Source organism: Janthinobacterium sp. GW821-FHT03A03 (assembly GCF_059421435.1).
The window spans coordinates 167201-224063 of the sequence record NZ_JBWKUZ010000008.1; the positions used below are offsets into that span (position 1 = coordinate 167201).

51 protein-coding genes and 1 pseudogene (2 of these 52 cut by a window edge) are annotated in these 56863 nt (G+C 63.9%); 36 read left to right on the top strand and 16 right to left on the bottom strand.

Features of this window, described 5'->3' with window-relative positions; translation table 11 throughout:
- The 6 genes from AC07VI_RS17165 to AC07VI_RS17190 form a co-directional block, all read left to right on the top strand.
- Positions 1 to 467: the end of a glycosyltransferase family 4 protein gene (locus AC07VI_RS17165; RefSeq protein ID WP_099419975.1), read on the top strand. 811 nt of this gene lie to the left of the window's left edge; only the last 467 of its 1278 coding nucleotides appear in the window; its start codon lies beyond the left edge, outside the window; the stop codon is at positions 465 to 467.
- A 52-nt stretch (positions 468 to 519) separates the two neighbouring features.
- Positions 520 to 1674: a nucleotidyltransferase family protein gene (locus AC07VI_RS17170; protein ID WP_099419976.1), complete on the top strand. Its 1155-nt coding sequence runs from the start codon at positions 520 to 522 to the stop codon at positions 1672 to 1674.
- Positions 1675 to 1694: 20 nt separating this feature from the next.
- The gene (locus tag AC07VI_RS17175) at positions 1695 to 3149 is read left to right on the top strand and encodes a mannose-1-phosphate guanylyltransferase/mannose-6-phosphate isomerase (RefSeq protein WP_086146661.1); all 1455 of its coding nucleotides are present in this window, start codon (positions 1695 to 1697) and stop codon (positions 3147 to 3149) included.
- 183 nt (positions 3150 to 3332) lie between these two features.
- A complete protein-coding gene (locus AC07VI_RS17180; protein ID WP_086146660.1) occupies positions 3333 to 3890 on the top strand; it encodes an FxDxF family PEP-CTERM protein in 558 nt (185 codons plus the stop codon).
- Between the two features lie 86 nt (positions 3891 to 3976).
- A complete protein-coding gene (locus AC07VI_RS17185; protein WP_086146659.1) occupies positions 3977 to 4555 on the top strand; it encodes an FxDxF family PEP-CTERM protein in 579 nt (192 codons plus the stop codon).
- A gap of 139 nt (positions 4556 to 4694) precedes the next feature.
- The gene (locus AC07VI_RS17190) at positions 4695 to 5717 is read left to right on the top strand and encodes a TIGR03790 family protein (protein ID WP_226936450.1); all 1023 of its coding nucleotides are present in this window, start codon (positions 4695 to 4697) and stop codon (positions 5715 to 5717) included.
- A 63-nt stretch (positions 5718 to 5780) separates the two neighbouring features.
- On the opposite strand, the gene AC07VI_RS17195 is transcribed toward AC07VI_RS17190, so the two are convergent.
- A complete protein-coding gene (locus AC07VI_RS17195; RefSeq protein WP_086146658.1) occupies positions 5781 to 6503 on the bottom strand; it encodes a PEP-CTERM sorting domain-containing protein in 723 nt (240 codons plus the stop codon).
- 454 nt (positions 6504 to 6957) lie between these two features.
- Here AC07VI_RS17195 and AC07VI_RS17200 point away from each other — a divergent pair, with 454 nt between their 5' ends.
- The 4 genes from AC07VI_RS17200 to AC07VI_RS17215 all read left to right on the top strand — a co-directional run bounded on the left by AC07VI_RS17200 (position 6958) and on the right by AC07VI_RS17215 (position 12161).
- Positions 6958 to 9951 carry an ExeM/NucH family extracellular endonuclease gene (locus tag AC07VI_RS17200; protein WP_492992967.1) on the top strand — a complete coding sequence of 998 codons (2994 nt, stop codon included), beginning with the start codon at positions 6958 to 6960 and terminating at the stop codon, positions 9949 to 9951.
- 10 nt (positions 9952 to 9961) lie between these two features.
- Entirely contained in the window at positions 9962 to 10600 is a 639-nt protein-coding gene (locus AC07VI_RS17205; protein WP_086146656.1) for an NF038129 family PEP-CTERM protein, read from the top strand.
- A gap of 182 nt (positions 10601 to 10782) precedes the next feature.
- Positions 10783 to 11493: a winged helix-turn-helix domain-containing protein gene (locus AC07VI_RS17210; RefSeq protein ID WP_492992970.1), complete on the top strand. Its 711-nt coding sequence runs from the start codon at positions 10783 to 10785 to the stop codon at positions 11491 to 11493.
- Positions 11490 to 12161 (top strand): LuxR C-terminal-related transcriptional regulator, encoded by a 672-nt coding sequence (locus tag AC07VI_RS17215; protein ID WP_492992972.1) that lies wholly within the window; start codon positions 11490 to 11492, stop codon positions 12159 to 12161. Before AC07VI_RS17210 ends, AC07VI_RS17215 begins: the two co-directional genes overlap by 4 nt.
- On the opposite strand, the gene AC07VI_RS17220 is transcribed toward AC07VI_RS17215, so the two are convergent.
- From AC07VI_RS17220 to AC07VI_RS17230, 3 genes are all read right to left on the bottom strand, one after another.
- Positions 12158 to 12556, bottom strand: coding sequence for a protease inhibitor I9 family protein (locus AC07VI_RS17220; RefSeq protein WP_099419979.1), 399 nt, complete (start codon positions 12554 to 12556; stop codon positions 12158 to 12160). The two genes, AC07VI_RS17215 and AC07VI_RS17220, sit on opposite strands and share 4 nt — an antisense overlap.
- Positions 12557 to 12672: 116 nt before the next feature.
- Complete coding sequence (locus AC07VI_RS17225) at positions 12673 to 15825, bottom strand: S8 family peptidase (protein WP_086148409.1); 3153 nt, start codon at positions 15823 to 15825, stop codon at positions 12673 to 12675.
- A 43-nt stretch (positions 15826 to 15868) separates the two neighbouring features.
- Positions 15869 to 16627: an NF038120 family PEP-CTERM protein gene (locus AC07VI_RS17230; protein WP_086148410.1), complete on the bottom strand. Its 759-nt coding sequence runs from the start codon at positions 16625 to 16627 to the stop codon at positions 15869 to 15871.
- 475 nt (positions 16628 to 17102) lie between these two features.
- Between AC07VI_RS17230 and gspG the strand changes: the two genes are divergently transcribed.
- The 12 genes from gspG (at position 17103) to AC07VI_RS17290 (ending at position 27241) form a co-directional block, all read left to right on the top strand.
- Entirely contained in the window at positions 17103 to 17546 is a 444-nt protein-coding gene (gene gspG, locus AC07VI_RS17235; protein ID WP_086148411.1) for a type II secretion system major pseudopilin GspG, read from the top strand.
- Positions 17547 to 17582: 36 nt separating this feature from the next.
- Positions 17583 to 18788 (top strand): type II secretion system F family protein, encoded by a 1206-nt coding sequence (locus tag AC07VI_RS17240; protein ID WP_086148412.1) that lies wholly within the window; start codon positions 17583 to 17585, stop codon positions 18786 to 18788.
- Positions 18785 to 20482, top strand: coding sequence for a GspE/PulE family protein (locus AC07VI_RS17245; protein WP_226936447.1), 1698 nt, complete (start codon positions 18785 to 18787; stop codon positions 20480 to 20482). Before AC07VI_RS17240 ends, AC07VI_RS17245 begins: the two co-directional genes overlap by 4 nt.
- Entirely contained in the window at positions 20475 to 21305 is an 831-nt protein-coding gene (locus tag AC07VI_RS17250) for a hypothetical protein (RefSeq protein ID WP_139842670.1), read from the top strand. The genes AC07VI_RS17245 and AC07VI_RS17250 overlap by 8 nt, the downstream gene beginning before the upstream one ends.
- Positions 21302 to 21850, top strand: a complete 549-nt coding sequence (locus AC07VI_RS17255; RefSeq protein ID WP_099374607.1) for a hypothetical protein — start codon at positions 21302 to 21304, stop codon at positions 21848 to 21850. Before AC07VI_RS17250 ends, AC07VI_RS17255 begins: the two co-directional genes overlap by 4 nt.
- Entirely contained in the window at positions 21847 to 22419 is a 573-nt protein-coding gene (locus tag AC07VI_RS17260) for a hypothetical protein (protein ID WP_086147376.1), read from the top strand. Before AC07VI_RS17255 ends, AC07VI_RS17260 begins: the two co-directional genes overlap by 4 nt.
- On the top strand, positions 22416 to 22934 hold the full coding sequence (locus tag AC07VI_RS17265) for a hypothetical protein (RefSeq protein WP_099374605.1): 519 nt from the start codon (positions 22416 to 22418) through the stop codon (positions 22932 to 22934). The genes AC07VI_RS17260 and AC07VI_RS17265 overlap by 4 nt, the downstream gene beginning before the upstream one ends.
- Complete coding sequence (locus AC07VI_RS17270; RefSeq protein WP_086147374.1) at positions 22934 to 24964, top strand: secretin GspD/PilQ domain-containing protein; 2031 nt, start codon at positions 22934 to 22936, stop codon at positions 24962 to 24964. The genes AC07VI_RS17265 and AC07VI_RS17270 overlap by 1 nt, the downstream gene beginning before the upstream one ends.
- Positions 24961 to 25452, top strand: a complete 492-nt coding sequence (locus AC07VI_RS17275; RefSeq protein WP_086147373.1) for a type II secretion system protein — start codon at positions 24961 to 24963, stop codon at positions 25450 to 25452. Before AC07VI_RS17270 ends, AC07VI_RS17275 begins: the two co-directional genes overlap by 4 nt.
- A 3-nt stretch (positions 25453 to 25455) precedes the next feature.
- Positions 25456 to 25848 carry a type II secretion system protein gene (locus tag AC07VI_RS17280; RefSeq protein ID WP_086147372.1) on the top strand — a complete coding sequence of 131 codons (393 nt, stop codon included), beginning with the start codon at positions 25456 to 25458 and terminating at the stop codon, positions 25846 to 25848.
- 5 nt (positions 25849 to 25853) lie between these two features.
- On the top strand, positions 25854 to 26519 hold the full coding sequence (locus tag AC07VI_RS17285; RefSeq protein ID WP_492992978.1) for a type II secretion system protein: 666 nt from the start codon (positions 25854 to 25856) through the stop codon (positions 26517 to 26519).
- 224 nt (positions 26520 to 26743) lie between these two features.
- On the top strand, positions 26744 to 27241 hold the full coding sequence (locus tag AC07VI_RS17290; RefSeq protein WP_086147370.1) for an FxDxF family PEP-CTERM protein: 498 nt from the start codon (positions 26744 to 26746) through the stop codon (positions 27239 to 27241).
- 222 nt (positions 27242 to 27463) lie between these two features.
- Here the strand turns inward: AC07VI_RS17290 and murJ are convergent, their stop codons facing one another.
- A complete protein-coding gene (murJ, locus tag AC07VI_RS17295) occupies positions 27464 to 29011 on the bottom strand; it encodes a murein biosynthesis integral membrane protein MurJ (RefSeq protein WP_492992980.1) in 1548 nt (515 codons plus the stop codon).
- A gap of 297 nt (positions 29012 to 29308) precedes the next feature.
- Between murJ and rpsT the strand changes: the two genes are divergently transcribed.
- A complete protein-coding gene (gene rpsT / locus AC07VI_RS17300) occupies positions 29309 to 29575 on the top strand; it encodes a 30S ribosomal protein S20 (protein WP_010395935.1) in 267 nt (88 codons plus the stop codon).
- A gap of 146 nt (positions 29576 to 29721) precedes the next feature.
- On the opposite strand, the gene AC07VI_RS17305 is transcribed toward rpsT, so the two are convergent.
- The 3 genes from AC07VI_RS17305 to AC07VI_RS17315 all read right to left on the bottom strand — a co-directional run bounded on the left by AC07VI_RS17305 (position 29722) and on the right by AC07VI_RS17315 (position 31297).
- Entirely contained in the window at positions 29722 to 30174 is a 453-nt protein-coding gene (locus tag AC07VI_RS17305) for a DUF192 domain-containing protein (protein WP_492992982.1), read from the bottom strand.
- 131 nt (positions 30175 to 30305) lie between these two features.
- Positions 30306 to 30626: a hypothetical protein gene (locus tag AC07VI_RS17310; protein WP_492992984.1), complete on the bottom strand. Its 321-nt coding sequence runs from the start codon at positions 30624 to 30626 to the stop codon at positions 30306 to 30308.
- Positions 30627 to 30733: 107 nt separating this feature from the next.
- Positions 30734 to 31297, bottom strand: a complete 564-nt coding sequence (locus AC07VI_RS17315; RefSeq protein WP_086147367.1) for a pseudouridine synthase — start codon at positions 31295 to 31297, stop codon at positions 30734 to 30736.
- A 310-nt stretch (positions 31298 to 31607) separates the two neighbouring features.
- On the opposite strand from AC07VI_RS17315, the gene icd reads away from it, so the two are divergent.
- The gene (icd, locus tag AC07VI_RS17320) at positions 31608 to 32861 is read left to right on the top strand and encodes an NADP-dependent isocitrate dehydrogenase (protein ID WP_086147366.1); all 1254 of its coding nucleotides are present in this window, start codon (positions 31608 to 31610) and stop codon (positions 32859 to 32861) included.
- A gap of 94 nt (positions 32862 to 32955) precedes the next feature.
- Here icd and cspE read toward each other — a convergent pair whose 3' ends face one another.
- Positions 32956 to 33159: a transcription antiterminator/RNA stability regulator CspE gene (gene cspE / locus AC07VI_RS17325; protein ID WP_010395943.1), complete on the bottom strand. Its 204-nt coding sequence runs from the start codon at positions 33157 to 33159 to the stop codon at positions 32956 to 32958.
- 321 nt (positions 33160 to 33480) lie between these two features.
- Here cspE and clpS point away from each other — a divergent pair, with 321 nt between their 5' ends.
- The 3 genes from clpS to AC07VI_RS17340 all read left to right on the top strand — a co-directional run bounded on the left by clpS (position 33481) and on the right by AC07VI_RS17340 (position 39644).
- A complete protein-coding gene (gene clpS / locus AC07VI_RS17330) occupies positions 33481 to 33783 on the top strand; it encodes an ATP-dependent Clp protease adapter ClpS (protein WP_034751577.1) in 303 nt (100 codons plus the stop codon).
- A complete protein-coding gene (gene clpA, locus AC07VI_RS17335) occupies positions 33780 to 36080 on the top strand; it encodes an ATP-dependent Clp protease ATP-binding subunit ClpA (RefSeq protein ID WP_086147365.1) in 2301 nt (766 codons plus the stop codon). Before clpS ends, clpA begins: the two co-directional genes overlap by 4 nt.
- 207 nt (positions 36081 to 36287) lie before the next feature.
- Positions 36288 to 39644 carry a S41 family peptidase gene (locus AC07VI_RS17340; RefSeq protein ID WP_492992987.1) on the top strand — a complete coding sequence of 1119 codons (3357 nt, stop codon included), beginning with the start codon at positions 36288 to 36290 and terminating at the stop codon, positions 39642 to 39644.
- Positions 39645 to 39844: 200 nt separating this feature from the next.
- Here the strand turns inward: AC07VI_RS17340 and prpR are convergent, their stop codons facing one another.
- Positions 39845 to 41470 carry a propionate catabolism operon regulatory protein PrpR gene (gene prpR / locus AC07VI_RS17345; RefSeq protein WP_086147363.1) on the bottom strand — a complete coding sequence of 542 codons (1626 nt, stop codon included), beginning with the start codon at positions 41468 to 41470 and terminating at the stop codon, positions 39845 to 39847.
- A 210-nt stretch (positions 41471 to 41680) separates the two neighbouring features.
- Here prpR and AC07VI_RS17350 point away from each other — a divergent pair, with 210 nt between their 5' ends.
- Entirely contained in the window at positions 41681 to 45343 is a 3663-nt protein-coding gene (locus AC07VI_RS17350) for a sensor domain-containing protein (protein WP_086147362.1), read from the top strand.
- On the opposite strand, the gene xth is transcribed toward AC07VI_RS17350, so the two are convergent.
- On the bottom strand, positions 45340 to 46104 hold the full coding sequence (gene xth / locus AC07VI_RS17355; protein WP_086147361.1) for an exodeoxyribonuclease III: 765 nt from the start codon (positions 46102 to 46104) through the stop codon (positions 45340 to 45342). The two genes, AC07VI_RS17350 and xth, sit on opposite strands and share 4 nt — an antisense overlap.
- 581 nt (positions 46105 to 46685) lie before the next feature.
- Here xth and AC07VI_RS17360 point away from each other — a divergent pair.
- Genes AC07VI_RS17360 through AC07VI_RS17375 form a run of 4 tightly spaced genes read left to right on the top strand, consistent with a single transcriptional unit; the run spans position 46686 to position 48299 of the window.
- Positions 46686 to 47057 (top strand): phiTE_015 family protein, encoded by a 372-nt coding sequence (locus AC07VI_RS17360; protein WP_086147360.1) that lies wholly within the window; start codon positions 46686 to 46688, stop codon positions 47055 to 47057.
- Positions 47058 to 47067: 10 nt separating this feature from the next.
- Positions 47068 to 47256 (top strand): DUF1653 domain-containing protein, encoded by a 189-nt coding sequence (locus AC07VI_RS17365; protein WP_034782199.1) that lies wholly within the window; start codon positions 47068 to 47070, stop codon positions 47254 to 47256.
- A 33-nt stretch (positions 47257 to 47289) separates the two neighbouring features.
- A complete protein-coding gene (locus AC07VI_RS17370) occupies positions 47290 to 47760 on the top strand; it encodes a CreA family protein (RefSeq protein WP_086147359.1) in 471 nt (156 codons plus the stop codon).
- 11 nt (positions 47761 to 47771) lie between these two features.
- Positions 47772 to 48299, top strand: a complete 528-nt coding sequence (locus AC07VI_RS17375) for a hypothetical protein (RefSeq protein WP_193068936.1) — start codon at positions 47772 to 47774, stop codon at positions 48297 to 48299.
- 192 nt (positions 48300 to 48491) lie between these two features.
- On the opposite strand, the gene AC07VI_RS17380 is transcribed toward AC07VI_RS17375, so the two are convergent.
- A complete protein-coding gene (locus tag AC07VI_RS17380; RefSeq protein WP_492992990.1) occupies positions 48492 to 49985 on the bottom strand; it encodes a leucyl aminopeptidase in 1494 nt (497 codons plus the stop codon).
- A 67-nt stretch (positions 49986 to 50052) separates the two neighbouring features.
- Between AC07VI_RS17380 and lptF the strand changes: the two genes are divergently transcribed.
- Genes lptF through AC07VI_RS17400 form a run of 4 tightly spaced genes read left to right on the top strand, consistent with a single transcriptional unit; the run spans position 50053 to position 53748 of the window.
- Positions 50053 to 51198 carry an LPS export ABC transporter permease LptF gene (gene lptF / locus AC07VI_RS17385; RefSeq protein ID WP_086147357.1) on the top strand — a complete coding sequence of 382 codons (1146 nt, stop codon included), beginning with the start codon at positions 50053 to 50055 and terminating at the stop codon, positions 51196 to 51198.
- Positions 51195 to 52364 carry an LPS export ABC transporter permease LptG gene (lptG, locus tag AC07VI_RS17390; protein WP_086147356.1) on the top strand — a complete coding sequence of 390 codons (1170 nt, stop codon included), beginning with the start codon at positions 51195 to 51197 and terminating at the stop codon, positions 52362 to 52364. Before lptF ends, lptG begins: the two co-directional genes overlap by 4 nt.
- Entirely contained in the window at positions 52364 to 52771 is a 408-nt protein-coding gene (locus AC07VI_RS17395; RefSeq protein ID WP_086147355.1) for a sirohydrochlorin chelatase, read from the top strand. Before lptG ends, AC07VI_RS17395 begins: the two co-directional genes overlap by 1 nt.
- Positions 52768 to 53748 (top strand): stealth family protein, encoded by a 981-nt coding sequence (locus AC07VI_RS17400; protein WP_226936445.1) that lies wholly within the window; start codon positions 52768 to 52770, stop codon positions 53746 to 53748. Before AC07VI_RS17395 ends, AC07VI_RS17400 begins: the two co-directional genes overlap by 4 nt.
- Here AC07VI_RS17400 and AC07VI_RS17405 read toward each other — a convergent pair.
- From AC07VI_RS17405 to cysD, 4 genes and pseudogenes are all read right to left on the bottom strand, one after another.
- Complete coding sequence (locus AC07VI_RS17405) at positions 53745 to 54398, bottom strand: hypothetical protein (protein ID WP_492992993.1); 654 nt, start codon at positions 54396 to 54398, stop codon at positions 53745 to 53747. The genes AC07VI_RS17400 and AC07VI_RS17405 overlap by 4 nt on opposite strands.
- Before the next feature lie 251 nt (positions 54399 to 54649).
- Positions 54650 to 55414 carry a uroporphyrinogen-III C-methyltransferase gene (cobA, locus tag AC07VI_RS17410; RefSeq protein ID WP_086147352.1) on the bottom strand — a complete coding sequence of 255 codons (765 nt, stop codon included), beginning with the start codon at positions 55412 to 55414 and terminating at the stop codon, positions 54650 to 54652.
- A 29-nt stretch (positions 55415 to 55443) separates the two neighbouring features.
- Positions 55444 to 56760: a sulfate adenylyltransferase subunit 1 gene (locus AC07VI_RS17415; protein WP_086147351.1), complete on the bottom strand. Its 1317-nt coding sequence runs from the start codon at positions 56758 to 56760 to the stop codon at positions 55444 to 55446.
- Positions 56760 to 56863 (bottom strand): annotated as a pseudogene (gene cysD, locus AC07VI_RS17420) (sulfate adenylyltransferase subunit CysD); its annotated part runs 811 nt beyond the window's last position; the annotation flags it as partial. The pseudogene cysD and the gene AC07VI_RS17415, both read right to left, overlap by 1 nt.

The following is a 56863-nucleotide window of genomic DNA, read 5'->3' on the forward strand; positions in this document are numbered from 1 at the left end:
AGATGGCGCAGGACCTGGGCATCGCCGACTACGTGACGTTTACCGGACGCGTGCCGGACCAGCAATTGCTGGAAATGCTCAATACGGCCGATGTCTGCGTGAACCCGGACGTGGCCAACGACATGAACGACAAGTCGACCATGAACAAGATCATGGAATACATGGCTTTGGGCAAACCGATCGTGCAGTTTGATCTGGTCGAGGGCAAGGTTTCCGCACAGCAGGCATCCTTGTATGCATTGAAGAACGATCCTGTCGACATGGCCCGCAAGATCGTCGAGTTGCTGGACGATCCCGCCCGCCGCGAGCAGATGGGAGCCTTCGGCCGCCATCGCGTGGTCAACGAGCTGGAGTGGGAATATGAAGCGCCGAAGCTGCTGGCCGCGTACGCGCGCCTGTTTCCCGGCGCCGCGCCCGCCAGCGCCGCGCCGGTGGCGCCCGCGACGTTGCGCAAGGACGGCCAGTAGCGGCACGCAGCCGGCTTATCCATTCCCCCATCCTGACGGAGCTAGTGCGACGATGAAAGCAATGATTTTAGCTGCAGGCAAGGGTACGCGCGTGCAGCCACTGACCTATGATTTGCCCAAGCCGATGATCCCCATCCTGGGCAAGCCCGTGATGGCTTATCTGGTGGAACACCTGGCCCGTTATGGCGTGACTGAAATCATGGTCAACGTCAGTTATTTGCACGAAAAGATCGAGGAGTATTTCGGCGAAGGCCACCAGTTCGGCGTGCAGATCGGCTACTCGTTCGAAGGCTATACCAATGGCACGGGCGAGGTCGTACCGCAACCGCTGGGTTCAGCCGGCGGCATGAAGAAGATCCAGGAGTTTGGCGGTTTCTTTGACGAGACGACGATTGTCCTGTGCGGCGACGCCTTGATCGATCTCGACCTGGAATCGGCCCTGCTTGAGCACCGCCGCATGGGGGCGTTGGCCTCCGTCATCACCCTGGAAGTGCCGTGGGAGAAGGTGTCCAGCTACGGCGTGGTGGTCAGCGACGCCGACGGGCGCATCCGCGCCTTCCAGGAGAAGCCGGCCCAGGCCGATGCGCTGTCCAATTGCGTCAGCACCGGCATCTATATTTTCGAGCCGGAAGTGCTGGACCTGATTCCTGGCGACCGTCCGTTCGATATCGGTTCCGAGTTGTTTCCCTTGCTGGTGGAAAAGGGCTTGCCATTCTATGCGCAAAAGCGCCAATACAACTGGATCGACATCGGCAGCGTCAAGGATTACTGGGAAGTACTGCAAAGCGTGCTGATGGGAGAAGTTGCTCAATTGCACGTTCCAGGGCGGCAGATTGCCGATGGCGTATGGGTGGGCTTGAATACCAGTATCGACTGGAGCGGCGGCACGCGCATCGAAGGTCCCGTGTATATCGGCTCGGGCTGCCGCATCGATGCGGGCGCCGTCATCGTCGGGCCCACGTGGATCGGCCATGGCAGCCATGTGTGCGCCGGCGCCGAAGTGGTGCGCAGCGTGCTGTTCGAATACACGCGTGTGCTGGCCGATGTATTGCTCGACGAAATGATCGTTTTCAAGGAATTCAGTGTCGACCGGGCCGGCCAGATGCGCCACGCCTCCGAGTATGCAGTTGGCGCCTGGGGCAATGCGCGCGACCGGCGCAGCCTGCGCCGCGTGGAAACGCCACCGGCCCGGTATGCTACCCAATAAACTGTTTGTGAAGTGAAATCATGAAAATTTATCCAGTCATCCTGTCCGGCGGTTCGGGCACCCGTCTATGGCCACTGTCGCGTGCCGTACTGCCCAAGCAGCTGTTGCCGCTGGTGACAGATAAAACCATGTTGCAGGAGACGGCGCTGCGCGTGCACAGCCTGCCCAACCGCCGCGCGGGCGACAGTGGCCTGGCCGCGCTCGAAGTCATGCCGCCGCTGGTGGTGTGCGGCAATGATCACCGCTTCATGGTGGCGGAACAGCTGCGCGAGATCGGTCTGGCGCCGCTGGGCATCCTGCTTGAGCCGGTGGGCCGCAATACGGCGCCGGCCGTGGCGGTGGCGGCGCACTACCTGCTGGCCATCGATCCGCAGGCATTGATGCTGGTCTTGCCGGCCGATCACGTCATCAGCGACGTGGCCGCGTTTCACCAGGCCATCGCCGAGGCGGCCCTGCTGGCGGAGGACGGCGCGCTGGCTACTTTCGGCATCGTGCCGACGGCGCCGGAAACGGGCTACGGCTATATCCGCAGCGGCGCGCCGGTAGCCGCCGGCGCGCCAGGCTGCAAGGTCGAGCGTTTCGTGGAAAAGCCGGACCTGGCCACGGCGCAGTCCTTCCTTGCCAGCGGCAACTATTTCTGGAACAGCGGCATGTTCATGTTCCGCGCCGGGCGCTATCTGAGCGAACTGGCGGCATTCCAGCCGGCCATGCTGGCCGCCTGCGAGGCGGCCGTGCGCGACGGCTACCGCGACCTCGATTTCTGCCGCCTGGAAGAAAAAGCCTTTGCTGCCAGCCCATCCGATTCGATCGACTATGCCGTCATGGAGCATACGGCGCACGCCGTGGTATTGCCGGCTGCCATAGGCTGGAGCGACGTCGGTTCCTGGGCGGCGCTGTGGGAAGTACAGCCGGGCGACGCCAGCGGCAACGTGGTGCGCGGCGACGTGTATCTCGATGGCGTGAGCAATTGCCTGGTGCGCGCCGAGAGCCGCATCGTGGCCGTGCTGGGCGTGCAAGACCTGGTCGTGGTGGAAACCAACGATGCCGTGCTGGTGGCGCACAAGGACCAGGTGCAGCGCGTCAAGCAGGTGGTCGACCACCTGAAGCAGGCGGGGCGCAGCGAACACGTGCAGCACCGCAAGGTCTACCGCCCATGGGGCGCCTACGAAGGCATCGATGTCGGTGAACGCTTCCAGGTCAAGCGCATCACCGTCAATCCGGGCGGCAAGCTGTCGCTGCAGATGCACCATCACCGGGCCGAGCACTGGGTGGTCGTCAGCGGCACGGCGCAAGTCACGTGCGGCGACAAGGTGACCTTGTTGACGGAGAACGAATCGACCTACATTCCCATCGGCATGACGCACCGGCTGGAAAACCCGGGCAAGCTGCCCCTGCACCTGATCGAAGTGCAATCGGGCAGCTATCTGGGGGAGGACGACATCGTCCGGCTGGAGGATGTCTACCGGCGCGTCTGATGTGCCGAGCCTTGCGATCGCCGCATAGCGAAACTATTGGCTTAAAGAATGATGCTATAAAGTAACTTTCCATTAAACAATAGTTAACATAAAAAATTACTTTATGCTATGATTCTGCCTGGTTTGATCCGATAACTCATGTGGGCGCGCTGGCGTGTCCGCATTCACGTTCAGTGGAATCGCATGAAGAAAAATACGTATTCGGTGCTGGCTGCGCTGGCCTTTGCCGGTTCAGCTTTATTCGCGCAGGCAGCCTTTGCCGCGCCTGTCGACATCAGTTCCGTGCCTGGCGCCGTAAAATTGTCGGCCGGTGGTTCGCTGACTTTCGGCGACAAATTCAAGAATAATCAGAAAAGCAATTTTTTCAATGACGTCTTCAATTTCAGCGTGGCGCAAGCCAGCGATTTGAGCGTCGTGCTGACCTCGCGCAGCAGCAGCGCGACGAATGGCCTGAACCTGACGGGTTTTGGCTTGTACAGCAGTGTCGGCAATACCCTGTTGCTGGGCGGCGATCAATTGTTGAGCGGCATCGATGACAAATGGGCCTTGTCCTATGCCAATCTGGGCGCCGGTTCCTACTACCTGAAAGTCAGCGGCAATGTGGTGTCGAACACGGGTGCCGCCTTCGGCGCCAATGGCAGCCTGGTGTCGGCAGTGCCTGAGCCTGGCACCTATGCCATGCTACTCGCCGGCCTGGGGCTGCTGGGCTTCATGGCGCGCCGTCGCCAGAACGCCGGCTGAGCACGGCTAACGACGGTTGCTTGCCTTCCATTCGCATTTTATCCCGCGGCCAGCCTCAGCTGGCTGCAGCACTCTTGGTGAAAAGTATGAAAAAATTTCTTCAATCCCTGTTCGTGGCGGCCATGTTTGCCGGCAGCGGCGTGGCGGCCCATGCCGCCCCGGTCGATATCAGCCACGCGCCGCTAGATCTGACGCAGGACCTGCTCGACTATTCGAGCGCTGAACTGCTCGGTTCTTTTACACTGGCGGCAGGCCAGTTGGCTGGCGCGCAAAATAACTTTTTCAGCGACAAATTTACCTTCAGCGTGACGGGTTTCAATGACCTGAGCGCGCTGGCGACATCGCTCAAGCCCAGCGCCAATTCCGGCCTGACCTTGACCGGTTTCAGCCTGCGCAATGCGGGCGGCGTGCTGTTCCAGGGAACGCTCGACCTGATCAACTACACGGCGCAAGATCAGGCGTGGAGCCTGGCATCGGGCGGTACGCCGCTGGCGGCCGGTAATTATTTCCTGCAGATCGACGGCTACGTGGCTTCGTCCGCAGGCGGCAGCTACAGCGGCAACCTGGCGGTGACGCCGGTGCCGGAACCGGAAACCTATGGCATGCTGCTGGCCGGCCTGGGCGTGGCGGGTTTCGCGGCGCGGCGCCGCAAGCTGCAAGCCTGAACGCGTACTTTGCAAACATGAAATGGGGGCTGCGGCCTCCATTTTTTCGCCTGTCGGTTGCATGGCGCTATAATCATCCGCATAGCTGGCGGCCGCCACATGGCGGCTTCGATTCCACCTCACCGGGCGATATCCACCATTGCGTAACTTTCTCTGTTTGTCGCTGGCGCTGGCCGCTGGCATCGCGCATGCCGAGGCGCCGCCTGGCGCGCCAGGATTGCAGCCGTCGCAGCTGGCCATCGTCATCAACGATGCGGAGCCAAATAGTATCGAGGTGGGCGAATATTACCGCCAGGCCCATGCCATCCCTGCGGCGAACGTCGTGCACGTGCATATCCCGAACCGTCCGCGCAAGCTCAGCGCAGACCAGTTCGCGCAATTGAAGGAGCGCATCGACGCGCAATTGAAGCCCGCGATCCAGGCCGTGCTGATGGTGTGGAGTGCGCCCTACGCCGTCGAATGCAACTCGATCACCTCCGCTTACACGCTGGGCTATGATGGCGCGCAATGCGCGAAGACGTGTGATCCCGGCAAAGCCAGCCGCTATTTCAACAGCAATGTGGGACAGCCATACACGGACATGGGGATGCGCCTGTCGATGTTGTTGCCGATCGATTTTGTGGAAGAGGCCAAGGCCGTAGTCGACCGCGGGGCAGTCAGCGGTTTTGCCGTGCCAACGGCCAGCGCCTATTATCTGCGGACCAGTGAAGCGGCGCGCAATAGCCGCGCGCCGTTCTTCCCGCCTGCGGGGGAGGTGCGGCAGCGCAAACTGAGCATCAAGAACATGGCTGCGGACAGCCTGGAAGGCGCACGCGACATCATGGTGTACCAGACGGGCATGGCGAAGGTCCCCAAGCTCGCCACCTTGCATTTTCTGCCGGGCGCCCTGGCGGATCATCTGACGTCATTTGGCGGGGATTTGCAGGGAACAGCACAGATGAGCAGCCAGCGCTGGCTGGAGGCAGGGGCAACCGCCAGCTACGGCACCGTCAGCGAGCCTTGCAATTACTGGCAGAAGTTTCCCAATCCGACGGTCCTGTTGCGCCGCTACCTGGCCGGCGTGACGGCGGTGGAAGCCTACTGGGGCAGCGTTTCCTGGCCTGCCCAAGGCTTGTTCATCGGCGATCCGCTGGCCGCGCCGTACGCGGCATTCCGGCGCTAGCGGTAGCGGGCACCCCGCGCCGCCGGCGGACCCGATAAAAAAGGCTCTTGCGAGCCTTTTTTATTATGCCTTGGCAATCCGCTTTCGGCGTCCCGCAAAAGCGACCATGGCCAAGCCTGCCAGCAACATGGCATAGGTTTCCGGTTCGGGCACGGCCAGTACCGGCGGTAATATGGCCGTTGGAGCGATGCTGCGGCCTTCGATGCCGCCGCCAGCACCGCCGGAGCCGACGCCGCCGCCGCTGGCTGCCGCGGGTGGGGGCGTGTCGGAGGATGTCAGCAGTGGCGCATACTGCTCCGGCAGCGCCCGTCCCACGGCGCGATAGCCTTCGCCGCCGCTGAACGGTTCCAGCCTTTCTTGCGCAACAAAATCGCGCGTGCCCGCACTGTAGTCAAAGCCATCTTGCCTGGCGCCTCTTCCCAGGCCCTTGGCGCGGGTGCCGGCGTCCGTGCCGAACTGGCTCAGATCATGGCCGCGACTGTCGAACTGCGGCTTGCGCAATACTTGTGAGGATTCATCGTCGCTGAATTCGGGCAAGGCGCCTTTGCCGTCGTTGGTGCGCCAGCCCATGCCGACGGCACCATTTGCCAAACGACAAGCGCTATATGTGCTGTTCATGTCTGCCTCACTGGCATTGCCATTGGCGCCGGCATTGTTTGCTTCGCAGCGTTTATTGTCCGCAGCGGCGGGTGCCGCTGTTTGCGCTGCAGCAGAGCCTGCGCTCAATGCCAGGGTGGCGGCAATGGCCAGCAGGGATAAGTGGATGGCGGGGGGGAATTTTTTCATGGTTTGATCTCGCTAGGGTTTTCATGCCGACAGGGCGCTGTGCGCTCCATGATCTCGACGCAATAAAATTAGCAGTACATTCAAATAGTGCATCGAATAATGCGTGGCGCAGGGCGTGGACTGGGCCCATTGCGTATCTATTTACTGGCGTGTTGCTACTGACTGGGCAAGCTTTATAAACTTGCAAGGAATAAAACTTATTTAATAGAAATATATCATATCTTTGAGCAATTTGCTGTACTTGCTGAAGCCCGACGGCCAGATGTTGTTTACTTGCTACTTGCATGCTGGATGGGAAGATGGACCTTTACTCCGTTCGGCTTAATCAAATGTCATCAAGTCGTCATCCCCGGCCTTTAATATGCAAATAACAAGTCTGAAATACTTTTGTTAATTGTGGCGCGCCGGCCCATCATGCGGAACCGGCGCCAATTATTTACCGACCGGGATCCTCATGCACACCTCGTTCTCCCCCTTGCGCACGCCCCTGCGCCTGACCGTCATGGCCGCTTTGCTGGCCAGCCTGTCCGTGCCGGCGCTGGCCGCGTCCGATGTCGTCATCAGCCAGGTGTATGGCGGCGGCGGCAACACGGGTGCGCTGTACCGCAACGATTTCATCGAACTGTTCAACCGCGGCGCCAGTCCCGTGAGCCTGGCTAACTGGAGCGTGCAATACGCGTCCGCCGCCGGTTCGAACTGGGCCGTGACCGCCTTGCCCGCTATCGATTTGCAAGCTGGCCAGTATTTGCTGGTCCAGCAAGCCAAGGGCACGGGCGGCACGCAGGACTTGCCCACGCCGGACGCCACGGGCAGCCTGGCCATGTCGGGCACGGCGGGCAAGGTGCTGTTGAGCAACAGCAAGACGGCGCAGACGGGCACCAGCCCCACGGGCGCCGCCGTCGTCGACCTGGTGGGTTTCGGCACGGCCAACGGCTTTGAAGGCGCCGCGGCGCCCGCGCCATCGAATACCCTGTCGATCGCGCGCGCGAACGGCGGCTGCAGCGACACGGATGACAACAGCGTGGACTTCGCCGCCGGCAGCGTGACGCCGCGCAACACGGCGTCCGAACGCCACGTCTGCGGCGGCCCCGTCGTGCACCAGATCATCACCAGCTGCCCCGCCAGCCTGGCCCTGGCCCTGGGCAATGGCGGCAGCGCCGTGCTGCGCGCATCCGACATCGATGGCGTGGTAAATGCTGCTACCTTGAGCTCGCCGGCCGTGGCCGGCATCAGCCTGGCCAATTTCAGCGCGGCCGGCGTGGCAGGCGAGAGCGCCAGCGTGAGCCTGCTGGTGGCCGCTGGCGTGCCGGTGGGAAATTATCCTGTCATCGTCAATTTCAGCAACGACCAGCAGCAAAGCGCCAGCTGCAAGATCGACGTGGCCGTGCAGGGCTTGGCCGCCATCAGCCACACGATCCCGCAGATCCAGGGCAGCGGTGCAAGCAGCCCCTACGCCAATTCCGTGCAGACGACCGAGGGCGTCGTCACCCTGAAAGTGGGCACCGGCTTCTTCATGCAGGACGCGGCCGGCGACGGCGACCCGTCGACGTCGGACGGCATTTTTGTGTACACGGGCGCGGCCGTCACCACGGTGCAGCCGGGCGAACTGGTGCGCGTGACGGGCACGGTGTTCGAATACACGCCGTCGGGCGCGAAAAATTCCTACACGGAATTGAAGGACGTGACGGCCATCCTCACGCAAAGCGCCGGCCACGGCATCGTGCCGGCGAATGTGACCTTGCCGAACGACAAGCTGGCCGCCGTCGAAGGCATGCTGGTGCGCTTCACGCAACCGTTGACCGTGTCGCAAAACGCCTATCTGGGCGCGCGCGGCGAACTGACCCTGTCGGCGGGACGGCGCGAAGTGCCGACCAACCGCTATCCGGCGGGATCGAACGAAGCACAAAGTTTGATCGCGGCCAATGCGAACAATCTGATTGTGCTCGATGATGGCATTTTCGTCACGCCGCCGACGATACCCTACATCGGCCAGGACAACACCGTGCGCAGCGGCGACACGGTGTCCGACCTGACGGGCGTGGTGGATTTCGGCGCCATCGGCGGTGGCGGTGCCGCGTATAAGCTGCAGCCGACGCAAGCGCCGCAATTCTCGCGCGACAACCCACGCACGGGCAGCCCGGAACTGCCGTCCGGCAACGTCAAGGTGGCCAGCGCCAACGTGCTGAATTTCTTCACGACCTTTACCAATGGCAACAATGTGTTTGGTCAGACGGGGCAGGGCTGCACCGTGGGTTCGTCGACCAGCAAGAGCAACTGCCGCGGCGCCGACAACCTGGCCGAATTCGTGCGCCAGCGCGACAAGATCGTCGCTGAACTCAAGGCCATCGACGCGGACGTGGTGGGCTTGATGGAAATCCAGAACAATGGCGAAACGGCCGTCACCTACCTGGTCGAGCAGCTCAACGCGGCCATCGGCGGCGTCAGCTACGCCGTGGTGCCGAAGCCGGCCGCCACGGGCACGGATGCCATCCGCGTGGCCATGATCTACAAGCCGGCCAAACTGGGCCTGGTGGGCGGTGCCTTGTCGGACGCCAACGCCATCAACAACCGTCCGCCGATGGCGCAGACCTTCCGCGCCGGCAATGGCGAGAAATTCTCGCTGATCGTCAACCACCTGAAGTCGAAGGGCAGCTGCCCGTCGGGCGGGCTGGACGCGGACCAGAACGACAGCCAGAGCTGCTGGAACGCCACCCGCGTGCAGCAGGCGCAGCGCCTGGTGGGCAGCTTCGTGCCGCAGGTGGCGGCCGCCGCCGGCGACGCGGACGTGCTCGTCATCGGCGACCTGAACTCGTATGGCGCCGAAGACCCGATCCAGGTCATCACGGGCGCCGGCTTCGTCAATGAACTCGAGCGTTTCGTGCGCCCGTCCGGCATGCCGTACTCGTATGTGTTCGGCGGCCAGAGCGGCTATCTCGACCATGCGCTGGCCAGCGCGTCGCTGAGCCCGCAAGTGGCTGGCGTTGCCGAATGGCATGTGAATGCGGACGAGCCGGAAGTGATCGACTACAACATCGACTCGGCCAAGCCGCAAGACCTGTACAACGCCTTGCCTTACCGCGCCTCGGACCATGACCCCGTCGTCATCAGCCTGGACCTGCAGCCCGCCTACCGCGACATCACGGCCGCCGTGGCGCAAGCCAGTTCCGGCCTGACGTACAACCGCGCGACGCAAAAGTACACGGGCACGTTCTCGTTCACCAACACGGGCGCGGCGGCCATCAGCGGCCCGTTCCAGGTGGCGTTCGGCGGCCTGCCGGCCGGCGTGACCCTGGCCAACGCCAGCGGCAGCCATGCGGGCGCGGCTTTCGTCACCGTCAACGCGGCCAGCCTGGCGCCGCGCGCGACGGCCTCGTTTGCCGTCAGTTTCAGCAATCCGTCGAAAGTGACGATCAATTACTCGGCCAGCATTTTTGCCGGCAACTTCTAAGGACCTCATCATGCTTGCTTCGCAATTCAATCTGACCCTGCGCCGCGCCGTCCTGGCCGCCGTGCTTGCCGGCAGCTCCAGCGTGGCGCTGGCGGACCCGCTCGGCTACCGCGTGGAAATCGACACGCGCCAGTTCTCGGGCGCCGGTTTCCTCGACTTCGCCTTTATCGCCGGCAACAACCCGGCGCCGGGCGCGACGGCCACCCTCAGCAATTTCTCGGGCGCGTTCGGCGCACCGGCATCGCAGGAAGGCAATGTCAGCGGCAGCTTGCCCGGCACCTTGAGCTTCGGCAATGGCGGTGCCTACAACGACTGGTTTCACAACGTGACCCTGGGCGGCAAGTTCGGTTTCAATATTGTCTTTGGCGGCGACTTCCTGCACACGGCCGGCAACGCGGGCACGACGTTCGGCGTGGGCTTGCTCGACTACACGGGCATGGCTTACCTGGGCAATGCGAACGGCAACCTCGTGCAATTCGAACTGACGCCGCTCAATGGCGGCATGCCGGCTGCCATCGCCGGCAGCACGTATGCGAGCATCGCGTCGATTTCGGCCGTGCCGGAAGCGTCGGAATGGATGATGCTGACGGGCGGCCTGGCGCTGATCGGCTTTGCCCTGCGCCGCCGCCAGCCTGTCACGCGCGCATAGTCTTGCCAAACAGAACACAGCGCGCCTGCGGGCCGCTGTGTTTCGTGTATTTATTTGAAATAGCTATAAATCAGGAAACTAAATTGTATTAGTCACCGTTTTGCGCTTGATGCATAGTGAAAAACTTGTCGAGCCGTCTAGTTTTTGACGGACCATCGCCAACTTTTTCGGAGGATGCATCGATGCCTGGCCATATCCTGGTGCTGGACCCTGCGCCCGCCATGCAGGCGCTGCTGGCGCATAACCTGGCCGGCGCCGGCTACCGCGTCAGCTGCGCCGTCGATGCGCGCGGGACGCAGGCGCTGCTGGCGGCCGACCCGCCCGACGTGCTGCTGCTCGAGTGGGAGTTGCCGGACGCTTCCGGCATCGCGCTGCTGCGCCAGGTGCGCCAGGATGGCCAGCTGTGCGACTTGCCCATTATCATGGTCAGCGCGCGCGACAGCGAACAGGACAAGGTGCTGGCGCTGGAAAGCGGCGCCGACGATTACCTGTGCAAGCCCTTCGGTCCCCGCGAGATGCTGGCCCGCGTGCACGCGCTGCTGCGCCGGCGCGCGCCATCGGCCGTGCGCGGCGGCGCGGGCGCCGGCCCGGCGGCGCTGCGTCTCGACCCGCACACGCAGCGCGTGACGGCGGGCAGCGTGCCCGTCAGCCTGGGCCGCGTGGAATTCAAGCTGCTGCATTTCCTCATGGATCATCCGGGCCGGGTGCACAGCCGCGCGCAGCTGCTGGACCAGGTGTGGGGTCATGCCGCCTACCTCGACGAGCGCACGGTCGACGCCCACGTGGGACGGCTGCGGCAGGCTTTGCTGCCGGGCGGTTGTGGCCATCGCATCGAAACCGTGCGCGGCAGCGGCTACCGCTACCTGGCGTATGACGGGGCCGTCTGCGCATGATGCTGCTGACGGGGCGGGAACAGGAATACCTGCTGCATGCGATTCTGGGGGCGCACGGCATCGCCGCGCCCAGCGATTTTTTCCTGTGGAGCCAGGGGCCGCTGCAAACGCTGTTGCCGCACGACATATTAATCTGCGCGCAGCTGGACGCCGACGGGGCCGTGCTGCGCAGCGAAGGCTGGCACAGCATCGCGCCCGATCAGGCGCGGCTGCGCGAGCGCCAGGACCGGCTGGCGCGCCTGGCGCTGGCTTGGCGCGCGGGCGGCCAGAGGGCGGGCGTCATCGATGGCGTGCTGGTGCACGGCAGCGCAGGCAAGGCGGGCGGCAGTTTTTTTGCCCTGTTCGCCATGGGGGCCATGGATGCGGCGCGCCAGGCGTATGCGCTGGAACTGCTGCTGCCGTATCTGCATGTGCACTGGCTGGCGCTGCCAGGCAGCCAGCGTGCGCCCCTGGCCGGCCCCGCCGCCACGCGCGCGGCCAGTGCGCGCGAACGGGAAGTGCTGCATTGGGTGCGCGAGGGCAAGAGCAATGACGAGGTGGGGCAAATCCTCGGCATCAGCGGCGCCACCGTGAAAAGCCATTTGCAGCGCATCTACAAATTACTTGGCGTGAGCAACCGCACGCAGGCCGTATCGCGCGGCATCGCGCTGCGCCTGCTCAGCCATTAGCGCTGGTCCTGCACCCTGGCGTTGCCGCCCCCCTCTTGCGTGTGTTCGACGGTGCCGGGCGACACCAGCGCCACGTCCGGGCTCGCTTGCAGGCGCGCCACTTCGTCCGCCGTCAGCATGGCGGCAAAGCCGTTGAAGGCCGCCGTATAGCGGTATTGCACGGGGGCATCGGGCACCAGCGCCAGCACGGCGCCTTGCTGCGCTTCCAGCCGGGCCGCGTAGCGCCGCGCGGCGTCGCTGTTGGTATCGAGCCCATGCACGCCGTCCGCCAGCGAGGCCAGCGGCGGGGCGCGCAATTGCACCAGATAGGGTAGGCGCGTCGCGGCGGCCTGCGCCGCGACAGGCAGCGCATGGATGCCGGCGATGATGGTCATGCTGAGGCGAAATACGGACATGCAAGCTCCCTTGGCGCGTGGCGGACGACCGGCCTTTCATGCGCCGATTGTACGCGCGTCGCGCATAAAAAACGCGCCCCGCAGGGCGCGCCGTATGACCGCTTGGAACGATAGCCTTACAGCTTGGCGTCCGCTCTCACGTTGCGCTGGCTGGGGACGGCCAGCGGCAGCGGGTTGTTGGTCTCCACCGACAGCACGGTGGTGGACGCTGCCGCGTTGTTGCCATCAAGAAAGACCACGCCGCCCAGGTAGCGCTTGCCCGTTTCCAGCCCCGACCAGCTGACGCCGGCCGTGGCGCTGCCGCCCACGTACACCTTGCTGGGCAGGGTGGCTTTCAGGTTGCCGCCCTTGTCGGCTGTCGTGACGACGGCCGACGACAGGCCGAAGCCCGTCGACACGCCATTTGCCACTTCGTAGCCAATCACGCACACCTTGTAGCTGCCTGCCGCCGGGGTGGTCAAGGTAATAGACTCGTTCGAACCGGCCGTGGCCGAGGTGGCGACGGTTGCGCCGGTACTGTTGAGCAGCAGCAGGTCGAGGTCATTGCCGGCGCCCTCCGTGGTGTCGCGGTCGAAAATTTCGAAGCGCGCCACGACCGTGCTGGCGGGAATGCTGACATTGACCGCGCGCACGCCGCTGCCGCCCGCTTTGCACGCGGCAGCCATTTGCTCCAGCGTGTCGACGCTGCCCGGCGCGGCCTGGCTGATGGTTTGCTCGCTGCGCGCCACTTCCTTCAGGCCGCCCGTTGCCGCGCCCACCTTGCCGGCAAAGCCGGTGGACAGCGTCAGCGAACGCAGGCCGCTGACCTTGTCGGCCTGCAGCAATGCCGGCGACTGCACCGCGCGGCCCGAGCGGGCCGTGACGGGGCTGCGCACCGTGTGCACGCCGTCGCTCCACACGAGGGCGCCATACTGCCAGGCGTTGTCCGGCGCCGTGGTGCGCGTCAGCGTCACGGTGAAGGACTTGGTTTCGCCGGGCGCGAGCGCCAGGGTGGCAGGCGAAACCGCCACGCTGTAGCCGCTGACCGAGGCGCTGGCCGTGTAGGTGGCGCTGCTGCTGCCCACGTTGGTGACGCGGCGCGTCACCGTTTGCGTGCCCAGCACGTTGCCGATGGTGATCGACGGCATGTTCAGGTTGTAGCCGGCCAGGGTGCCGCCCGCGCATTCGGCCGTCATGCCGACGCCGCACATGTATTTTTTGTAGTCGGCCAGGCTGGCGTCATACACGAGGCCGGGATCGGCGGCCTTGTTCGGCGTCACGTGGCCGGCGCCCTGGCCCCAAGGCAGGATGCCGCGCGCGTCGCCCGCCTGAACGTCGGGCAGGGTGGTGCTGCCGGTCGTCATCAGGGCCGATTTGATGGCGGCCGGGCTCCAGTCCGGATGCTGTTGGCGCAGCAGGGCGGCCAGGCCGGCCACGTGCGGGCTGGCCATCGAGGTGCCTTGCAGGAAGATGTAGGCTTGCGGCGGCACCAGGCTGCCATCCTGCACGGCGTCGCGCTGGGCGCGCGACAGGGCAGGCGTGCCGCCGGCCAGGATGTCCACGCCAGGGGCCGTGACGTCCGGCTTGAGCAGGTTGGCGTCGTACAGGTTCGGGCCGCGTGACGAGAAGTCGGCCACCACGGGGGCGGCGGGGCCGTTGCCGTTGGTGACGAAACGCGAGATGGCGGCCGTGGCCGTGCCCGTTTGCGCCTGGGCATTGATCAGCGCGCCATCGGCGGCGCTCACGTGCACGGCCGGCAGCACGTGCGGGTCGGACACCAGACCGATGCCCGTGTCGACCAGCACCATGCCGGCGCCGCCCGCTTCGAGCACGGCGACGCCCTTGTCGGTGCGCGCCGTGGTGCCGCGCAGGCAGCTGACGACCTTGCCGGCCACCTTGGCAGGGTCCAGCAGGGCCACGCCGCCGTTGTCGCCGGCGCGGTAGCACAGCGCCAGTTTTTGCGCATCGGCGCCGGGCAGGCCCGCATCCTGGGCGCGGATCAGGGTGGTGGCCGGCAGCGGGTTGTAGTTGAGCGAGGCGCCCGTGTAGCTGGCGCCGTTGCTAAGAGTCAGTTTGGCCTGGTTGGCGCGGTTGTGCGTCGAGGCGGCCACGGTGGTGATCCATGGGCTGACGTGGGCCACGGTGTTGGCCGGGCCCGCATTGCCGGCGGACGCGGCAACGAAGACGCCGGCGTTCGACGCGTGCAGGAACGCTTGCTCGACCGGGTCGTTGACGCTGCCGCCGCCGCTGATCGAGTAATTGATCACATGCACGCCGTCGCGCACGGCTTTTTCGATCGCCGCCACGCTGTCGCCGCCGTAGCAGCCGTTCTTGGCGCCCGTCGGCTGGGTGGCCAGGTTGTACGACCAGCACACTTTGTAGACGGACAGGCGGGCGCGCGGCGCCACGCCGGAAATGGCGCCCAGCGGCGAGCCGCTGACGGTGACGGGCACGCCCGCATTGCCGCCCGCGGTGGACGAGGTATGCGTGCCGTGGCCGCCTTCGCCATTCGGGTCGCCGATCGAATCGCGCGGCGAGGTGTATTCGCTCCAGTGCTGGATCTTGTCCGTCTCGGTCAGGCGCACGGCGTTGAAATACTGCGCGCCGAGCAGCTTGTTATTGCAATGGTCTTGCGTAAAGCCTTCGCCCGTCTGGCAGCTGCCTTTCCAGGCGGCCGGCGCGGCGCCGTAGGCCAGCGTGGCGTTCGGGTCGAAGGTCGGGGCGCCGTTGGCGTCGACCTTGTCCGCATACGACAGGTTTTCCGGCCACACGCCGCCGTCGACGATGCCGATGATGATGTCTTCTCCCGCATGCTGCTTGCCGCCCAGCTGGCTCCACAGGCCGCCCGGCTGGTCCAGTCCCAGGAAGGTGGGCGTGTAGTTCGTCAGCAGGGCGCGCGGCTCGTCGGGGGCGATGCTGGCCACTTCGCCGCTGGCCTGCAGCTGGCGCACCTCGGCGTCCGTCAGCAGGGCGGAGAAACCGTTGAGGACGATCTTGTACTGGTATTGCACGGGCGCGGCGGCGACGAGCGCCTGCACGCGGGCCTGTTTCTGTTCGAGGTAGTCGCCGTACAGCTGCACTTGCGCGCTGGCCAGGTCGAGGCGGCCGCCGGCGGCAGGCTGGGTGGCGCCCAGACCTTCCACCGAGCCGGCGTAGGAAGCGATCGGTTTGTCGGTCAGTTGCACGATGTAGGGACGGCGCAGGTCGTCGGCGTGGGCCTGGAAGCTGAGGCTGGCAAACAGGCTCAGCACGGCGAGCGAAATGGGACGCAAGGCGGGACGGAATGTCATGTCGGGTTTCCTGGTGACGGTAGCGGGAATCGAAAAGGGGAGATCAGGCTTGCTGGCGGCGGCGCGCCGCGAAACCGATGCCTGCCAGGCCCAGCAGCATCATCGCGTAGGTCGATGGCTCCGGTACCGTAGCGACGATATTGTCGAGCGCAAACTGGCCCTTGTTGCTGCTGAAGGCACTGCAACTGCCGGCCGTGTTGCAAGTGAAACCGAAGAAGGCCAGCGAGGCGAATTGCTGGCTGCCGAAATTGGCGCTGGTGTTGTAGTGCTGGAACTGAAAGTTGCCGCCGACGGGTCCGCCCAGCTGGTACGTTTCATACAGGGAAGAGCCGTCCGCATGGAAACCCTGGACGCGCAGCAGGCCGGCCACGGCCGGATAGCTGACGCCCTGGGCATAGCCGATGAAGCTGGCATCGAAGCCTTTCAGGCTGACGCTGCCGCCGTAGTGCGCTGGGTTGAGATAGACGACGCCGTCGTTGAGCGACGCATAGTAATTGCTCGTATTATTGGTCGGGCACGCCATGCCGCAGGCGGCCGGGTCCGTGCCGTCGAAGACGGCGCCGACCAGGTCGCCATAACTGGCGCCCGGCACATTCGAGGCGCCCGTCAGCAGGAAATTGTAGAATTCCAGGGAGCCGCCGTGGCCGACGAACTGGCTGTCGAGATTATCGAAGTTGATCACGTCCGCGACGGCGGCGGGCGCCCAGGCGGCGGACAGGGCCAGGATGGCGGCGCCAGTCCACTGCTTGGCCGAGAAAGGACTTGCTGCGGCAGCTATCTGCGTATGCACAATACGAGTCATGAGTTTTCCCTTGATGATTATGTCGGATGCAATATGGTTTGCGTCTTGGAGGCTCTCTCCTGCGCGGCCGGATAGGATTAATGCGGACCAATGCGTAGAAAATTGATTTTTACTATAGCAAAAGAGGCAATTTCATTGTTTGATATTCTTGCAAATTTAATTTGAAAGTTACAAATAATGAATGAATAAAATTCATCATTTACTATGAATTGGTAACCAGGAGTAGATGGTTTCCGCATTGAAAATAGTTGAGTAATTGACCAGCCTGTCAAGCGCGCGCGGCGCCATGGCTGTTTCGCGCACACTGGAAGGTTTCCGCAGGAATTTGTTGTTCACAGTGCAAAGAAAAGATTGTATTAACCATAACCGGCATGGTAGGCTGATAAGCATCAGGCAAGCGCGTGTCGCCCGTGCGTGGCCATCAGTTGCGCGCAGCGACGCAATGTATTGAAGGTAGGCAATAAGGAGTTACCGGATGCATGCAGCACACAGGCAGAACTTGACAGCGGCGCGCCGTGCGCGTGGCTTTACCTTGCTCGAATTGCTGGTTGTTATCGTGATCATCGGCTTGCTGGCGGCCTATGTCGGACCCAAATATTTCGCCCAACTGGGCAAATCGGAAGTGACGGTGGCCAAGGCGCAGATCGAGGCGTTCGAAAAGTCGCTCGACACCTACCGCCTCGACGTGGGCCGCTATCCCACCACGGAAGAAGGCCTGGCCGCGCTGCTGGCCGCGCCGCCGGCCGCCGGCACGCGCTGGAACGGTCCCTACCTGAAGAAAAGCGTGCCGCTCGACCCGTGGGGCCATGCCTACCAGTACCGCGCGCCCGGCAGCAAGGGCGAGTATGACATCGTCTCGATGGGCAAGGACGGCCAGCCCGGCGGCAGCGGCGAGAATGCCGACATCAGCTCGCAATAGCGCCAGCGCCACCTTTTACCAGACGGATACGCCAACATGCAGTTTGAAGTGCGCGCGCTCTCCACGGACGGGGCGGTAGCAACCCTGTCGACGTGCGTGATCGATGGCCGCGACGAAGCAGACGCGCGCCGCCAGGCCGAGGCGCGCGGCCTGTTCGTCAGCGCCATCCGCCCCGTGCGGGCCACGCCGTTCAGCGCCGCCGGGCGCCAGCGCGCGCGGGCCTTGCCGCTGCTGCTGTTCAGCCAGGAATTGCTGGCGCTGCTCAATGCGGGCCTGGGCATCGTCGAGGCGCTGGAAGCCTTGCTGGAAAAGGAAGCGTCGCCGGCCACGCGCAGCGTGCTCACGCGCCTGCTGGAAGGCTTGCGCGAAGGCAAGCGTTTTTCCGCCGTGCTGGGCGAGCAACCGGAGCTGTTTCCCCCCTTGTATATCGGCATCGTCAGGGCGGCCGAAGGCACGAGCGACCTGCCGCGCGCGCTGTCGCGCTACATCGACTACCAGCAGCGCATCGACACGGTGCGCGCGAAAATCGTCAGCGCCGCCATTTATCCGGCCATCCTGCTGGCCGTGGGCGGCGGCGTCAGCGCCTTCCTGATCAGCTATGTGGTGCCGCGTTTCGCCGAGGTCTACCAGGGCGCCGGGCGCAACCTGCCGTGGATGTCGCAAGTGATGCTCAGCTGGGGCCAGTTCGTCACGCAGCACGGCCTGTTGCTGTTGCTGGCACTGGCGTTCATCGGCAGCATCGTCGTCACGGCCGCGCGGCGCGCGCTGCGCAACGGCGGCGTGGCGCGCCTGCTGGCCAGGCTGCCCGGCATCGGCGAGCGCGTGCGCATCTATGAACTGTCGCGCCTTTACCTGACCCTGGGCATGCTGTCCGAGGGCGGCATCACCATCGTGCAGGCGATTGCCACCGTGCAGGCGATGGTTTCGCCGCGCATGCAGGCATCCTTGCAGCAGGCGCGCGCGGCCATCGAGGCGGGCCAGCCGCTGTCGTCGGCCTTTGAGCAGCATCAACTGACGACGCCGATTTCGCTGCGCATGCTGCGCGTGGGCGAGCGCACGGGCGACATGGGCCCCATGCTGACGCAGTCGGCGGCCTTCTACGACGGCGAAATCAGCCGCTGGATCGACCGTTTCACGCGCACCTTCGAACCCTTGCTGATGGCCGCCATCGGCCTGGTCGTGGGCGCCATCGTGATTTTGCTGTACATGCCCATCTTTGACCTTGCCGGCGATATTTCATGATGCCCACCGCTACCGAATCCGTGATGGCCATCGACCCCGCGCTGCTGCAGCAGGCGCGCGCCCTGTGCCGCCAATCGAAGCGCAGCCTGGTCGAGGAATTGCAGCACCTGAGCGGCGTCGACGCGCGCGCCGTGGTGCGCGAGCTGGCGCGCCCGTTCGGCCTGGACGTGCTGGAAACGGCCGACATGCTGGCCTATGCTCCCGCTTTCGAAGTGCTGCCCCTGTCGCAGGCGCTGGCGCGCCACAGCGTGCTGCTGCGCGGCGCCGATGGCCGGCTGGTGGGCGTGATCGCCGACCCCTTCGACCTGGACCTGCAAACCTGGCTGAATGCGCGCGCAGGGCAGGGGGGCGTGAGCATCCGCCTGGCGCTGCAGGCCGACATTGCCGCCTACCTGTCGAAGCAGGAGGAATCGGCGCGCGCCGTCGACAGCCTGCTGCCCGGCGCGGCGAACGATGCGCGGCGCGACGGCAAGACGGCGGCCGTGCTGTCGTTCGCCAGCGTCTCGGAAGCGGCCAGTCCGGCCGTCAAGCTGGTCAACTCGACCTTGTATGACGCGCTCAAGGCCGGCGCTTCCGACATCCACCTGGAAAGCACGGCCGGCGGCCTGGCCGTCAAGTACCGCGTCGACGGCGTGCTCGATCACGCCACCGCCGTCAACGGCATCGAGGTGGCCGAGCACATCATCTCGCGCCTGAAAGTGCTGGCCGAACTCGATATCGCCGAGCGCCGCGTGCCGCAGGACGGCAGCTTCCGCGTCGAGTCGGGCGGGCGCGAAATCGACTTGCGCGTCTCCATCATGCCCAGCATCCATGGCGAGGACGCCGTCATCCGCATCCTCGACAAGCGCGCCATGATCGAGGCCTACGGCGCCCTGACCCTGGAAGCGCTGGGCTTTGACGCGCCGTCGCTCGAAGCCCTGCGCGCGCTGGCGCAGGAAGCCTACGGCATGCTGCTCGTCACCGGCCCCACGGGCTCGGGCAAGACGACCACCCTGTACGCGGCGCTGACGGAAATCCACAACGGGCGCGAAAAGATCATCACCATCGAAGACCCCGTCGAATACCAGCTGCCCGGCATCCTGCAGATACCCGTCAATGAAAAGAAGGGTCTGACCTTCGCCAAGGGCTTGCGTTCGATTTTGCGCCACGACCCCGATAAAATCATGGTGGGCGAGATCCGCGACCGCGAAACGGCGGAAATCGCCGTGCAGTCGGCCCTGACGGGTCATCTGGTGCTCACGACCGTGCACGCGAACAATGTCTTCGACGTCTTCGGTCGTTTTACCCACATGGGCATCGACCCGTATGCGTTTGTTTCGGCCCTGAACGGCATCTGGGCCCAGCGCTTGATCCGCACCAACTGCCCCCATTGCGCGGTGGAGTACACGCCGGACGACGCAGAGCTGGCCAGCGTGGGCCTGGCGCGCGCCGATGTTGATGCATATCAATTCAAACAGGGCAAGGGCTGCGGCGACTGCCGCGGCACGGGCTACAAGGGACGCCGCTCGATCGCCGAGATACTCGTGCTGACCGATGAAATCCGCGAACTCATCGTCGATAAAAAACCGATCCGCCAGATCAAGGCGGCCGCGTATGCGAACGGCACGCGCAGCCTGCGCCTGGCGGCGCTGGAGCTGGTCAAGCGGGGCGCCACCACCATCGCGGAAATCAAGAGGGTCACCCTGCATGCGTAGAGGTTACGGAATAGGGCTGCGCCTGGGCGTGGCGGCGGGCAAGGTGAGCCTGTGGCGCAGCAGCCGCTGGCGCGCGCCCGCCTGGACGCCGCTGGGCGAGGCGGCGTATGCGCAAGACCTCGATCTGCACGGCGATTTTGCCGCCCTGGGCCGGGCGCTGGCGCAGTTGCTGGACCGCTTGCTGCCGGCCGGCGAGTACGCGGGCTGGCCTCTGTCCGTGGTGCTCGACGATGCTCTGGCGCGCCTGTGGCAGGTGGATCTGCCGCAAGGCGCCACGCGCCTGGCCGATATCGAGGCCGCCGCCGCGCTGCGCTTCCAGTCGCTGTATGGCGATGCGCCGGGACTGTGGCACAGCAGCATCGCCTGGAGTGCGGACGCGCCATTCTGCTGCGCCGTGCCGCGCGCGCTGCTGGCGCAGCTGACCCGCGCGACCGACGCCCGCAAGCTGGCCCTGATCTTTATTACGCCGCAATTCGCGCGCCACTGGAACCGCTGGCACGGCGCCTTGAAACCGGGCGCCTGGTTCGGCCAGCTGCAGGAGAACGTCTTGACCCTGGGCGTGCGGCACGCTGGCCGCCTGCTTGCCGTGCGCGCGCTGCCCGTGCCGCAGGATGCAGGCAGCGACTGGCTGGCGCAGACGCTGGCGCGCGAGGCGCTGCTGCGGGGCGTGCCCGCACCGGCGCTGCTGCAGCTGTGCGGCGCGCCGCCGCCCGCATGGCTGATGCCGGCGAAAGCGTTCCACTGCCAGATGCTTTCCACGCCGGACGGGGAAACCGCCTTGTCGCCGGCCGCGCGGCTGGCGCGCAGCGGAGGCCTGGCATGACGCGTCTCGATATCGATTTCGCACCACCAAATTGGCGCCGCGGCCTGTACCGCGTGCCAGCGTGGGCCTGGTTCACGGGCGCGCTGGGCGTGGCCTTGATCGCCACGGCAGCGTGGGCCGGCAGCGCCGCGCTGCAGCGCCAGCAGGCAAGCGAGGCGCAGTGGCGGCGCGCGCAGCAGCGCGTCGCGCAAGCCGCGCAAGGGCCGGCGCCTGCGCCGCAAGTGCCGATCGCGCCCGCGCAGGCGGCGGCCGTGAATGCGGCCATCCTGCAATTGAACCTGCCGTGGCGTGATCTGCAGGACGCGCTGGCCAGCGCCACGCCGCCCGCCATCGCGCTGCTGGCGCTGGAGCCGGACGCGCGCAAGCGCGTGCTGAAGATTACGGCCGAAACGACGGGCAGCGACGCCATGGTGGCCTACATCGCGCAATTGAAGCAGCAGGAGCTGTTTGGCTCCCGCGTGCAGCTGCTGCGCCATGAAATCAATGCGCTCGACCCGAACCATCCCCTGCGCTTCCAGCTCGAAGCGCGCTGGGGCGCGCCATGATGGCCCTCGACCTGAACGCGCTGCGCCTGCGCGCGCAACTGCTGTTGCGCCGCCTGGGCGTGCCGGCCTGCCTGGCGGCGGTCTTGCTGTTGCTGGGCGTGGCTGCGTGTGCCTGGGCCTGGCAGCAGCGCGCCGTGGCGGCGCAGCTGGAAGCACGCACCTTGCCGCAGCCGTCGCTGGCCGTGGCGGCCTTGGCGCCGCCGGCGACGGCCAGCGACAACCTGGCCCGTTTTTACGCCACCCTGGGACAGCAGCGCCACGCGGAGCAGCAGGTCAAGCAGCTGTTCGACCTGGCGGCGAAGCACGGCCTGGTGCTGGCGCAGGGCGAATATAAAAGCGGCTACGACAAGGCCGGCAGGGTCGCCACCTGGCAGGTGACCTTGCCGCTGAAGGGCAGTTATGCGGCCGTATGGCAGTTTGCGCTGCAGGCGCTGCGCGCCATGCCCTTCGCCTCGCTCGACGAACTGAGTTTTCGCCGCGAACAGATTGCCGACACGCAGCTCGAAGCGCGCCTGCGCCTGACTTTTTATCTGACCGACGCGCCGACGGATGCCGGAGGCGCGCCATGACGCCGCGCCATTATCTGTTGCTGGCCGGCGTGCTGGGCGCGGGCGCCTTGCTGCTGTTCGGCGAGCGCCAGCCCGTGGCCGAGGTGGCCGAAGCGGTGGAGCGGGCCGTCGCGCCCGCGCGCCATGCCGCCAGGCCGCCGACCGCGCAGCCGGCCATCCTGGCCCTGCTGCCGCGCAGCGAAGTGGCGGGCGAGGATGGCGACACCTTTGGCGGCGCCGATGGCGTCTTCCACAGCCAGAGCTGGACCCCGCCGCCGCCGAAAACGGTGGCGCAGGCCGCCCCGCCCCCGCCCCCGCCGATGGCGCCGCCGCTGCCTTTCGTCTACCTGGGCAAGGCGGCCGCCGACGGTGCCTGGGAAGTGTTTTTGTCGCGCGCCGACAAGACGTATATCGTGCGCGCCAATACCGTCATCGATGGCGCCTACAAGGTCGCGACGATCGCGCCGCCCGTCATGACGCTCACCTACCTGCCGTTGAACCAGGTTCAGCAGCTCAACATTGGAGTTTCCGAGTGATGCCTCGTTCCTTTTCATCGGCGCTGCTGCCGGTATTGCTGGCACTGCTGTCCGGCTGCGCAGGGCAGCAGGCCTACCGCGACGGGCGCGAGCTGATCGCGCAAAACCAGGTGCCGGCCGGCCTGCAGAAATTGCAGGAAGCGCTGCAGCAGGATCCCGGCAATGCGCAGTACCGCAGCGCCTATCTGCAGGCGCGCGAACGGGCCACCAGCACCGGCCTGCAGCAGGCCGAGCGCCAGGCGCAGGCGGGGCAGGGCGAGCTGGCGCGCGCTTCCTTTCTCGGCGTGCTCGAGATCGATGCGCAAAACGAGCGCGCCAACAGCGGCTTGCGCGCGCTCGAACGCGAGCAGCGCCAGGGGAAATTGCTGGCCGAAGCGCGCACGGCGTTTGATGCAAAACAATACGACCCGGCGCGCCAGCGCCTGAACGCCATCCTCACCGAGCAGCCGAATCACGCCGGCGCGCGCGCGCTGCTGCGCGAGGTCGATGAAAAGACGGCGCCGCCCATCGTCGAATCGGGACTGGCCAAATCATACAAGCAGCCGATCACGATCGAGTTCCGCGACGCGCCTTTAAAACAGGTGTTTGAGCTGATCGCGCGCCGCTCTGGACTCAATTTCGTCTTCGACAAGGACGTCAAGGCGGACGCAAAAACGTCGATCTTCCTGAAAAACAGCACGGTGGAATCGGCCGTCTACTTCCTGCTGGTGACGAACCAGCTGGAACAGCAGGTGATGGATGCGAACACGATCTTGATCTATCCCAATGTGGCGGCGAAATTGAAGGAGTACCAGGAAGTGCTGGTGAAAACCTTCTTCCTGGCGAACGCGGACGCCAAGCAGGTGGCCAATACGCTCAAGACCATTCTGAAGACGCGCGACGTGGTGGCCGATGAAAAGCTCAACCTCGTCATCGTGCGCGACACGCCCGAGGCGATCCGCCTGGCCGAGCGCCTGATCGCGCTGCAGGACGTGCCGGAAGCGGAAGTGGTGCTGGAGCTGGAAATCCTCGAGGTCAAGCGCAGCCGCCTGCTGGAGCTGGGCGTGGCCTGGCCATCGAGCCTGACCCTGACGCCTTTGAGCACCTCGGGCGGCGCCGGGCTGACCATCAATGACCTGAATAACCTGAACCAGCGCAGCATCGGCGTGAGCGACCTGTCCGTGACGGCGAATGCCAAGAAGACGGATGGCGACGCGAATATCCTGGCCAACCCGCGCATCCGCGTGCGCAACCGCGAAAAGGCGAAATTCGTCATCGGCGACAGGGTACCCGTGGTGACCACCACGATTTCACCGGGCACGGGCGGCTTCGCTTCCGAATCGATCAGCTACCTGGACGTGGGCCTGACGGTGAACGCGGAGCCGACCATCTATTTGAACAATGAAGTGGGCATCCGCATTTCGCTGGAAGTGAGCAACCTGGGGGCTGCCACCACCACCCGGAGCGGCTCGACGCTGTACCAGATCGGCACGCGCCAGGCGTCGACCATGCTGCAGCTGAAGGATGGTGAAAACCAGGTGCTGGCGGGCCTGATCAACAATGAAGAGCGCAGTTCGGGCAACAAGGTGCCGGGCCTGGGCGACATTCCCGTGCTGGGACGTTTGTTCGGCAGCAGCAAGGACGACAGCCAGAAGACGGAAATCGTGCTGTCGATCACGCCGCACCTGGTGCGCACGGTGCAGCGCCCGGAAGCGAAGGAGTCGGAATTTTCGGCCGGCACCGAGGGCAGCTTCCGCCGCCGTCCCGACATGGCCGTCAAGGCGCCCACGCAGATGCCGGGCACGGTGATCGTGCGTTCCGGCCCGTCGGCCGTCGGCATGCAGCCGGCGCCGGCGCAGCCGATGATGACGCCCGGCGCGCTGCCGCCGACCTTGCCGCAGAGCGTGCCCGCGCCGGAAGTGACGCCGTCGCCCGAGCCGGCCGCGTCGCCCTTGCCGATGTCGTCCGGCCAGCCCGTGCCGCTGCAGGCGGCGCCCTTGCCCCTGTCGTCGAGCCAGCCGGTGCCGGTGGCGCCGCCGCCCGCCAAATGAGACCGGCGCATGCACCAAGGCGATCCGGCGGCTTCACCCTGATCGAACTGCTGGTGACCCTGGCCATCCTGGGCGTGCTGGCTACCCTGGTGATCCCCGTCACGCAGGTGACGGTGCAGCGGCGCCAGGAGCAGGAGCTGCGGCGCGCGCTGCGCGAGATCCGCCAGGGGCTCGACGCGTATAAGCGGGCCGGCGACGAAGGGCGCATCGTGCGCGCGACCGACGCCAGCGGCTACCCGAAAAGCCTGGAAGTGCTGGTCGAGGGCGTGCCGGACCAGCGCAGCCCGAAGCGCGGCAAGATGTTCTTTTTGCGCCGCGTGCCGCGCGACCCGTTCAACGCGGATGCTGCCCTGAGCGACGCGCAAACCTGGGGCAAGCGCAGCTACGCCAGCGAAGCGGCCGCGCCGCGCGAGGGCGACGATGTCTACGATGTGTATTCCACGTCCGGCAAGACCGGTTTGAACAACGTGCCTTACCGTCTATGGTGAACCATGCCCGCTGAAAACGCCCCGCGCCGTGCGCGCGGCTTTACCCTGATCGAACTGCTGGTGGTGCTGGGCATCGTGGCGCTGCTGCTGACCCTGGCCGTTCCCCGCTACTTTCCCAGCCTGGACAAGGCGAAGGAAACCGTGCTGGCGGATAACCTGCGCAATCTGCGCACGACCATCGACCAGTTCCACGGCGATACGGGCCGCTATCCAGATTCCCTGGAGCAACTGGTGGACAAGAAATACCTGCGCGCCATGCCCATCGATCCCATCACGGACAGCGACAGCAGCTGGCTCATCGTGCCGCCGCCCGACGACACGCCGGGCCAGGTGTATGACGTGAAAAGCGGCGCGCCGGGCAAGGACCGCAGCGGCACGCCGTTCGCCGACTGGTAGCGGCCATGCCTCGTTCTGCGCGCCGCCAGCGCGGCTTTACTTACCTGGGCCTGATCATCGTGGTGGCCATTCTGGGCATGGTTGGCGCGGCCGGCCTGAAGATGGGCTCCTTGCTGCAGCGCCAGGCGGCCGAGCAGGAATTGCTCGATATCGGCGCCCAGTTTTCCGACGCCTTGTACAGCTATGCGGCCGCCACGCCGCCAGGCCAGCCGCAACAGCCGCCGGATCTGGCCGCCTTGCTGCGCGATCCCCGCTTTCCGCAAGTGCGCCGGCATTTGCGCAAGCTGTTCGTCGATCCCGTCACGGGGCGCGCCGAGTGGGGTTTGCTGTACCAGCCAGGCGGCAAGGGCATCATCGGCGTGCACAGCCTGTCGCAGGCGGCGCCTTTAAAGGTGGGCAACTTCGACGCCCGTTACACCGGTTTTGAAGGCAAGGCGCATTTCTCGGAATGGCGCTTCATGGCCGATGCCCGCCCGCCATCCGGGCAGTTTGCGGAACCGGCAGCCATGCCGGCTGGCAATGAAACCGCCATTGCACCGGACCTGCCGGCATCGCCGTTGTTTTCCCGCCCTGTTACTCCACCGCAAGAACCTGAGCCGGCTGAGCCATTTGAACAGCCTGAACCACAAAATCCCGCTGAAAACGCTGCAGAGCCGGTAGTTCCACCGTAAAGCACGGAAAAATAGATGAATGTGCTGGCAACTATTCTTCTGCAGAAATTCATAGATAGTGGCAAATATTTCATTTTGAAAATAGTTATCACATACGAAACTTAGATAAAATATTTATAATTAATTTGATGCAATTATGCTACCATTCCTGTCAGTACTTCCGGTACTAAAACTATTGGTGGCCTGCGCATCGCAGCCATAAATTACTTTTTAAGGGATAAACTATGAAATTGAAATTTATCGCTGCAGGCATCATGGCAGCAGCATCGTTCAGCGCGTCGGCAGCAACTTACGACCTGGGCATCCTGGACCCAACCGGTTCGGACACCCTGTCGGCTTTCACGACCAAGTTCGCCATCAATTCGGCGATCAATGATTCGTGGACCTTCCAGTTGCTGGCACCATCGTCGACCTCGTTCGGTGCATTGCAAACGTTCTCCGTGGCGAACGGCGCGATCAAGGATTTCGCCGCGACCCTGGTCGGCTATGGCAGCCTGGCCAAGAGCACGGCTGACGGCATCCAGAATCTGAGCTGGGCCGGTCAATTGGCCGCCGGCACCTACACGGTGCAAGTCACGGGCCTGACCCTGGTGAAAAATGTTCAATACGTAGGCACGGTTTCGGCCCTGCCAGTACCAGAACCAGAAACCTACGGCATGCTGCTCGGCGGCCTGGCACTGGTTGGCGCCGTGGCACGCCGCCGCGCCAAGAAAGCTGACTAAGCTTGCGCCGCAATGAAAAAAACCCGCTTCGGCGGGTTTTTTTTTGTCTGGATGGACAAGCTGCGCAGGACCAGGCGCCGGGTCGAAGACAGTACGGCAGTACGGCGAGACGCAGGCAACAACGTCCTGCGCAATCCGGACAAGCTGCGCAGGACTAGGCGCCGGGTCGAAGACAGTACGGCAGTACGGCGAGACGCAGGCAACAACGTCCTGCGCAGCTTGTCATGCGCTGCGCTTGAAGTCGCGGAAGCGGAAGCCAACGAGGAACAGCGTGGCAAAGTACGCCGCGCCGCACACGGCCACCACCATGGCCAGGGCGCCGGCCCGCAGCAGCGGATGGGCTTGCATGGCGATCCAGTCGATGCGTGTCGCTCCCAGGGCCGCCACGCCGCCCATGACGATGAGCGCCGGCAGCAGGCGCAGGAAAAACTTGGCCCAGCCCGGTTTCGGCTGGTAGATGCCGCGCTTGCGCAAGCCCCAGTACAGGAAGCTGGCATTCAGGCAGGCGCCCAGGCCGATCGACAGGGCCAGGCCGGCTACGGCGATGTAAGGCACGAACAGCAGATTCATCAACTGGGTGGCGATCAGCACGCCGAGGGCGATTTTGACGGGCGTGCGGATGTCCTGGCGCGCATAGAAGGCGGGCGCCAGGGTTTTCACGAGGATGATGCCGATCAAACCCAGGCTGTAGGCCACCAGCGGCTGCGTCGACATGGTCACCGATTCGGCCGTGAACTTGCCGTAGTGGAAGAGGGTGGCGATCAGCGGCGTGGCCAGGGTGGCCATGCCGACGGCGGCGGGCAGGGCCAGCAAAAAGGTCAGGCGCAAGCCCCAGTCCAGCAGGGCCGAGTATTCCGTCCTGTCGCCATCCACGTTCGCCTTTGACAGGCTGGGCAGCAGGATGGTGCCCAGGGCCACGCCCAGCATGGCGGTGGGGAACTCCATCAGGCGGTCCGCATACGACAGCCAGGAAATGCTGCCTTCCGTCAGGCGCGAAGCGATGCTGGTGTTGATCATCAGGCTGATCTGGGCCGCCGAGACGGCAAACACGGCCGGTCCCATTTTCTTCAGTACGCGGCGCACGCCGCCGTCGGACAGGCCGATGGCCGGGTTGATCGACAGGCGCGGCAGCATGCCGATCTTGATCAGCGCGGGAATCTGGATGGCCACCTGCAGCAGGCCGCCGGCGAACACGGCGATGGCCATGGCGTAGATCGGCTGTTTCAGGTAGGGCGCGAGGAACAGCGAGGCGGCGATGAATGACAGGTTCAGCAGCACCGGTGTAAACGCGGGAATCTTGAATTCGCGCCAGGTATTCAAAATGCCGCCGGCCAGGGCGACGAAGGACATGCAGCTAATATAAGGGAACATCAGGCGCGTCATCCACACGGCCGCATCAAAAGCGCCCGGGTCCTTGGACAGGCCCGTGGCGATCACGTAGACGAACCACGGCGCGCCGACGATGCCGATGGCCGACACCAGCAGGGTGGCCCAGACGAGGGTGGTGGCGACATGGTCGGCCAGCTGCTTGCTCGCCTCCTGCCCGTGCTGGTTCTTGTATTCCGACAAGATCGGCACGAAGGCTTGCGAGAACGCGCCCTCGGCAAACAAACGGCGCAGCAGGTTGGGGATGCGGAAGGCAACGATGAAGGCGTCCGTGTAGGCGCCGGCGCCAAAGGCGCGCGCGAACAGGCTTTCGCGCAATAATCCGGTTACACGGGACAGCATGGTCATGCTGGAAATGGCGGCGAGGGTTTTAAGCAAGTTCATGGGGGCAGATTATAGCCGGGCGCGGTACCGTTAAACGCTTAAAATATGGTAACAATTGCTGCCGATTCGCCCTTGCCAGGCCCATTTTCGGGTGTTTTTGGCATCAGGCACGGTTTTTTGATTTGCCCCCGCTTGAAAATATCGCTATAATCGAAGGCTGTACAGAATTCTGTTACGCAGACACTAATGTTTGACAGGCACTGGTTTGGCACACATGGTTCGGCAGACGCACAGAACGCACCGGTTGGCAAACACTAATGTTTGCAAACGCACTTTGACCCTGTTTTAGGAAATTCCATGGCAAATACCGCACAAGCGCGCAAACGCGCTCGTCAAGCAGTTAAGCAAAACGCACACAATTCGTCCCAACGTTCGACCTTGCGCACGGCTATCAAAGCTGCTCGCAAAGCGATCCAGGGCGGCGACAAGGCAGCTGCTGCTGCAATCTTCCAGGCATCCGTGTCGACCATCGACCGTATCGCTGACAAGAAGATCATTCACAAAAACAAGGCAGCTCGCCATAAGAGCCGTCTGGCAGCTGCTTTGAAAGCACTGTCCGCTTAATATTCGCCAGCAGGCAAGCCGCCAAGGTGGCCTTGCCTGTGCCGGTACGCTGGCACTGGTTGAAAAGCAAAAACCCGCAGATTTATTCTGGCGGGTTTTTTCGCGTTTTTTCGCGGCCGCGTCCGCCAGCGGCGGCTTGCCCCCGCCTAGCGTGCCGCCGGCAGGTTGCCGATGGCCATGCCCGGTTTGATATGGCGCTGACTGAACCAGCCCAGGTGCATTTCCAGCGCATAGCGCACGGGCACGGTCTTCGCGGAGCAATGGCTGTCCAGCGTGTGCGGCTGCATGTCTTCAATGTTGACAATCTTGCCATCCGCATCGATGAAGGCGACGGACAGGGGCAGCGGCGTGTTCTTCATCCACATGCATTGCGTCGATGGATTGCTGAAAACAAACAGCATGCCCGCATTGGCCGGCATTTTTTCGCGGTACATCAAGCCTTGTTCGCGCTGCGCTTGCGTGGCGGCCACTTCCGCCTGGATCAGATGCATGCCGGCCGATAATTGCAAGCTCTTGCCTGTTGGTGTTTGCGCTTGCGCAATGCTGGCGCACGCCGCCACGGCGATGGACAGGCTGAGACGACGAAGGGAATTTTTCATGGGGCGGGACGGAAGCTGCAAAGCGGCGATTAGGCCATGCTGGCGGCTGCCTGGTCAAGCATGCCGCCTGGGTGCGCCGAAAGCGTGGGGTGACAGCAACATCGTCGCTGCCGTCACCCCGGGGACCGTCCTTATTTCACGGGCTTGCCTGCGTCAGCGGCCGGCTGCGTCGTCTTGCGCGCCTGGGGAATCGGGCGCGGCGCATCGGTTGCGGCCGAGGCCTTGCTCGATGCGCGTGCTGCATCTGTCGCGGCCGACGCATTGACGGAGGCCGATGCCGGCGGCACCGGCTTGACGGCGTCGGTGGCGGCCGAGGCATGGCTGGCGGCCGAGGCGGGCGGCGGCTTGACGGCATCGGTCGCGGCGGAAGCGTGCACCTTAGCGCCCGATTGCGCCAGTGCGGCGCCAGCAAGCAGGGAGGCGGCCAGGGCGAGCATTACTTTTGTCATCATCTTTCCTTCTCAATAAGTTAAGGTGATGATGATTCTAGTGCATTATCTAAAAATAAATAGTGCTTATTGGTAAATTTCCAGAAGGAAAGCTATTTTTCTTGTCCCGTTCACGCTTTTCCGATGTTTTCGGCGGGTACTTCGCACCATTCGCCGGGCAGCAAGGGGTGGCTGGCCAGCGAAAAGGGGCCGATGGCGCTGCGCACGAGGCGCAGGGTGGGCAGGCCGACGGCGGCCGTCATGCGCCGCACTTGCCGGTTCTTGCCCTCTTTTAAGGTGATCGCCAGCCAGGACGTGGGCTTGTCGGCGCGCGCGCGGATGGGAGGATTGCGCGGCCACAGCCAGTCCGGTTCGGCGATGCGCACGGCCTTGCACGGCTTGGTGATGAAGTCGCCCAGGTCCAGCGGTGCCTGCAGGCGCGCCAGGCTGGCCGCGTCGGGCACGCCGTCGACCTGTACCAGGTAGGTTTTCGCTTCCTTGCGGTCCGGGTGGCTGATCTCATGCTGCAGGCGGCCGTCGTCCGTCAGCAGCAGCAAGCCTTCGCTGTCGGCGTCGAGCCGGCCGGCCGGATAGATGCCGGGTATGGTGATGTGGTCGGCCAGGGTGGCGCGGCCGTCCTGCGGTGAAAACTGGCACAGGACCTGGAATGGTTTATTGAAGAGAATGAGTGGCATGCTGGTGGCTTAATTGATGCAAACGATGGTGGCTGCTGGTTGGCGCCGCAAAAGCGTGGCGCCTTGTAAGATACTGGTGCATAATGTGAAATATTGGTCTTATGTCTTATAGAAGACTTGAGGCCGGCGTTGCGATAAGGTTCTTTGGCGCCGCGGCCGGTATTGCCATGCGGATGGCCTGGGTGTGCTTTCCCTGCTAAAGTGCGTTGTTGCTGCCATGTTCAGACTTGTTTTTGTAAACTCTGCAACCGCAGAGCGCGTCGCCGGGCCGCCGAGGCTGCCCACGCCGCGTCCCACTTCGGAGATCACGATGTACCAACATATCACTGTACCTGCTGACGGCCAAAAAATCACCGTCAACGCCGATTTTTCGCTGAATGTACCAGATAATCCCATCGTTCCCTTCATCGAGGGCGATGGCACGGGCATCGATATCAGCCCGGTCATGATCAAGGTGATCGACGCGGCCGTGGCCAAGGCCTACGGCGGCGCGCGCAAGATCAGCTGGATGGAAATCTATGCGGGCGAAAAATCGACGAATGTGTACGGTCCCGACGTGTGGCTGCCGGAAGAAACGCTGCAGGTACTGAAAGACTACGTGGTTTCCATCAAGGGCCCGCTGACGACGCCCGTCGGCGGCGGCATCCGTTCGCTGAACGTGGCCCTGCGCCAGCAGCTGGACCTGTACGTGTGCCTGCGCCCCGTGCGCTACTTCACGGGCGTGCCGTCGCCCGTGAAAGAGCCGGAAAAGACGGACATGGTGATTTTCCGCGAAAACTCGGAAGACATCTATGCCGGCATTGAATACCAGCAAGGTTCCGAAGGGGCGAAAAAGCTCATCGATTTCCTCGTCAGGGAAATGGGCGTGACGAAGATCCGCTTTCCCGCCACGTCGGGCATCGGCATCAAGCCCGTGTCCATCGAAGGCACGGAGCGCCTGGTGCGCAAGGCCATCCAGTACGCGATCGACAATGACAAGCCGTCCGTGACGATCGTGCACAAAGGCAACATCATGAAGTACACGGAGGGCGGCTTCCGCGACTGGGCGTATGCTCTGGCGCAAAAGGAATTCGGTGCCGAGCTGATCGATGGCGGACCATGGTGCAAGTTCAAGAATCCGAAGACGGGGCGCGACATCATCGTCAAGGATTCCATCGCTGACGCGTTCCTGCAACAAATCCTGCTGCGTCCGGCCGAATACAGCGTCATCGCCACCCTGAACCTGAACGGCGACTACATTTCCGACGCGCTGGCGGCGCAGGTGGGCGGCATCGGCATCGCGCCGGGCGCCAATCTGTCCGATTCCGTCGCCATGTTTGAAGCGACGCACGGCACGGCGCCCAAGTACGCGGGCAAGGACTATGTGAATCCCGGTTCGCTGATCCTGTCGGCGGAAATGATGCTGCGCCACATGGGCTGGCTGGAGGCGGCCGACCTGATCATTTCCTCCATGCAAAAGTCGATCGCCTCGAAGCGCGTCACCTACGATTTTGCCCGCCTGATGGAGGGCGCCACGCAGGTGTCGTGCTCCGGCTTCGGCAACGTGATGATCGAGCACATGTAACAAGAGGGGCGGGCAGGGTGCGGCGCACCCTGCGGGCGAAAAAAAACCCCGCTTCAAGGAAACGGGGTTTTTCACATCTGAGGGCAGGGGATGCTTAGGCTGCCTGGATGTTGGAAGCTTGCTTGCCTTTAGGGCCTTGCGTGACTTCGAATTGAACTTTTTGACCTTCTTTGAGGGTCTTGAAACCGTTCATGTTGATTGCGGAGAAATGAGCAAACAAATCTTCGCCGCCATCATCTGGAGTGATGAAGCCAAAGCCTTTGGAATCATTGAACCACTTAACTGTACCTGTTGCCATAAAAAGAACTTTCAAAATTAAAACAAATCACACGAGCCATAAAAGCAAGAAGCTTCTTGCCCCCTCCTCGACGTCTCACTTCTTATCAAGCTGTACATTACTGCAACAGTCGATACAGCATTGTTGGCGGAATAAATAATGAAGTCAAGCGCTTTTCCATCGATATTGCCAAATTCTTCACGACGACCAAAAAAGCAACTCTTGATTTCGGCGGCAAGGTCGCCATCTGCGCAGTATTAAGAAAACGCGTAAGATTGAAAACAATTGGAAACGCGCAGATATAGCGCATGACAACCACTGTGAAAGCATTAGAATAAGCGTATGGCAACCAAGCACGACACAGAAACCCTGCTGGAGCGGCAAGTACTGAAGCCGCCGCCGCTCTACCAGGTGGCCTTGCTCAATGACGACTACACCCCGATGGAATTTGTGGTGGCCATCATTCAGGAGTATTTCAACAAGGACCGTGAAACGGCGACGCAAATCATGCTCAGTGTTCATCGCTACGGCAAAGGAGTGTGCGGCGTGTTCTCTAAAGATATAGCGTGTACCAAAGTGGAGTTCGTTTTAACGCATGCGCGCAAGGCGGGGCACCCCCTGCAGTGCGTGATGGAGGAAGTATGATTGCGCAGGAATTAGAAGTAAGTTTGCACATGGCGTTTGTCGAAGCTCGACAGGCACGGCACGAATTCATCACGGTTGAGCATTTACTGCTGGCACTGCTGGATAATCCCTCCGCAGCGGAGGTATTGCGTGCCTGCGCGGTCAATATTGAAGACCTGCGCAAGACCCTCACCAATTTCATCGGCGATAACACGCCGACCGTGCCTGGCACGGGCGAAGTCGACACCCAGCCGACGCTTGGTTTCCAGCGCGTGATCCAGCGCGCCATCATGCATGTCCAGTCCGCCTCGAATGGCAAGAAGGAAGTCACGGGCGCCAATGTGCTGGTGGCCATCTTCGGCGAAAAGGACTCGCATGCTGTTTACTACCTGCACCAGCAGGGCGTGACGCGCCTGGACGTGGTCAACTTCATCTCGCACGGCGTGCGCAAGGACCAGTCGACGGAAAGCGCGAAAGCCTCCGAAGGCGTGGAAGAAGCGCCCGTCGACGGCCAGCCGAAGGAAAGCCCGCTCGACCAGTTCACGCAGAACCTGAACAAGGCCGCGGCCGAAGGGCGGATCGACCCGCTGATCGGCCGCGAGGATGAAGTCGACCGCGTGATCCAGATCCTGTGCCGCCGCCGCAAGAACAATCCGCTGCTCGTCGGCGAGGCGGGCGTGGGCAAGACCGCCATCGCCGAAGGCCTGGCCTACCGCATCACGCAAAGCGACGTGCCGGAAATCCTGCAGAATGCCGTCGTGTATTCGCTGGACATGGGCGCCTTGCTGGCCGGCACCAAGTACCGCGGCGACTTCGAACAGCGCCTGAAAGCCGTGCTCAAGCAATTGAAGGACAATCCGAACGGCATCCTGTTCATCGACGAGATTCACACCATCATCGGTGCGGGTTCGGCGTCGGGCGGCACGCTGGACGCGTCCAACCTGCTGAAACCGGCACTGGCGAATGGTCAACTGAAATGCATCGGCGCGACCACGTACACGGAATTCCGCGGCGTGTTTGAGAAAGATCATGCCCTGAGCCGCCGTTTCCAGAAAGTGGACGTCAACGAGCCGACCGTCGAACAAACCGTGCAGATCTTGCGCGGCCTCAAGTCGCGCTTCGAAGAGCACCATGGCGTGAAATACTCGGCCTCGGCCCTGTCGACGGCGGCCGAACTGGCGGCGCGCTTCATCAACGACCGCCACCTGCCCGACAAGGCGATCGACGTCATCGATGAAGCGGGCGCGGCGCAGCGCATCCTGCCGAAGTCGAAGCAGAAGAAAACCATCGGCAAGGCCGAGATCGAGGACATCATCGCCAAGATCGCCCGCATTCCGCCGCAAACGGTCAACCAGGACGACCGCAGCAAGCTGCAGACGATAGACCGCGACTTGCGTAATGTTGTTTTCGGGCAAGATCCGGCCATCGACGCGCTGGCCTCGGCCATCAAGATGGCCCGTGCCGGCCTGGGCAAGACGGACAAGCCGATCGGCTCCTTCCTGTTCTCCGGTCCGACGGGCGTCGGCAAGACCGAGGTGGCGAAACAGCTGGCCTTCATCCTCGGCATCGAGCTGATCCGTTTCGACATGTCGGAATACATGGAGCGCCATGCCGTCAGCCGTTTGATCGGCGCGCCACCGGGCTACGTCGGTTTCGACCAGGGCGGCCTGCTGACGGAAGCGATCACCAAGAAGCCGCACGCGGTCTTGCTGCTCGATGAAATTGAAAAAGCCCATCCGGACATTTTCAATATCCTGCTGCAAGTGATGGATCACGGCACCTTGACGGACAACAATGGCCGCAAAGCCGATTTCCGCAACGTGATCATCATCATGACGACGAATGCGGGCGCGGAAAGCCTGCAAAAGGCGTCCATCGGCTTTACCAGCTCGAAACAGGCTGGCGACGAGATGGCCGACATCAAGCGCATGTTCACGCCGGAGTTCCGCAACCGTATCGATGCCACCATCAGTTTCCGCGCGCTGGACCAGGAAATCATCCTGCGCGTGGTCGACAAGTTCCTCATGCAGCTGGAAGAGCAGTTGCACGAGAAAAAGGTGGAAGCCGTGTTTACCGAGAAGCTGCGTGCCTTCCTCGGCAAGAAAGGTTTCGATCCGCTCATGGGCGCGCGGCCGATGTCGCGTTTGATCCAGGACATGATCCGCAAGGCGCTGGCCGACGAACTGCTGTTCGGTCGCCTGGTGTCCGGCGGCAAGGTCACTGTCGATCTCGACGACAAGGACCAGGTCTTGCTGGAATTCCCGGAACCGCCAGACGCGGCGCCGACGGCGCCACCGGAAACGGTGGAAGTCGAGTAATCGACCGCAGCGCCACGCGCGACCCAAGAACCCGCCCACGCAAGTGGCGCGGGTTTTTTTATGTCCGGAAAGCGTGCTATGGAAATTGTTGTGTAAATATCCTTATTTAAAAATAGGTATTTCTTTTCCGCAAGCTATGCAAGAATCGATATCCCGATGTCGGCCTGGCCCCACGTCGTTTCCTTAGCTCGTTGAAAGACCGCTTACATGACCATCTCCCGCACCCTTGCCTCCCTCCTGTTTTCCGCCGGCCTGCTGGGCAGCGCCGCCGCTGCCGTCGCGCCCGCCGCCAGCTATTTCCGTTTTCCCGCCGTGCGCGGCGATACCATCGTCTTCACGGCCGAAGGCGACTTGTGGAAAAGCAATTTGCGCGGCGGCGCGGCGCAGCGGTTGACCACGCATCCCGGCTATGAAACGAACGCGGCGATTTCGCGCGACGGCCAGTGGCTGGCGTTTTCCGCCGCCTACGAAGGGGCGCAGGAAGCATATGTGATGCCGCTGGCGGGCGGCTTGCCGCGCCGCATCTCGTTTGACAATGGCGGCGTGCTGGTGCTGGGCTGGACGGCACAGGGCGAAGTGCTGGTCAGCACGCAAAATACGGATGGCCCCGCCTCGCGCCGCATCGTCGCCGCCATCGATCCGGTAAAACTGACGCGGCGCGTGTTTCCCGTGGCCGACGCCAACGACGCCGTGCTCGACGACGCCGGCACGACCCTGTATTTCACGCGCTTCGGCCTGGCCGTGACCAACGACAACGTGCGCAACTACCGGGGCGGCGCGCATGCGACCCTGTGGCGCTATACGCTCGATGGCAAGGCTGAGGCCATGCCCATGCACACGGATGCGGCCGTGCAGGCCGGCAACAACAAGCGCCCCATGTGGTGGCAGGGCCGCGTCTACTACATCAGCGACGCGGGCGGCAGCGACAATCTGTGGAGCATGCTGCCCGACGGTTCCGACCGCCGCGCGTTGACCCGCCACACGCAGTGGGACGTGCGCAACGCGTCCCTGGGCGATGGCAAGATTGTGTATCAATTGGGCGCAGACCTGCGGGTACTGGACCTGGCCGCAGGAACGGACTCGTCGCCATTGCCGATCAGCCTCGTGTCCGATTTCGACCAGCAGCGCACGCGCCAGATCCGCTCGCCGCTCGATACCTTGAGCAATGTCCAGGTGTCGGGCAAGGATGAGCGCATCATCCTCACTGCAAGGGGCCGCGTCAGCATCGCCGGCACGGGCAGCCTGCGCCGCGTCGACATCGCCATTCCGGAAGGGGCAAGGGCGCGCGACGCCGTCTTTTCCAGCGACGAGAAGTCCGTCTATGCCATCGTCGACACGAGCGGAGAAAACGAGATATGGAAGTTTGCCGCCGACGGCTCGGGCAAGGGCGAGCAACTGACGACGCAGGGAGACAATCACCGCTGGAAGCTGTACCCGTCGCCGGACGGACGCTGGCTGGCGCACACGGACAAGAAGGGCCGTTTCTGGCTGCTGGACCTGGCAACAAAAGGCAACCAGCTGATCGACGACGCGGGCAAGGCGGGCGTGGACAAGCACGATGAAGTGCAATGGTCGCCCGACAGCCGCAACCTGGCCATCGTGCGCGTGGCCAGCAATGAGCAGCGCGAGCAGATCGGCCTGTACAACCTGGCGTCGAAGCAGCTGCAGTTCGTCACCAGCGACCGTTATACCTCCGGCTCGCCCGTGTTTTCGCCGGACGGGCGCTGGTTGTATTTCATGTCGGCGCGCAATTTCCAGCTGGCCAACGGTTCGCCATGGGGCGACCGCAACATGGGGCCCGTGTTCGACAAGCGCACCGGCGTGTATGCGCTGGCATTGCAGCCGGGCAACCGCTTCCCCTTCCAGCCCGACGATGAGCTGAGCCGTCCGGGAGTGAAACCGGCCGAGACGGACGATGAAAAGGCGGCCGAATCGGCGGCGGAAAAGGCATTGGAAAAGGCCGGCGGCAAGGCGGCCGTGAAGAAAGCGCCGGCCGCCCTGCCGGATGTCGTCTTCAAGGGCCTGGCCGAGCGCCTGTACGAGGTGCCGCTGGCTGCGGGCAACTACAGCGCGCTGGCCATGGATGACAAGCGCCTGTATTTCCTCGAGCGCGAAAGCGGCGAGAACAAGTCCAGCCTGAAGACGCTTGCCATCGGCAATACCGGCTCCAAGCCGGAACTGCTGGTGGCCAGTGTGCGCGAATTCGACCTGGCGACGGATAAAAAACACCTGTACTACCGCACGGCCACGGCCACGGGGCCGGGCGAGATGCTGGTGATCGAGGCGGGCGCCAAGCTGCCGTCCGACCTGTCGAAGGCGAAAGTAAAAGTCGACGACTGGACGTTTGTGTCGAATCCGCGCCTGGAATGGAAGCAGATGTTCAACGACGCGTGGCGCCTGCATCGCGACTTCCTGTACGACGCGAAGATGCGCGGCGTGGACTGGAAGGCGGCGCGCGACAAGTATGCGCCGCTGGTCGAGCGGGTCACGGACCGGGCCGAGCTCAATGACGTGCTGGGCATGATGGTGGCCGAGGTGGGCGCCCTGCATTCGCAGATCCGTCCCGGCGAATTGCGCCGCACGGAGCAGGAAGGCACGCCGGCGGGCCTGGGCGCCGTGCTGGCGCGCACAAACGAGGGCTATCGTGTCGAGCATGTCTACCGCAGCGAGGCGGAACTGCCGTCGGCGCGCGCGCCGCTGTCGCGCCCCGAGGTCGACGTGCGCGAAGGCGACGTGATCACGGCCGTCAACGGCAAGGACGTCCTGGGCGCGCGCGACATCAGCGACCTGCTGCTGAACCAGGCCGACAAGCAGGTCTTGTTGCAGGTCAAACGCGGTAATGGCAAGGGGGGCGCGCCGCGCGCCGTCATCGTCACGCCCGTCAACATGGCAAAACAGACGGCGCTGCGCTATGGCGACTGGGAACTGAGCCGCGCCGAGCAGGTGGCGGCCGTCTCGCAGGGACGCATCGGCTACTTGCACCTGCGCGCCATGGGGCCGAACGACATCGCCTCGTTCGCGCGCGATTTTTACGCCAACATCAACCGCGAAGGCCTGATCATCGACGTGCGGCGCAATAACGGCGGCAATATCGACAGCTGGATCATCGAAAAGCTGCTGCGCAAGGCCTGGGCCTACTGGGCGCCGCCGGGCGTGCAGCCATCGACGAACATGCAGAACACCTTCCGCGGCCACCTGGTGGTGCTGGTCGATGAACTCACGTATTCGGATGGCGAGACCTTCGCCGCCGGCATCAAGGCATTGAAACTGGCGCCGCTGGTGGGCAAGCGCACGGCCGGCGCCGGCGTCTGGCTCAGCGACAATACGCGCCTGGCCGATAATGGCATGGCGCGCGTGGCGGAAAACGGCCAGTTCGGCATCGACGGCCAGTGGCTGATCGAAGGCGTGGGCGTGGTGCCGGACGTCGAGGTGGACAATCCGCCGCACGCCACCTTCAATGGCGCCGACCGCCAGCTGGACGTGGCGCTCGACATGCTGGCGAAAAAGCTCAGGGAGCAGCCGCGCCCGGCCTTCCAGGCGCAGCCGATCCCCGCGCTGAAGTAAGGGGCTACAGGCTGCAGGCGGCCTTCACGCGCGGCACCAGGTAGCCGTGCTGCTCGTGATGGCGCAGGTCAGCGGCGGACGGCACGTCCTGGTGCGAGCCAGTCCGCTGGTGCCGCCCGCGCCCCCGTGTCCCGTGCCGCGCTGCCATAATCGTGCGGGTGAGGCCATTCGTCCAAGGGCTCTTTTGTATGGCTGAAAAATCAGCCGGCGCGCAGGCGGCGCCACAGGGTGGTGCGGCTGATGCCGAGGTAATGGGCGGCTGCGTCGCGTCGCCCGCCGAAGCGCGCCAGTACTGCGCTGGCGCTTTCGTCTTCCGGGCGCGGCGGTGCGGCGGCAGCCGGTACCGCCAGCGCGGTGGGCGCGGCGGCGCCATGGGCCAGTTCGGGCGCCACGCCCAGCACGAAGGCGGGCGTCAGCGCCTGCAGCGGTTCGGCGGCCAGGAACAGCGCCAGCCTTTCGGCCAGGTTGCGCAGTTCGCGCACGTTGCCGGGCCAGCCGTAGCGGCGCAGCAGCGGCGCGCAGGCCTGGATTTCCGCGTGCAGGTTCGGATGCGGGCGGGCGCCCAGCGCGGCCAGGGCGTTTTTCAGCGACCATTCGGCCAGGCCGGGAATGTCGCTGGCGCGTTCGCGCAGGGCCGGCAAATGCAGGCGCAGCACGGCCAGGCGGTAGAACAGGTCGGCGCGGAAGCGGCCTTCGCGGATGCGCTGCTCCAGGTCGCAGTGCGTGGCGCTGATGATGCGCACATTGATGGCGATAGGCCGCGTGCCGCCCACGCGCACCACTTCGCGCTCTTCCAGCACGCGCAGCAATCGCGTTTGCAGGGCCAGCGGCATTTCGCCGATTTCGTCGAGGAACAGGGTGCCGTGGTTGGCCGCTTCGAACAGGCCCGCATGGCCGCCCCGGCGCGCGCCCGTAAAAGCCCCGTCCTCGTGGCCGAACAGCTCCGACTCCAGCAGGGACTCGGCGATGGCGCCGCAATTGATGGCGATGAAGGGGCGGTTGGCGCCCAGGCTGCGCGGGCTTTCGCGGTGGATGGCCTGCGCCACCAGCTCCTTGCCGCTGCCCGTCTCGCCCTGGATCAGCACCGTCGCCGGCGAGCGGGCGAACAGCACCACCGACTGGCGCAGCGCTTCCATCGCCTCCGATTCGCCGCGCAGGTCGTGCAGGCCGTGGCGCGCGCGCAGGGTATCGGCCACCACCGTGCGCCGTCCCCGGTTCGATTCGAGCTGGGTCAGGCGCGCCAGTTCCAGCGCGTCGTCGAAGGCGCGCCGGATCGAGGTGGCGGAATACACGAAGACGGCGGCCAGCCCTGCCTCCTCGGCCAGGTCGGTGACGAGGCCCGCGCCGACGACGGCTTTGACGCCCTCTGCCTTCAGTTCATTGATCTGCGCGCGCGCGTCTTCTTCGGTGGCGTAGGTGCGTTGCGCGATCTGGAAGCCGAAGGTGGCGGCAAATTCGCCCAGTTCCGGCATCGGGTCCTGATAGGTGACGACGCCGATGTGCGGCGAGATGCGCCGCGCGCGCGCCAGCGCCTGCATCACGTCGTAGCCGCTGGCCTTGGCGATGATGACCGGTACCGACAGCCGGCCTTTCAGGTAGGCGCCGTTCGAGCCGGCCGCGATGACGGCGTCGCAGCGCTCCGTGGCCATGCGCTCGCGGATGTGGCGCACGGCGTCGTCGAAGCCCAGGTTGATCGGCTCGATCGTCGCCAGATCATCGTATTCGAGCGTGATGTCGCGGAACAGGTCGAACAGGCGCGAGACGGAGACGGTCCAGATGACGGGTTTGTCGCGATGGTCGAGCGGGGGCTGGGGAGGGCGGCGCATGCTTTATTCTAAACGATTTGTTTCATCTTTTTGATATGCAACACCGTTGCAACATGCATGTTGCAAGTGGTCTGTGGTGTTTCAGATATTGCCAAGAAGGAATATGAAAAAACCCCCGGAAACTGGTTTATGATCTAGCAGCACCATGATGCCTGAGGAATATATTGCTCAGGCGCATGCCCGACCGCTACCAACCGACTCACGGTGTCCATGAACCGCGTACCGACCAGCCCCGATTTTATCGCCGATGCCTTGCAGCTGATCGCCTTGCCGGCGTGCGCCTGCGATGCCTGCGGCATGGTGGTGGCGGCGAATGGCGCCCTGGTCGACTTGCTGGGCCGGGATGTGTCGGGCCGCTTGCTGGCCGATTGTTTTACCGATGCCTACCGCGCGTCGAGCAGCAGCATGTTGCGCGGCGCGCTGGGGGCGGCCGGGCGCGAGCGGCGCTGGGACAGCAGCCTCGAAGGGGAGACGGGTGCCATTGCCGTGCAGGTGTGGGCCAAGCCGCTGCCCGTGGGCGACGGCTTGCCCGGCGCGACGCTCGTGTTTGCGGACATCAGCGTGCAGCAGCGCGACCAGCAGGCCTTGCGCAAGACCCTGCTCGAGCAGCAGGCCATCCTGGAGAGCGCGGCCGTCGGCATCGTCTTTTCCAAGGGCGGCTTCATCGAGGAGTGCAATATCCGCGCCGCCGAAATGTTCGGCTATGCGCGCCACCAGCTGACGGGCATGCCGGGCGCGGTGCTGTACCGCTCCGCCGAGCATTGCCGCGTGCTGGGACTGGAAGCGGCGCCGCTGCTCTCGAAGGGCAAGCCGTACCGCACGGAGCTGGAATTGCGGCGCCAGGATGGCTCGCTGTTCTGGAGCCGCCTGCACGGGCGCGCCGTCGATCCGCTCAACACGCATGACGGCACGGTATGGATCGTCGAGGATATCAGCGACCACCGGCGCGACGAGGACCAGTTGCGCCGCGCCGTGCTGGAAATGCAGGCCGTGATGGACAACGCGCCGCTGGCCATCGGCTTCCAGCGCGACAAGGGCGTGCTGCGCTACAACCGGCGCTTTGCCGAATGCTTCGGCTTTGACGGCGACAGCGGCGTGGGTCTGGCTGTCGCCGAGCTGTACCCGTCGCGCGCGGCCTACGAGAACGTGGTGCGGCAAGCGGCGCCCCTGCTGCGGCGCGGCTTGCCGTTCCAGGGCGAGATGGAGATGCGCCGGCGCGACGGCTCGACCTTCTGGGCGCTGGCGTACGGCTATGTGCTCAATCCGGAAAACCAGCCCGACCGCGCCCTGCGCGACACGATCTGGCTGTTTGATGACCGCAGCGCGCAAAAGGCGGCAGAGGAGGCGATGCGCCAGCTGATGCTGGAGCAGCAGGCCATTCTCGATAACGCTTCCGTCGGCATCCTGTTCTCGCGTTCGCGCCTGGTCCTGCGCTGCAATCCCCGCTTCGCCGAAATGTTCGGCTACACGCAGGACGAGATGATCGGCCTGCCCGCCGCCGAACTGTTTCCCTCGCCCGCCGCCTACGCGCAGTTCGGCGTGCAGGCCACGCCGTTGCTGGGGCAGGGCTTGCCGTACGAGCAGGACGAGTCGCTGTTCCGCCGCCGCGACGGCACGCTGTTCTGGTGCCGCATCCGCGCCAAGGCCGTCGACCAGGCGCACAGCGAGCAGGGTGCCATCTGGATCCTCGAAGACATTACCGCCAGCCGCCAGGCGCAGATGGAAGTGGCGGCCATCATGACGAATGCCTCGGTGAGCATCCTGTACACGAAGAACCGCCAGATCACGCGCTACAACCTGGGCTTTGCCACGATGTTCGGCTACAGCGGCGACGAGGCGCTGGGCCTGCCCGGGCGCGCGCTGTACGTGTCGCAGCAGTCCTACGACTTGCTGGGCGCGGCGGCTTTCCCCTTCCTCTCCGTGGCCAAGCCTTTCCAGACGGAAGTGGAGATGATGCGCCGCGACGGCAGCACCCTGTGGGCGCAGCTGATCGCCTATGTCGTCAATCCCGACGATCCGGCCGCCGGCACCATCTGGATCATCGAGGACCGCACCGAAGCCAAGCGCGCCGAGGAGTCCTTGCGCAACGCGCTGCTGGAAAACCAGGCCATCCTCGACAGCGCCGTGCTGGGCATCTCGGTGGTGGAGGGCGGCCATAATTTGCGCAGCAACAGCAAGATGGAAGAGCTGTTCGGCTATGGACCGGGCGAGATCAACGGCCTGTCCGTGCAGGCGCTGTATCCGGACGTGGCGGCCTGGAAGGCGGCGCGCAGCGAAACGGAGCGCGACTTCGGCGCGGGGCGCGTGCACATGTCGGAGTACCAGCTGGTGCGCAAGGATGGCAGCCGCTTCTGGGCGCGCCTGTCGGGACGTCCCTTTGATCTGGCGCATGCGCATGGCCGTTCCGTGTGGCTGGTCGACGACGTGACGGCGCGGCGCGAGGCGGCCGAGGCGGTGCGCCGCGCGCGCGACGAGCTGGAATTGCGCGTGCATGAACGCACGGCCGAACTGGCCGGCGCGAACCTGCTGCTGCAGGGGGAAATCGTCGAGCGGCGCCAGGCCGAGGCGCGCGTGCACCATATGGCGTACCACGATAACCTGACGGGATTGCCGAACCGCGCGCTGCTGTCTGACCGCCTGGAGCGGGCCATGCTGGCGTCGCAGCGCTCGGAGCGCAAGCTGGCCGTGATGTTCATCGACCTGGACCGTTTCAAGACCATCAACGATTCGCTCGGTCACATGACGGGCGACCTGCTGCTCAAGGAAGTGTCCGGCCGCCTGTGCCGCGCCGTGCGCGCCAGCGACACCGTGGCGCGCCTGGGCGGCGATGAATTCGTCGTGCTGGTGCCGGGCATCCGCGGCGCCGAGGAAGCCTCGCGCGTGGCCGAGAAAATCATCGAGTCGCTGATGCCGGCCTTCCCGCTGGACGGCCACGTGCTGCACATCACCCCGTCGATCGGCATCTGCGTGTATCCGGACGACGGCGGCGACGTCGACGCCCTGATGCGCCATGCCGATGCGGCCATGTATCACGCCAAGGGCAATGGCCGCAACAATTACCAGTTCTTCACGCAGACGATGAACCAGGCCGCGGCCCTGCACTTCGACCTGGAAAGCAGCTTGCGCACGGCGCTGGCGCAGGACCAGTTCGAGCTGTATTACCAGCCCGTCATCGATATCGCCACGCGCAGCCTGCACGGCATGGAGGTGCTGCTGCGCTGGCGTCGTCCCGGCCACGGCCTGGTGCTGCCGGACCGCTTCATTCCCATCATGGAGGAAAACGGCCTGATCGTGCCGGTTGGCGAGTGGGTGATGCGCCAGGCGTGCGAGCAAAGCATGGCGTGGCAGCGCCAGGGCCTGCAGCCGGTGCCGCTGGCCGTGAACCTGTCACCGCGCCAGTTCATGCACAAGGGCCTGGTGGCGACCATAGCCGCCGTGGTGCGGGAAACGGGCATCGATCCGGCGCTGCTGGAATTCGAGATCACGGAAACGGCGCTGATGCAGCATGGCGAACATACCCTGGAGATTTTGCGGCAGATCAATGGCATGGGCTTGCGCCTGTCGATCGATGATTTCGGCACCGGCTATTCCAGCCTGGCTTACCTGAAGCGCTTCCCCGTGAAGAAGGTCAAGATCGACCGCGCCTTCATCAAGGACCTCGAGCACAGCGCGGAAGACCGCGCCATCGTCTCGGCCATCATCGCGCTGGCCGACAGCCTGCAATTGTCGACCGTGGCCGAGGGCGTGGAGACGGAGGAGCAGTTCGCCCTGCTGCAGGCGCATGGCTGCCGCTATGCGCAGGGCTATCTGTTTTCCGCGCCCGTGCCTGCAGCGAATGCGCAATCGTTGCTGCAGCGGGTGGTCCTTAGTTAATCGATCGTCGCCACGACGGGCGCATGGTCGGACGGCTGTTCCCACTTGCGCGGCAGGCGGTCGATCACGCAGGCCTTGCAGCGCGCGGCGAGGGCCGGCGACAGCAGGATATGGTCGATGCGCAGGCCCTTGTTCAGGCGGAAGCCCAGCTGGCGGTAATCCCACCAGCTGAACGATTTTTCCGCCTGCTCGAACAGGCGGAAGGAATCCGTCAGGCCGATGTCGAACAGGCGCTGCAGGGCGGCGCGTTCCTTGTCCGAGACCAGCACCTGGCCGGCCCAGGCGACGGGGTCGTGCACGTCGCGGTCGTCGGGCGCGATATTGTAGTCGCCCACCACGGCCAGCTGCGGGTGCTGCTGCGCTTCTTCGGCCAGCCAGTCGTGCAGGGCGGCCAGCCAGCCCAGCTTGTATTCATACTTGTCCGAGTCGACGCTCTGGCCGTTCGGCACGTAGGCGCAGACGACACGCACGCCGCCTATGCTGGCGGCCAGGATGCGCTGCTGCGCATCTTCATAGCGCGGGTTGTTCTTCACCACGTCCGTGATCGGCAGTTTCGACAGGATGGCCACGCCGTTGTAGGTTTTCTGGCCGCTGAAGACGACCTGGTAGCCGGCCGCCTCGATCTCGGCGACGGGAAACTTGTCGTCCGTCAACTTGGTCTCTTGCAGGCAGAGTATGTCGACCGGATTATCTGTCAGCCACTGCAGCACTTGCGGCAGGCGCACTTTCAGCGAGTTGACGTTCCAGGTGGCTAGTTTCATGGGGAAAAATCCTTGCTTGAGTAGGTGGCGATCAGGTGTCGATAGGCGCGAATCTTACCGCATGCGTGTCGCCGGCGTCGTGCCAGGCTTGCCGGCCAGGCGCTTTATTTGCTGGGAGGGAAAATGAATGTAGAAAAAGTATTTATTTTTAGCCAATCGTGGCGCATGAATATTATGTTTTTGTGTATGATTGATCAACCCCTATGTTTGATTTGGCATAAGTGGCCGGCACGGTATGATGCGTATCGTCTTTTAACGCGAGAAACGTGTAAAGTTTCTCGCTAAGACGCGATAAAAACTACTAAAATGGCACAATGTAACAACTGTGTCACACGGTTTTGTTACTGCCAACGTAGGAAATCAACAGGAAGCAGTTGTAATTAGTTGTAATTGCTATTCCGATTACATGACCACTGTGCCCGGGGCGGAGCAGCGATTCCATCCCTGGCGCCGCCAGACTTGTTATATAAATTGCAGTACTATATCTATGAGACTGTTTTGCGACATCAATAGATGGTACTATTTTGAAATGTTGCAGTTTTAATAGTGAGACTTGCGCGTAGCATTTGCAAAGGAAGAAAATGCGAACTGCATTTGAAGCGTGGGCGCAGCGTGACGGCCACATTGTGCGGCGAAGAGAAGACAAACCGGATGAGTACCTGATTTTTGAAACCCAGCGCCGCTGGGTTATCTGGCAGGCAGCTCTGACGCATGGCAAGACGGCTCCCAAGCCGCGGGTCAGCGCGGCCGAAAAGGCGGCGAAGGCGCAGCGTGCCCTGGAAATGTCGTCCGATGAAGCGACCGTGCGCAACAAGGTACTCAATGAGGTGCTCGACGCCTTCAGCAGCGCCGATGGCGCGGCCGGCATGGAAGGCATTTTGAAGGTGATCCAGGGCTTGAAGATGAAGCAGAAGGCACTGGCTGACGACAAGAGCGAAGATTCCACGGCTTGAGGGGGCGGCGATGCGTTATCGGCACTACAAGGGCGGCATTTACGAACTGGTGTGCGAAGCCACGCTGGAAGCGGACCTGACGCCGATGATCGTCTATCGCGCCGCTGACGGTTCGATCTGGACGCGGCCGAAAGACGTGTTCTTTCAGCTGATCGAGGTCGAAGGCGTCATGGTGCAGCGATTTGCCCCCATCAACTGATGGCCGCCCGCGTGCGTGCCAGGGATACTCTTCATGCGTAAATTGCTGCCTGCCGCATTCGTGCTGGGCTTTGCCTGTGCCGCGGCGCATGCCGAAACCATCGGCTCCGTCGACACGGTGTTCAAACTGATCGGCCCGGATCACAAGATCGTCGTCGAAGCCTACGACGATCCCCGCGTCGCGGGCGTGAGCTGCTATCTGTCGCGCGCCAAGACGGGCGGCATCAAGGGCGCCGTCGGCCTGGCCGAAGACAAGGCCGATGCGGCCGTGGCCTGCCGCCAGGTGGGGCCGCTGCAGTTCAAGGGCAAGCTGCCGCGCCAGGAAGAAGTGTTTACCGAGCGTGCCTCGATCTTCTTCAAGCATGTGCGCGTGGTGCGCATGGTCGACAGCAAGCGCAATGCGCTCGTCTACCTCGTGTATTCCGACCGCCTGATCGAAGGCAGCCCGAAAAACAGCGTCACTGCCGTCGCCGTGCCCGGCGAGCAGCCGATTCCCGTCCGTTAAGCGAGCTACCCATGCGTGGCTTCCGTTCCGCCGCCATCCTTGCCGCCAAGGCGATACTGCTGTCCGGCCTGGGCGGCTGCGCCACCCTGACGGGCAATGCCGATCAGATGGTGCTGGTGCAAACCATCCTGGATAACCGCGAGCTCAATGGCGCCGGCTGCATACTCAGCAACGACGTCGGCAAGTGGTTCGTCACCACGCCCGGGCGCATCACCATCCGCAAGAGCCGCGAACCGCTGAAGGTCGATTGCCGCAAGCACGGCTCGCCCGCCGTCGCCGTCGATGACAGCATCGATCCCAAGCTCAATGCCAGCGTGTGGGGCAACGTCATCCTGACCCTGGGCGTCGGCTATTTCGTCGACCGCAACACGGGCGCCGGCTTTGACTACCCGTCGGTCCTGACGATCGTCATGCAGGACCCGGCGCGCATGGCGCCGCCGGCGCCGGTTCCCGCACCGCCGCCGGCGGCCGCCGTGCCGGAAGCGGTGGTGCAGCCGAAGGTGGCGCCGCTGCCGATTCCCGATCGCGTCGTCTACTGATTCATGCGCTGCGCATAAAAAAAACCGCCATGGTCGCAAGACCTGGCGGTTTTTTTTTACGGTGTCACGACGCCTGACAAAACCGTCGCGAGCGGGAGCTAGTGGTGGCCGAGAAGCGCAGCTGTACTTCAGGTACAGCGAGCATCGCCGGCCGCCAATAGCCCCGCGCAGCAGGTTTGGTCTGGCGTTTCCTTACACGCGGTTGATCAGGAACGTCGTGAGCAGTGGCACTGGACGGCCGGTCGCGCCCTTCGAGCCGCCCGATTTCCATGCCGTGCCGGCGATGTCCAGATGGGCCCAGGTGTACTTCTTGGTGAAGTTTTCCAGGAAGGCCGCCGCCGTCACCGAACCGCCGCCCGGCGTGCCGATGTTGGCCAGGTCGGCGAAGTTCGACTTCAGCTGCTCGTTGTAGGCTTCTTCGATCGGCATGCGCCATGCGGTGTCGCTGGCCTGCTTGCCGGCCGCCAGCAGTTCATTGGCCAGCTGGTCATGCGCCGCGTCGCTGCGCGTAAACAGGCCGCTGTTGTGGTGGCCCAGGGCGATGACGCAGGCGCCCGTCAGGGTGGCGATATCGACCACGGCTGCCGGCTTGAAGCGTTCGGCGTAGGTCAGCGCGTCGCACAGGACCAGGCGGCCTTCGGCGTCGGTGTTGAGCACTTCGATGGTCAGGCCGTTCATCGAGGTGACGATGTCGCCCGGCTTGGTGGCGCGGCCCGACGGCATGTTTTCGCACGCGGCGATGACGCCGATCACGTTCAGCTTCAGGCTCATTTCGCCGATGGCGCGGAAGGTGCCCAGCACCGACGCGGCGCCGCACATGTCGTACTTCATCTCGTCCATGCCGGGACCGGCCTTGATCGAAATGCCGCCCGTGTCGAAGGTGATGCCCTTGCCGACCAGGACGACCGGCGCATCCTTGGCCTTGCCGCCCATGTGTTTCAGGACGATGAACTTCGGCGGCTGCTCGCTGCCGTTGGTGACGGACAGGAAACTGCCCATTTTCAGCGCTTCGAGCTGTTTGCGGTCGAGTACTTCGACTTCAAACTTGTAATCCTTGGCCAGTTGCTTGGCCGTGTGGGCCAGGTAGGTCGGATTGGCGATGTTGGCCGGCAGGTCGCCCAGATTGCGCGTCAGGTCGGAACCGTTGGCGATGGCGATGGCTTGCGCCAGCGCGCCGCGCGTGGCGGCCGTCGCAGGTGCCGACAGGACGATCTTGCGCACGCCTGCCGGCGCCGGATCTTTTTTGCTTTTTTGCGAGTCGCAGCGGTATTCGCTGTCATGGGCGGCTTGCACCACGCAACGGATTGCCCAATTTACGTCACGCTCTTTCACATCCGTCAGCGGTAATGCGATAATGGCGTCCGCAGCGCCCAGGGAGCCAAAGGCCTTCAGCGCCGCTTGTACACCGGTAGCGAAGCTTTTTTCGCTGACGGTTTCATCGCTGCCCATGCCGACGAGCAGAACGCGTTCGGCGGCGACACCATCGATGGCGCGCAGCAGCAAGGTGCTGCCTGGCTTGCCGCTGATGTCGCCGGACTTCAGCGCAGCCGAAATCGCACCCTTGCTGTCCAGCGATTTTGCCGCTGGCGACAGTTTTTTGTTTTCGAATACCGCAACCGCGATGCATCCGCTTTTGGCCGTGCCGAGGGTGCTCTTGGTATCGAATGCTTTTATGCTAAAGTCCATTTGGTTCTCCGTTTTCATTTACTAGTAACGTGTTACTCAACTAACTGACCCGAATTATAAACTCCGAATGATCTTTCAACGCGCCCTTCGACGTGAATTGGCTAGTGCCGCCGGGGCCACCTTCACTGTTTTGTTCAGCATCCTGCTCACCTGGATGCTGATCGGTATTCTCGGCAAGGCGGCGGGCGGCAAGATTGCGTCGTCCGACGTCATGTCGCTGATGGTCTTTTCGGCCCTGATGCAGCTGCCCACCATCCTCATTCTCACCGGATTCATTGCGGTGCTGATGGTCGTCACGCGCAGCTACAAGGAGTCGGAGATGGTGGTGTGGTTCGCCTCCGGCCTGAGCCTGTCGCGCTGGATCTGGCCCGTACTGAGCTTCGGCCTGCCGCTGGTGCTGGCCACCGGCATCCTGAGCCTGTACGCCACGCCGTGGGCGCAAAAGAAAAGCGACGAGTATGTGGCGCGCTTTGAAAAGCGCGAAGACCTGCAGAAAGTCACGCCGGGCCAGTTCCGCGAATCGGCCGGCAGCAACCGCATCTTTTTCGTCGAGGGTGTCACCGGCGAGAAAAACGTGGTGCAGAACGTGTTCGTCAACACGGTCGATGAAAAAGGCAGCGCCGTCGTCGTCGTCGCCAAAGAAGGCGTGATCAATACCGACGCCCGGGGCGAACGCTTCCTGGTCCTCAAGAGCGGCCGCCGCTACCAGGGCACGCCGACGCAGGCCGACTTTCAGACCATGGAATTCGAGCAGTACATCATGCGCATCGAAAGCAAGCAGCAAGACCTGGGGGCGGATCTGGGCGTGCGCGCCATGAGCACCATGGCGCTGATCGCCGAACCGAATCCCTACACCATGGCCGAACTGCTGTGGAGGGTCAGCGCGCCGCTGATCGGCCTGATGCTGATCCTGCTGGCCATCCCGCTGGGCTTTGTCAATCCGCGCGCCGGCAGTTCGGCCAACCTGATCGTGGCCTTGCTGATCTTCTTTACGTACAGCAATCTGATCAAGGTGGTCGAGGCGAGCGTAAAACAGGGGCGCCTGAGCTTTGGCGTGGCCTGGTGGCCGCTGCACCTGCTGGCGGCGCTGGCCGTGGTGGCGCTGTTCGCCTGGCGCCTGAATGTGAACCACCGCTATCATCCGCTGGTCCTGCTGGCGTCCTTCAAGCGCGCGCGCCGCGCCGGCAACCCAAGTAAAGCGGCATCGAAATGAAGATTTTACAGCGCTATTTTGCCGTCTCGATTTTCCAGGCGGTGCTGTTCGTCCTGCTGGCCTTCCTGGCGCTGCAGGCTTTCATCGACCTGACGGGCGAGCTGCCCAAGGTGGGCAAGAACGGCTACAGCATCCAGTACGCCTTCCTGTACGTGCTGGTGCTGGTGCCGGGCCACGTCTATGAAGTGATGCCGATCGCCGCCCTGATCGGCACCATCTACACGATGGCGCAGTTTGCCGCCAGCTCGGAATTTACCATCATGCGGGCGTCGAGCATGTCGACGGCGATGGCGGCCGGCTTCCTGTTCCGCATCGGTATCGTCTTTGTCGTCATCACCTTCATCTTCGGCGAGTTGATCACGCCGCGCACGGAGCCGCTGGCCGAGCGCCTCAAGCTGACCTCGCGCGGCGCGGCCGTGTCGAGCGAATTTCGCTCCGGCCTGTGGACCAAGGACATGGTCAAGAGCGAGGGCCTGACGGGCGCCGTCACCGGCTCGCGCTTCTTCAATGTTGGCGAAGCGCGTCCTGACGGCCAGCTGAAAAACGTCAAGCTGTATGAATTTGACACCACAATGCGCTTGCGCACCTTGACCGTGGCCAATAGTGCTACTTATCAGGGCAATAATACCTGGCGTCTGACCGATGTGACGGAAACCTCGTTCTCGAACAGCGCCGCCGCCTCGCCGGGCTACGCGCCCAAGCTGGAAAACTACTATGGCCAGGAAACGAGCCTGGTACGCACGGTAAAGAGCGCGAGCAAGGACATGGTGTCCGAAGTGACGCCGAAGATTCTGACGGTGTCCGCGTCCGACCCGGAACGCATGTCGGCCAGCGAACTGGCCGTGTATACGCGCCACCTGGCCGAGAACAAGCAGGAAACGGAGCGCTTCCGCATCGCCTTCTGGAAAAAGCTGATCGATCCGCTGGCCATCTTCGTGCTGATGGCGCTGGCGCTGCCCTTCGCCTACATGCATACGCGCAGCGGCGGCATCAGCCTGAAGATCTTCATCGGCATCATGATCGGCGTGAGCTTCATGCTGGTCAACACGCTGTTCTCGCACCTGGGCTTGCTGAGCACCTGGCCGGCCTTCCTGACGGCCGTGGCGCCGAGCGCCCTGTACCTGCTGCTGGCGCTGGGCGCCCTGTGGTGGGTGGAGCGGCACTGATGGAGACGAACGTGAAACAGGCACTGATCTTGTTTGCCCACGGCGCGCGCGCCGCATCATGGGCCGCGCCGTTCGAGCGCCTGCGCGAGCTGACGCAGGCGCGCATGCCCGGCACCGCCGTGCACCTGGCCTTCCTGGAACTGATGACGCCGCGCCTGCCCGAGCTGGTGGCGACCCTGCTGACTGACTTGCCCGCCGGCGCCATCCTGGACGTCACCGTGGTGCCGGTGTTCCTGGGGCAGGGCGGGCATGTGCTGCGCGACTTGCCCCTGTTGCTTGACGAACTGCGCCAGCAGCATCCGGCACTGCGCCTGAACGTGGTCGAGGCGGTGGGCGAGAACGCCAGCGTGCTGGCCGCCATCGCCGATTACTGCGTGGCCGCGCCAGCTTCCATTTCCCGGCCTTGAACGGCAGCGCCGCCGCCATCGATGTCGTCTACCTGTGGGTCGACGGCGCCGATCCGGCCTGGCGCGCGCGCCGGCAGCAGGCGTACGCCGCCTGGGCGCAGGCGCATCCGGGCCAGCTGGCCCTGCACGGCAACGTGGCTGGCCGCTACCGCGACAACGGCGAATTGCGCTACAACCTGCGCGCGCTCGAGCGTTTCTTCCCCGGCCACGGCCATATCTACCTGCTGACGGACCGGCAGGTGCCGGCCTGGCTGCGCGCATCGAAGCGCCTGACGGTGATCGACCACGCCAGCCTGATGCCCGGCGCGGCCTTGCCCGTCTTTGATTCAGGTCATATCGAATCGTATCTGCACCATATTCCCGGCCTGTCCGAGCGCTTCCTGTACCTGAATGACGACGTCTTCCTGGGGGCGCCGTTCGAGCCGGCATTCTGGTTTGGCGAGGGGGACGACGGCCGCCTGAGCGTGTTCACGGAAAGCGCGCTGCAGCAGGAAGCGGATGGCTTGCGCGCCGACGTGGCGGCGCCCGTCAATTGCGCTGCCTTGTCGCGGCAATGGCTGTCGGCGCAGTATGCGGGCTACCGGCACGAGCCGCGCCTGTACGCGCATGCGCCGCGGCCCATGCTGAAAAGCGCGCTGCACGAGCTGGAAGGGCTGGCGCCGTCCATGTTTGCCGGCGTGCGGGCCACGGTGTTCCGTGCATGGCAGGTGCCGGCATTGCTGCCGGACCTGGTGCCGCGCTGGATGGTGCACATGGGGTATGCGCATGCGCATGTTCTCGATCCGCTGCATGTCGCCAGCGGCGACGCGGACGCGCCGCGGCAGCTGGAGCAGCTGCTGGCGCATTTCGGCCGCCTGCCATTCTTCTGCATCAACGACACCTGCGACGAAGCGGACGATGACGATCCGCGCCTGCTGCGCGTGGCGGCCACCTTGCAGCAGCTGCTGCCGCTGCCATCGTCGTTCGAACGGACCTAGCTGGCCTGTTTTCCCCTGGAAGCCAGGCTGATGCGCGCCGCGGCCGAGCTGTCGGACAGCGCAGCGAGGAACAGCAGCAGGTAGGCGCCCAGTTCCAGCACTTCTTCACCGAGCAGCGCATAAGCGTCCGGCATGCCGTGAAACACCTTCTTGTCGAACGGCCAGCCGGCCACCATCAGCAGGCCGCCGATGAGGGTCAGGATGGTAATGCGCATGGCGAAGATCTGCGGCGCCGCCGCAAACACCTTGCGCGCGCTGGGCGCGAAGAAGACCAGCAGGCGTATCAGGATCAGCAATTCCACCACGCGCAGGGCTTTTTCTGCCTGCGCCCAGGCGGGCGCCGTGCCGAACTGGTCGATATCGAGTTCGCGCAGCAGGAAACCGAACAGCAGGGCGGACATGCCTGCGTGCATCAGAAAGCGCAGCGACTGGCGCTCGGTTTCCTGCCAGGCGCGCATGCCGTGCACCGTGCAGGCCAGGGCCAGGAACAGCGCCTGCAGCCATTCCAGAAGATGGTTTTCGTCATCGATATCAGGAAAGACCGTCCACAGGGCGATGGAGGCTGCCATGCTCAGGAGTACGGCGCTGGCGACGCCGGCATTGCTGCGGCTGAGCGAAATCAGGGCTTCGCGCATGGAATTGACATTCATTGTTGGGTCGTAACTGCTAAAGTTGCGCGGCGGCGGTATTGCAGCCTGCGGGCGCAGCTTTTTTCGGGGAGACTGCCGCGCGCTTCCCGTCAGCCGGGAGGCCGCGCAGCAAGCGCTATGGCGGGGGGTAGCGTGAATTTCATTGCTATTACGCAATAACTTCTCGAGAAAAGATGCGTCAGCATCCTATCATGTTTTTTCTGAAGACGTCAGTTACTGACTTTAAAGTCGGTAAAATACGCTGTGTTTATTCAAGCATGGCGCGCCAGAATGGCGGCCGCTCCTTCGACGCTCTGGTGCATGCGCATGGCCATGGCGTCGCCCAGCATCACGAGCACGGGGCCGTGGGTGTCGCCCAGGCCCTGCGCCAGCGCGCCCAGCGGCAGGCGCACGATGCGCTGCCCGGGGCGGCTGCAGTTTTCAATTACCACCACGGGCGTGTCCGGGCGCCAGCCATGGGCCAGCAGGCGCTGCGCCGTGGCGATGGCTTCGCGGCCACCCATGTATTGCACCAGGGTATCGCAGTCGGGGATGCGCGTCTGCTCCGGTTCGCCCGGCGCCGTGCTGGACGTGAAAAAGGCCACGCTGCGCGCCACGCCGCGCTTGGTCAGCGGCTGCTGCGTGGCGGCCGCGGCTGCCAGGGCCGTGGTAATGCCGGGCACCACTTCGACGGTGATGCCTGCCTCTTCCAGCGCCCGCAATTCCTCGTCGGCGCGGCCGAACAGCATGGGGTCGCCCCCTTTCAGGCGCACCACGACGGCGTGCTTGCGGGCGTTGTCGACCAGTTGCTTGTTGATGAAGGCTTGCGCCGTCGACAACTGGCCGCAGCGCTTGCCCACAAGAATCTTTTGCGCTTGCGGGCACAGTTCCAGCATCTCGGCCGTGACGAGAGCGTCATGCAGCACGACGTCGGCCTGCGCCAGCAGGCGCGCGCCGCGCAAGGTCATCAGGTCTTGCGCGCCGGGGCCGGCGCCGATCAGGTAGACCTTGCCGGGCAGGGATGGGAAGCTGTTCATATGGCTGCCTTTCTTGGTCGATGCGCGGATTACAGCCGGACCATGCCTGCGGCAACGGTCTGGTGGGTGACTTCGTCGATCAGGATAAACGCCCCGGTGGCGCGGATATCGTCATACGCATCGGCCGCCAGCGCCTGCTGCACGTTCAGGCTGATACGGGCGATGTCGTTGAGCTTCAGGCCTTCGGCCGGATGGCGCTGCTGCGTATTGATGTCGAGGATCGATTCGATCGCCGTCACTTTGGCCGCCGTCTGCTTGGTGCCGTGCTTGATCCAGTACTTGCGGCGCAGGTCCAGCGCGTCTTCCGACAGCCAGCACACGTCGGCCACCACCTGTTTCAGCAGGGTGGCGGGGCGCTCGTTGCTGGCCAGCAAGTCGCCGCGCGAAATGTCCAGATATTCATTCAGCAGCAGGGTCACGGACTGGCCCACCACGGCCGTCGGCAGCGAGCCGTCGAGCGTAACGATATCCTTGACGGTTGCCGTCTGGCCCGACGGCTGCACCAGCAGGGTGTCGCCGATGCTGACCTTGCCTGCCTCGATGCGGCCCATGTAGCCGCGGAAGTCGTTCGCTTCGTGGCCATTGTGGCGCGCCACCAGCTGCACCGGGAAGCGGAACGGCGCGTCGTGCGATTCGTCGTACACGGACAAGGACTCCAGCAGCTCGATCAGGGTCGGACCCGTGTACCAGCCCAGCTTGTCGCCGCGCTCGACGACGTTGTCGCCCGTCAAGGCCGACAATGGAATCGGCGTGATGTCTTTCAGGCCCAGCGACTGGGCAAACTCGCGGTAGGCGGCGACGATGCGGTTGTAGACCGTCTCATCGTAGTCGACCAGGTCCATCTTGTTGACGGCCACGACCACGTGCTCGATCTGCAGCAAGTGGGCGATGGTCGAATGACGTTTGGTCTGGATCAACAATTCCACGCTGCCATCGTCACCGAGTTTGACCTTCGACACGTCGATCAAAATGATGACGGCGTCGGCGGTGGACGCGCCTGTCACCATGTTGCGCGTGTACTGCTCGTGGCCCGGCGTGTCGGCAATGATGAACTTGCGTTTCGGCGTGGCAAAGTAGCGGTAAGCCACGTCGATGGTGATGCCTTGCTCGCGCTCCGCTTCGAGGCCGTCCGTCAGCAGCGACAGGTCGACCGTGTCGCCCACCGTGCGCTTGTGCTTGGAGCGCGACATGGCGTCGAGCTGGTCGGCGAAGATGCCCTTGCTGTCGAACAGCAAACGGCCGATCAGGGTGCTCTTGCCGTCATCGACGGAACCGGCCGTGATGAAGCGCAACATGCCGCGCTCCAGGTTATCGGTCAAATTGGTGTTCTGGATTGCTGCGTTCATTAGAAATACCCTGCTTTCTTGCGTTTTTCCATCGAGGCTTCGGAAGTCTGGTCGTCCATGCGGGTGGCGCCACGCTCCGTGATTTGCGTGATTGCCGTTTCGG

Coding starts and splice junctions, on each gene's coding strand:
- AC07VI_RS17170 (WP_099419976.1), top strand. CDS start 520: ATGAAAGCAATGATTTTAGCTGCAGGCAAGGGTACGCGCGTGCAGCCA.
- AC07VI_RS17175 (WP_086146661.1), top strand. CDS start 1,695: ATGAAAATTTATCCAGTCATCCTGTCCGGCGGTTCGGGCACCCGTCTA.
- AC07VI_RS17180 (WP_086146660.1), top strand. CDS start 3,333: ATGAAGAAAAATACGTATTCGGTGCTGGCTGCGCTGGCCTTTGCCGGT.
- AC07VI_RS17185 (WP_086146659.1), top strand. CDS start 3,977: ATGAAAAAATTTCTTCAATCCCTGTTCGTGGCGGCCATGTTTGCCGGC.
- AC07VI_RS17195 (WP_086146658.1), bottom strand. CDS start 6,503: ATGAAAAAATTCCCCCCCGCCATCCACTTATCCCTGCTGGCCATTGCC.
- AC07VI_RS17200 (WP_492992967.1), top strand. CDS start 6,958: ATGCACACCTCGTTCTCCCCCTTGCGCACGCCCCTGCGCCTGACCGTC.
- AC07VI_RS17205 (WP_086146656.1), top strand. CDS start 9,962: ATGCTTGCTTCGCAATTCAATCTGACCCTGCGCCGCGCCGTCCTGGCC.
- AC07VI_RS17210 (WP_492992970.1), top strand. CDS start 10,783: ATGCCTGGCCATATCCTGGTGCTGGACCCTGCGCCCGCCATGCAGGCG.
- AC07VI_RS17215 (WP_492992972.1), top strand. CDS start 11,490: ATGATGCTGCTGACGGGGCGGGAACAGGAATACCTGCTGCATGCGATT.
- AC07VI_RS17220 (WP_099419979.1), bottom strand. CDS start 12,556: ATGTCCGTATTTCGCCTCAGCATGACCATCATCGCCGGCATCCATGCG.
- AC07VI_RS17225 (WP_086148409.1), bottom strand. CDS start 15,825: ATGACATTCCGTCCCGCCTTGCGTCCCATTTCGCTCGCCGTGCTGAGC.
- AC07VI_RS17230 (WP_086148410.1), bottom strand. CDS start 16,627: ATGACTCGTATTGTGCATACGCAGATAGCTGCCGCAGCAAGTCCTTTC.
- gspG (WP_086148411.1), top strand. CDS start 17,103: ATGCATGCAGCACACAGGCAGAACTTGACAGCGGCGCGCCGTGCGCGT.
- AC07VI_RS17240 (WP_086148412.1), top strand. CDS start 17,583: ATGCAGTTTGAAGTGCGCGCGCTCTCCACGGACGGGGCGGTAGCAACC.
- AC07VI_RS17245 (WP_226936447.1), top strand. CDS start 18,785: ATGATGCCCACCGCTACCGAATCCGTGATGGCCATCGACCCCGCGCTG.
- AC07VI_RS17250 (WP_139842670.1), top strand. CDS start 20,475: ATGCGTAGAGGTTACGGAATAGGGCTGCGCCTGGGCGTGGCGGCGGGC.
- AC07VI_RS17255 (WP_099374607.1), top strand. CDS start 21,302: ATGACGCGTCTCGATATCGATTTCGCACCACCAAATTGGCGCCGCGGC.
- AC07VI_RS17260 (WP_086147376.1), top strand. CDS start 21,847: ATGATGGCCCTCGACCTGAACGCGCTGCGCCTGCGCGCGCAACTGCTG.
- AC07VI_RS17265 (WP_099374605.1), top strand. CDS start 22,416: ATGACGCCGCGCCATTATCTGTTGCTGGCCGGCGTGCTGGGCGCGGGC.
- AC07VI_RS17270 (WP_086147374.1), top strand. CDS start 22,934: ATGCCTCGTTCCTTTTCATCGGCGCTGCTGCCGGTATTGCTGGCACTG.
- AC07VI_RS17275 (WP_086147373.1), top strand. CDS start 24,961: ATGAGACCGGCGCATGCACCAAGGCGATCCGGCGGCTTCACCCTGATC.
- AC07VI_RS17280 (WP_086147372.1), top strand. CDS start 25,456: ATGCCCGCTGAAAACGCCCCGCGCCGTGCGCGCGGCTTTACCCTGATC.
- AC07VI_RS17285 (WP_492992978.1), top strand. CDS start 25,854: ATGCCTCGTTCTGCGCGCCGCCAGCGCGGCTTTACTTACCTGGGCCTG.
- AC07VI_RS17290 (WP_086147370.1), top strand. CDS start 26,744: ATGAAATTGAAATTTATCGCTGCAGGCATCATGGCAGCAGCATCGTTC.
- murJ (WP_492992980.1), bottom strand. CDS start 29,011: ATGAACTTGCTTAAAACCCTCGCCGCCATTTCCAGCATGACCATGCTG.
- rpsT (WP_010395935.1), top strand. CDS start 29,309: ATGGCAAATACCGCACAAGCGCGCAAACGCGCTCGTCAAGCAGTTAAG.
- AC07VI_RS17305 (WP_492992982.1), bottom strand. CDS start 30,174: ATGAAAAATTCCCTTCGTCGTCTCAGCCTGTCCATCGCCGTGGCGGCG.
- AC07VI_RS17310 (WP_492992984.1), bottom strand. CDS start 30,626: ATGATGACAAAAGTAATGCTCGCCCTGGCCGCCTCCCTGCTTGCTGGC.
- AC07VI_RS17315 (WP_086147367.1), bottom strand. CDS start 31,297: ATGCCACTCATTCTCTTCAATAAACCATTCCAGGTCCTGTGCCAGTTT.
- icd (WP_086147366.1), top strand. CDS start 31,608: ATGTACCAACATATCACTGTACCTGCTGACGGCCAAAAAATCACCGTC.
- cspE (WP_010395943.1), bottom strand. CDS start 33,159: ATGGCAACAGGTACAGTTAAGTGGTTCAATGATTCCAAAGGCTTTGGC.
- clpS (WP_034751577.1), top strand. CDS start 33,481: ATGGCAACCAAGCACGACACAGAAACCCTGCTGGAGCGGCAAGTACTG.
- clpA (WP_086147365.1), top strand. CDS start 33,780: ATGATTGCGCAGGAATTAGAAGTAAGTTTGCACATGGCGTTTGTCGAA.
- AC07VI_RS17340 (WP_492992987.1), top strand. CDS start 36,288: ATGACCATCTCCCGCACCCTTGCCTCCCTCCTGTTTTCCGCCGGCCTG.
- prpR (WP_086147363.1), bottom strand. CDS start 41,470: ATGCGCCGCCCTCCCCAGCCCCCGCTCGACCATCGCGACAAACCCGTC.
- AC07VI_RS17350 (WP_086147362.1), top strand. CDS start 41,681: ATGAACCGCGTACCGACCAGCCCCGATTTTATCGCCGATGCCTTGCAG.
- xth (WP_086147361.1), bottom strand. CDS start 46,104: ATGAAACTAGCCACCTGGAACGTCAACTCGCTGAAAGTGCGCCTGCCG.
- AC07VI_RS17360 (WP_086147360.1), top strand. CDS start 46,686: ATGCGAACTGCATTTGAAGCGTGGGCGCAGCGTGACGGCCACATTGTG.
- AC07VI_RS17365 (WP_034782199.1), top strand. CDS start 47,068: ATGCGTTATCGGCACTACAAGGGCGGCATTTACGAACTGGTGTGCGAA.
- AC07VI_RS17370 (WP_086147359.1), top strand. CDS start 47,290: ATGCGTAAATTGCTGCCTGCCGCATTCGTGCTGGGCTTTGCCTGTGCC.
- AC07VI_RS17375 (WP_193068936.1), top strand. CDS start 47,772: ATGCGTGGCTTCCGTTCCGCCGCCATCCTTGCCGCCAAGGCGATACTG.
- AC07VI_RS17380 (WP_492992990.1), bottom strand. CDS start 49,985: ATGGACTTTAGCATAAAAGCATTCGATACCAAGAGCACCCTCGGCACG.
- lptF (WP_086147357.1), top strand. CDS start 50,053: ATGATCTTTCAACGCGCCCTTCGACGTGAATTGGCTAGTGCCGCCGGG.
- lptG (WP_086147356.1), top strand. CDS start 51,195: ATGAAGATTTTACAGCGCTATTTTGCCGTCTCGATTTTCCAGGCGGTG.
- AC07VI_RS17395 (WP_086147355.1), top strand. CDS start 52,364: ATGGAGACGAACGTGAAACAGGCACTGATCTTGTTTGCCCACGGCGCG.
- AC07VI_RS17405 (WP_492992993.1), bottom strand. CDS start 54,398: ATGAATGTCAATTCCATGCGCGAAGCCCTGATTTCGCTCAGCCGCAGC.
- cobA (WP_086147352.1), bottom strand. CDS start 55,414: ATGAACAGCTTCCCATCCCTGCCCGGCAAGGTCTACCTGATCGGCGCC.
- AC07VI_RS17415 (WP_086147351.1), bottom strand. CDS start 56,760: ATGAACGCAGCAATCCAGAACACCAATTTGACCGATAACCTGGAGCGC.